Genomic DNA, 55921 nt, shown 5'->3' with positions numbered 1-55921 from the left:
TAATCGTGAAAAAGGCGTGTCGATTGGCAGAGAAGCTAGAGAACGAGGCTATCGACCAGATTACCAGGGACGTTCGACGAGCCCTGCAGCGGGGGACAGATCCAGCCGTCATCGTTAGTCAGCTTGGCCTGTAGGAGCGTCGCGTTAGCTGCTGGTATGCTGCTGGTATGGAGAGCGGAAGCTAGTAAGGAGATACGCTGCAAGCCCCGGATTATATGGTGTCCCAGGCGAGGTTCGAACTCACAACCTTCCCCTTAGGAGGGGGATGCTCTATCCAATTGAGCTACTGGGACACGCGGGCGGCAGCATGTTAGCGAGCATTGGCTCGTTTGTCATGCCCGCGCATTTATAAAGCAGCAATGCCCAATGGTTGGCCATGACAACACACACCACCTATTGCATTTTGCATGACCGAGAAGCGGCAATCTTGCAAAGCGCACTGAGCAAATTTGAAAAGAAAGGTTAACACATTGATATATAACGATTATTTACCAACTATCTGTTGGCATGAGAGGTGCTTAATTACCTGACCGTAACGCGAAGGAGACGCCGATGCTACGCCCAGCCTACCTGCTCAGTACCGCCCTTTTGGCCGCTGTCGCAATTCCGCTGCTTGAGACCATGCCGACAACGGACCTTCTGAAGACAGTATCGGACCCCTCCCAGGTGACCACACCTAGGCTTTCTGTGCGGGCGAGCACCATTAGCAGCAACGCCCAAAGCAAGCCCGCTCAGGCGCAGCGCTGGATTTTCTAGACCAAGATGGCTGCATGCAGGCTTTATCGGAGATCAAAATGTCTATTTACGGATATCTATTCCTTGCGCTCGGCATGCTGTGCGGCGCCCTGAGTATCGGCTCAACCCTTTCTGAGTTCTGGGATACGCTTGTCACAGGCGGCACAGTGGTATTCGCGGTGCTGTTTACGATTACGCTGCTGCTAGGTCGGCGAATCAAATTCGATCCAGTGCTGCGCTAGACGAACCACGCATACGAGATAAGCGCTGGATCACAATAAAGGCTATTGGCCACCACAGAGTCTTTACTCCAACTTTTGTCGCCGTATAATTGGCGTCATTAAGTTGTCCAGCATCTTTTTCGCAGGTCGTGGAACAGCATCTGCTGTTTGGTGTCAGACCGGTGACTAGAACGGCAATAAGCCACCATCGCCCACCTGACTAACCGGTTTAATATGCGCCCAATGAAGCAGGCAGTTTACTCCAGCCGCACGGCTGACAAATTCGTGGTTCGGCTCCCGGACGGAATGCGAGAGCGCATTGCAGAGGTTGCCCGGAACCATCATCGAAGCATGAACTCCGAGATCATTGCTCGGCTAGAGCAAAGCCTTCTTCAGGAAGGTGCGCTTGATGACGATTCCGCAATGCGCCTGGACAGCCCGGAACTGTCGCTGCACGAGCGCGAACTGCTGCAACGCTTTCGCCAGCTGGCCCACCGCCAGCAAAACGCACTGATCGCCCTTATCGCGCAGGATGCCGAAGCTGCGAAAGAAGAAGATTGAATCCGCTCAGTACTGACGAATAACGCAAACCGCCCTGACAGCACGACAGGGCGGTTTTCATTTGGTAAGACTCACTGTTACCACTTGGCGATAGGCTGGATTTACCAGCAGCATGAAACGAAAATGCCTACGCCTTTATCAGCGTAGGCATTTTCTCGTGCCTCTTTCCCACGCCGCGCATCAGCAGTGGCGCTAGCCTACAAAGCTAAGCAGAACGCCCGCCGCAACAGCTGAGCCAATCACCCCAGCTACGTTCGGGCCCATGGCATGCATCAGCAGGAAGTTCTGAGGATTCGCCTCAAGCCCGACCTTGTTCGATACCCTCGCTGCCATTGGCACTGCCGAAACGCCGGCCGACCCAATCAGCGGGTTGATCTTGTTCGCGCTGAACATGTTCATGACCTTGGCCATCAGCACGCCCGCCGCCGTACCGCCACAGAAAGCCACCATTCCAAGCAGCAAGATCCCAAGGGTTTTCATCTGCAGGAAGGCTTCGGCGGACAGCTTGGAGCCAACAGTCAGCCCCAACGCGATGGTCACGATGTTTATCAGCGCGTTACGTGAGGTGTCGGCCAGACGATCCACGACCCCGCACTCGCGCAACAGGTTACCAAAGGCGAACATGCCTACTAGCGGCGCGGCATCCGGCAGTAGCAAACCCACCATCAGAGCAAGCATGAGCGGAAAGACGATCTTTTCTGCCTGACCGACATGGCGCAGCTGCGTCATGACAATGGCGCGTTCTTCCTTGGTCGTCAGCGCTCGCATGATGGGCGGCTGAATCAACGGAACCAGCGCCATATAAGAGTAGGCCGCAACAGCGATCGGCCCCAGCAGATGCGGCGCGAGCTTTGCCGTAACGAAGATTGAGGTGGGGCCGTCTGCACCGCCAATAATCGCAATCGAAGCAGCCTCACGCAGTGTGAATTCCATCCCCGGAACCCCCATTGCAGCCAGCGACAAGGCACCAAGCAAGGTGGCGAAGATACCGAATTGCGCTGCCGCACCGAGCAGTAGAGTCTTGGGGTTAGCCAGCATTGGACCGAAGTCTGTCATGGCGCCGACGCCCATGAATATCAACAACGGAAATACACTGGTAGGCAGACCCACTTCATAGAACAGATGGAGGATGCCGGCACCCTCGGCCATGTTGGCGACGGGAATATTGGCAAGCACGCCGCCAAATCCGATTGGGATCAGCAGCAAGGGTTCAAACCCCTTGCGAATCGCCAGATAGATCAGCCCCAGACACACCACGATCATCAGCAGCTGACCGGGCTCTATATGATAGAGACCAGTGCTGTGCCACAGCTTGAGCAACTTATCCATGCAGCGCTCCTTAAGCGATGGTCAGCAGGCTATCGCCCACCGACACCGCGTCGCCGACCTTGACGTTCACACCTGAAACGGTACCGGCTTTGAACGCACGGATTTCAGTTTCCATCTTCATGGCTTCGAGGATGATCACCAGATCTCCTTCCTGAACCAGCTGACCGGGCTGCACGAGAACCTTGAAGATATTGCCAGCTAACGGAGCCGGTTGAGGTTCGCCTGTACCAGACGCCGGACCGCTAGCGACTGTCGACGGGACGGCCGAGCCACTGCCAATAGCCTTGATGCCCTCGATGTCGCCGCCTTCATTGACCTGAACGACGAAGGATTTGCCGTTGACTTCGACGGTGTAGACCTCGGGTACGCCCGCCTCCCGTGGCGCTTGCTCCTTGCCGGTCGGCACCGGTTCGAAAGCAGAGGCATTGCCTCGGTTTTCAAGGAACTTAAGGCCGATCTGAGGAAACAACGCATAGGTGAGGACGTCATCAATCTCGTTCTCGGCCAGCTTGATGCCTTTTTCCTGCGCCAACCCCTTCAGCTCGGCCGTAAGCTTCTCCATTTCCGGCTGCAGCAGGTCAGCCGGGCGGCAGGTGATGACGTCTGCACCGTCGAGGACGCGCTGCTGCAGTTCGACATTGAACGGGGCTGGTGCTGCTCCGTACTCGCCCTTGAGGATGCCTGCGGTTTCCTTGGTAATAGATTTGAAGCGCTCGCCGGTGAGCACGTTGATGACCGCCTGGGTACCGACGATTTGCGAGGTCGGCGTTACCAACGGAATGAACCCGAGATCTTCACGAACGCGAGGAATCTCGGCGAGCACCTCATCGAACTTGTCGAGTGCGCCCTGCTCTTTTAATTGGCCTTCCATATTGGTCAGCATGCCACCCGGCACTTGAGCCACAAGGATGCGCGAGTCGACGCCCTTGAGCGTGCCTTCGAATTTTACGTACTTCTTGCGCACCTCGCGGAAGTACGCAGCGATCTCTTCCAGCAGCAGCAGATCGAGCCCGGTATCACGCTCGGTGCCCTGGAAAATCGCCACCACCGACTCGGTTGGCGAATGCCCATAGGTCATCGAGAGAGAGGAAATGGCTGTATCGACATTGTCGATGCCCGCCTCGACCGCTTTGAGAATGGAAGCTGTGGATAGGCCCGCCGTAGCGTGACACTGCATATGGATTGGAATGGACAGGCTTGCCTTCAAGCGCGAAACCAGCTCATAGGCCATATACGGCGTGAGAATGCCGGCCATGTCCTTGATCGCCACCGAGTCGGCACCCATGTCCTCGATCTGCTTGGCCAGGTCGACCCACATCCCCAGGGTATGCACCGGGCTGGTGGTGTAGGAAATGGTACCTTGCGCATGCTTGCCATGCAGCTTGACCGCGCGCAGAGCGGTTTCCAGGTTGCGTGGATCGTTCATCGCATCGAACACACGGAACACATCGACGCCGTTAGCCGCAGCTCGCTCGACGAACTTTTCAACCACATCGTCGGCGTAATGCCGATAGCCCAGCAGGTTCTGGCCACGCAGCAGCATTTGCTGCCGAGTGTTGGGCATCGCCTTCTTCAGTTCGCGGATGCGCTCCCAGGGATCTTCGCCCAGATAACGAATGCAAGAATCAAAGGTTGCCCCGCCCCAAGACTCGACCGACCAGAAGCCAACCTGATCGAGCTTGCCGGCAATCGGTAGCATGTCTTCAAGGCGAACGCGGGTAGCCAGAATGGATTGATGCGCATCACGAAGCACCACATCGGTAATGCCGAGCGGCTGTTTGACAGATGTCATGAAGGGAACTCCCTGTTCTGAATCAACCACGACGAGCGCGGTGCTGATGGATAGCGGTCTGGACTGCCGTAATGAGATCGGCATCCACTTCAGCCACGGCGGGTTCGCTGGAAGCCAACTGAGCGGTGGGCGCACTGTCGAAGCGGCCGATCACAACAGACATCAGGCGAATGCAAGCAATCAACAACACGAGAAAGACAAAAACGGAACCTAAGCCGAACAGCATAAGTTCGACGCCTTCTAGGAGGAGTTCGCTGGGGGTCATCGGGATTCCCTTTCTATCAGCGGCTCGAGCCGCCTGTTATTCGCTTCGAGTTTGGGCCTTCGCTAGTGCGAAACCTCAGAACAGTAGCCCGAACAACAGGCGCAAGGCAAACGCCAAGTCGACGCAGGCGGAACGAGTCAGAGGAGAAAAATTGTTGCGAGCCCGAGAAAAATAAAGAAACCGCCACTGTCGGTAACGGCAGTAATCATGACACTGGCACCCAGCGCCGGGTCTCGCCCCATTCGCGCCAAAGTCACCGGAATCAGCACGCCCATCAAGGCCGCCAGCAAAAGATTGAGCGTCATCGCCGCAGTCATCACCACACCCAACGACCAGCTGCCGTACAGCCAGTAGACCACGACACCGATAACCCCACCCCATATCAAGCCATTCAGCATCCCAACACCAGCCTCCTTGCGCAGCAAGCGAGCACTGTTGCCGGTACCCATCTGGTCCAGGGCCATTGCCCGAACAATCATGGTAATGGTCTGATTGCCTGAATTGCCGCCAATGCCAGCGACTATTGGCATCAGCGCAGCCAATGCAACTAGCTTCTCGATCGAGCCATCGAATAGGCCGATCACACGCGAGGCAACAAAGGCCGTGATGAGATTGACTGCCAGCCAGGCCCAACGGTTACGCAGCGATTTCCAGACCGAGGCGAAGATGTCTTCTTCTTCGCGCAGACCCGCCATGTTGAGCACTTCGCTTTCGCTCTCCTCACGGATCAGGTCAACCATCTCGTCAATGGTCAGGCGCCCGATAAGCTTGCCGCTTTTGTCTACTACCGGGGTCGAAACCAAGTCGTAGCGCTCGAATGCCTGGGCCGCCTCATACGCATCCTCATCCGGATGAAATGTCACTGGATCACTGGCCATCACCTCGGCCACATGCCGCTCCGGATCATTGACCAGCAATCGCTTGATGGGTAGAACGCCCTTGAGCACGCCGTCGTAATCCACAACGAAGAGCTTATCGGTATGACCGGGCAGCTCCTTCAGCCGCCGCAGGTAGCGAAGCACGACTTCCAGACTCACGTCCTCGCGGATCGTGACCATTTCGAAGTCCATCAGAGCGCCAACCTGATCCTCCTCGTAAGACAGCGCCGAGCGGACACGCTCACGCTGTTGCGCATCCAGCGTTTCCATTAGCTCGTGAACGACGTCTCGCGGCAACTCGGCCGCCAGGTCCGCCAGTTCGTCCGCGTCCATTTCCTTGGCAGCAGCGAGAAGCTCGTGATCGTCCATGTCGGCGATCAGCGTCTCGCGGACCGCGTCGGAAACCTCGAGCAAGATATCGCCATCGCGATCAGACTTGACCAGCTGCCAGACCGTTAGGCGGTCATCAAGGGGCAAGGCTTCGAGGATGTGAGCGATGTCAGCGGGGTGCAGCGCCTCCAATTTGCGCTGCAGTTCGACGAGGTTCTGGCGATGCACAAGGTTTTCGACAAGATCCTGATGCTGCCCTTCCTGACTCTGACGATGCGCCAGATCCTCGACGATCCTGTGCCGGTGGAGCAACTCGACGACCTGCGCCAGACGATCCTGGAGACTTTCCTGCGGCTTTTTTGCTTCAACTTCAGTCATGGCGCACTCCACCCCCAGCGGTTGGAGCACGCCAGGGGATCAATCATTCAAAACGTGATTGGCAAGCGAGGGTTTTATACGACTACTGGGCAAATCCATGAGGCGGATCCAGAAGCCCAAACGGGCGGACCGCGCAATAATACCACCGCAACCGTGATGCACGACCGCGAAATACAGGCAATACAATCGCTTGCGCGTCGCCACCGAAGGATCGCGCTATCAATGTGGACGCATTCACGTTGCGGAAAGGCACCGCTGCGAGCCAGGCTGTATTTGGCTAGGCTAGTTCGACCCATCGTCAAGGAGGACGACTATGAACAAACTTATCGCAGGAAGCTGCTGCGCCCTTCTCCTCTCCACCGCGCCAACGTTTGCTGCAAGCATCTATCGCTGCAGTGACGCCGCAGGGAACCTCACGTTTACTCGGCAGGGATGCCCGATCGATCAGACCGCGCAGATTCAGGAGGCAGCGAATCCTACACCCAGCTCCGGCAAAGCCGTACCTCTGGCCAAATCTAAAGGGCGACGCAAGACGCCTAAGGAAGAGTCGGCGCGAAGCCTTACCGTTGTAGGCGCACAGGATGATGGGTGCGGAAACCGCATAACCGGGAGCGCAAGGCGAGATGCGCTGATCAAAAAGCAGATTCATCCCGGCATGACCCGCACCGATATCGAGAGCACCTTCGGCACACCCGACACAGTGGCCACTCGCAATGGCCAGATGCAGTACCGCTACAGCAACGCTAAGGGCAGGACACGCACCGTCACCTTCGATGAAAACGGCTGCGTTCGAGGGAAACGCTAACGTCACAAACGAAAAAAGGGTCTGCATCGCTGCAGACCCTTTTCCGATTTGGTGCACTCAGGAGGATTCGAACCTCCGACCGCTCGGTTCGTAGCCGAGTACTCTATCCAGCTGAGCTATGAGTGCAAAAGCGATTGATAAACCAGGTCACCGCTGGCTACAGCACGAACCACATTTCTGAGATCCGACAATATGGTGCACTCAGGAGGATTCGAACCTCCGACCGCTCGGTTCGTAGCCGAGTACTCTATCCAGCTGAGCTATGAGTGCACTGAGGGTGCGCATTATAAGTTTGTGAACTCGGTGGTCAAGCTTTTTGGTTCAATGTTTTTTATCAAACCGCACCGCTAAAACCGACCCACAACCCAATCATGCAAAATGGCGGAGAGGGGGGGATTCGAACCCCCGACACCCTTTTGAGATGTACTCCCTTAGCAGGGGAGCGCCTTCGGCCACTCGGCCACCTCTCCGCAACACGGGGCGCATGATACCCATCTTCGCCCCGCTTGCAAAGCCAAAAATCACATAAATATTAATGGCTTGGTTCTTGATCTTTTTCTTTCTGGATCCGTTGATAAATCTCCTCGCGATGCACCGCTACCTCTTTGGGTGCATTCACTCCTATACGCACTTGATTTCCTTTGACACCCAGTACAGTGACAGTCACATCGTCACCCACCATCAGGGTCTCTCCGACCCGGCGAGTCAGAATCAGCATTCCTTTCTCCTTAAAACGGATTCAATTCAGTAAACAGTCTGCAAAGATAAAGACGGATAATGTTCCGTGAAACATCGACCTAGAGCCTTTCACCAGCTATTGACCAGTAACAACGACTCTAAAGTTCCTTTACCCCCGGCGAAAACGACGGAAGGCTCGAATCAGTCCGCAGTCAGCGCGTCATTCCCCCTTGCCAGCGGGAGCATCCAGCTCGAATGCGGTGTGCAATGCCCGTACCGCCAATTCCAGGTATTTTTCCTCAATCACTACCGAGACCTTGATTTCAGAGGTAGAGATCATCTGTATGTTGATGTTCTCCTTCGCCAGCGCCTCAAACATCCGACTCGCGACGCCCGCATGAGAGCGCATACCTACGCCGACAATCGATACCTTGGCGATGTCGATATCACCAATGACTTCGCGAGCGCCCATGTCACGGGCGATACCTTCCAGCACTTGCAGCGCGTTATGGTAATCGTTCCGGTGGACAGTGAAGGTGAAATCCGTGGTGTTATCGTGCGCGACGTTCTGCACGATCATGTCCACCTCGACATTGGCCGCACTGACCGGGCCAAGGATCTTGAAGGCCACCCCGGGGGTATCCGGCACACCACGAATGGTCAGCTTGGCTTCATCACGATTGAAAGCGATGCCGGAAATGATGGGCTGTTCCATGGATTCCTCTTCATCAAGGGTAATGAGGGTTCCTGGACCCTCTTGAAAACTATGCAACACGCGCAACGGAACGCTGTATTTACCTGCGAATTCCACGGCGCGAATCTGTAACACTTTCGACCCGAGACTTGCCATCTCAAGCATTTCTTCAAAGGTAATCTTGTCCAGGCGCTGCGCCTTGGCAACGACGCGAGGATCGGTCGTGTAAACCCCATCGACATCGGTATAGATCTGGCACTCGTCTGCCTTCAACGCTGCGGCGAGAGCCACACCGGTAGTGTCTGAACCGCCACGACCAAGCGTGGTGATATTGCCGGCTTCATCCACGCCCTGGAATCCGGCCACTACGACGACTCGCCCGGCCTTGAGCTCCTTATGAATCTGCTGCGAATCGATCTGCAGGATGCGTGCTTTGGTATGGGCGCTGTCGGTCAGGATGCGGACCTGGGCACCCGTATAGGACACCGCTGGAACGCCAATCTTCATCAGCGCCATCGCGAGCAGAGCGATAGTGACCTGCTCGCCCGTCGACACCATCACGTCCAACTCGCGGGCGACCGGCTGTTCGCTGATCTGTTTGGCAAGATCGATCAGCCGGTTGGTTTCACCGCTCATGGCCGAGACCACCACGACAATGTCGTCTCCGTTATCACGGAATTTTTTGACCTTCGCCGCCACTTGCTCGATGCGCTCGACGGAGCCCACCGAGGTACCTCCAAACTTCTGTACGATCAAAGCCATCTCATCGCCGCCTAAGCCCGTCAAGGGCGCTTATTAAACAATCAACCCAGCACCGCAAAGTGCCTACGGACAGCAACCGGACCAGCCGCTGACCGAGGTGGTCACCAGACAAACAGCCCATCGCGACCAACCCAACCTGACACGCTGCTGCTACACGCCCTGCTCGACGAACGCCGCGGCAATGGCTAATGCTTCGTCGAGGCGATTCGCGTCGCTCCCACCGCCTTGAGCCATATCCGGGCGACCACCACCTTTGCCACCAACAACCGCAGCAGCCTGTCTCATCAGATCGCCGGCCTTCAAACGGCCGGTGAGATCCTGCGTGACACCAGCGACCAGTACGACTTTTTCATCCTGCACGCCACCGAGCAGAATGACGCCGCTGCCAAGCTTGTTCTTCAGTTGATCGACCAATGCCAGCAGCGCCTTGCCATCCAGGCCATCCACGCGCGCGGCCAGGGTTTTGACGCCCTTGACCTCGACGGCGGAACTGGCCAGGTCATTGCCGGTAGCACTGGCCGCTTTGGCCTTGAGCTGCTCGAGTTCCTTTTCCAACTGCCGATTGCGCTCGAGAATGGCGCCCAGCTTGTCCAGCACATTGTCACGAGAGCCTTTGACCAGCGATGCTGCCTCTTTCAGCTGCTCTTCCGCCGTGTTCAGATAGGCCAGCGCCTGCTCGCCAGTAACTGCCTCAATACGTCGCACACCCGCAGCCACACCACCTTCGCTGATGATCTTGAACAGACCGATGTCTCCAGTACGCTTGACGTGAGTTCCGCCGCACAGCTCGACTGAGAAGCCGCCTCCCATGGTCAATACGCGCACCTGGTCCCCATACTTTTCGCCAAACAGGGCCATAGCGCCTTTGCTCTTAGCAGTTTCGATGTCGGTTTCCTCGATCTCCACTGCCGTGTTGCCGCGAATTTCGGCATTGACCTTGTCTTCCAGGACCTTCAACTGTTCAGGCTTAATCGCCTCGAAATGGCTGAAGTCGAAGCGTAGCCGCTGGCTGTCGACCAATGACCCTTTCTGACTGACATGCTCACCGAGAATCTGACGCAGTGCCGCATGCAGGAGGTGAGTCGCAGAGTGGTTCAGCGCAGTGGACTGACGTACTGATGCGTCGACCGTAGCTTCGACGGTCGCACCGACCTGCAAGCTGCCACTGTCCAGAATGCCGTGGTGCAGGAACGCACCGCCGGCCTTGCTGGTGTCACGCACATCGAAGCGCAGACCGTCCGCCGAGAGGTATCCGCAATCGCCCACCTGCCCACCTGACTCGGCGTAGAACGGCGTCTGGTCGAGCACGACCACGCCCTCCTCGCCCGCCGACAGGCTCTGCACCGCCATGCCTTCCTTGAACAGCGCTAGCACCTTACCGCTGCCGGATGTACCGAGGTAACCCGTGAAACGCGTTTCGCCCTCGACCTTGACCAAGCTGTTGTAGTCCAGGCCAAAGGCACTGGCCGAACGCGCCCGCTCACGCTGCGCCTGCATCTCGCGTTCGAACCCTTCTTCGTCCAGCGTCAGTTCACGCTCACGAGCGATGTCGCCGGTCAGATCCATCGGAAAACCGTAGGTGTCATACAGCTTGAATATCACTTCCCCAGGAATCACGCTTCCCTGAAGATCGGCCAGATCCTGCTCGAGGATCCTCAGACCTTGCTCCAGTGTCTTGGCGAACTGCTCCTCTTCAGTTTTCAGCACGCGCTCTATGTGCGCCTGCTGGGTTTTCAGCTCGGAGAAAGCATCGCCCATCTCAGCCACCAGCGCGGCGACGATCTTGTGAAAGAAGCTGCCCTTGGCGCCGAGTTTGTTGCCATGGCGGCAGGCGCGGCGAACGATGCGGCGAAGCACATAACCGCGCCCTTCATTGGATGGCGTCACGCCGTCGGCAATCAGGAAACCACAAGAGCGGATGTGGTCAGCAACCACCTTGAGCGAAGCCTGACCCTCGTTGCTGCCGCAACCGATGGCCTGAGCGGCGGCATTCAGCAAGCTTTGGAAAAGGTCGATCTCGTAGTTCGAGTTGACGTGTTGCAGCACCGCACTGATGCGCTCCAGGCCCATACCGGTGTCGACACTCGGCGCCGGCAGCGGATGCATCACGCCATCTGCGGTGCGATTGAACTGCATGAAGACGTTATTCCAGATCTCGATGTAACGGTCGCCGTCTTCTTCTGGCGAACCCGGCGGGCCACCCCAGATATGATCGCCATGGTCGAAGAAGATCTCGGTACAGGGACCGCAGGGTCCGGTATCACCCATTGCCCAGAAGTTGTCAGACGCGTACGGCGCGCCCTTGTTATCACCGATGCGAACCATGCGCTCGGCCGGCACGCCGACCTCTTTTGTCCAGATGTCATAGGCTTCGTCATCGCTGGCGTAGACGGTGACCCAGAGCTTTTCTTTCGGCAGGCTCAGCCATTTATCGGAAGTCAAAAACTCCCAGGCGAAGGTGATCGCGTCGCGCTTGAAATAGTCGCCAAAACTGAAGTTGCCGAGCATCTCGAAGAAGGTGTGATGGCGTGCGGTATAGCCGACGTTCTCCAGGTCGTTGTGCTTGCCGCCGGCGCGTACGCATTTCTGGCTGGTGGTGGCACGGGTATAGGCGCGCTTTTCCAGCCCGAGAAAGCAGTCTTTGAACTGATTCATGCCGGCGTTGGTAAACAGCAGTGTCGGATCGTTCGCGGGAATCAGCGAACTGGAGGCCACGCGAGTGTGGCCCTTCTCTTCGAAGAAGCGGAGGAAGGCTTCACGGATTTCTGCGCTTTTCATAGATCTCTTCCAGAGGACTGCGGCCGAACGGCTGCAAAACGACGCGGCGAGGCGGCACCGGGAGCCGGTTCACAGCTACCCAAACGGATAGCCGGCAAAGGGCCGCATTATATCGGCCCTGTGCCGCACGCATAGAGGATAAATAAGATTGAATCAAGCTATTCGACAGCGATTCGAACCTATGCTTTGAGGAATGCTGCAAAGCTTTCGAGAATCGTATCGACGTGCTCTGGGAGCACGTCCAAATGCGTCACCAACCGCAACCGAGGCGCAGCAGTGATGACGATGCCGCGCTCGGCGCAGAACGCTTTCAGCGACGTCGCGCGGTCACCCATATCGACGTAGACCATATTGGTTTGGACTGGCTCGACGCGATAGGCCAGTGCTTCCAGTCCCTCGGCGATGTCGTGGGCGCGCTGGTGATCCTCCGCCAAACGTTGAACCTGATGATCCAAAGCGTAGAGGCCTGCCGCGGCCAGCACTCCAGCCTGGCGCATGCCGCCGCCGACCATTTTGCGCAATCGCCTTGCCTTGGCAACCAAGGACTCGTCACCACAGAGCACCGAACCGACAGGCGCACCCAGGCCTTTTGACAGACACACCGACACCGAATCGAAGTGGTGCCCTATCTCTTCAGCGGTGCAACCAAGCTTGACCACCGCATTGAACAAGCGAGCCCCGTCTAGATGAAGCGCAAGCCCACGTTCATGCGTGAACGCCCTTGCCTCCGCCAGATAGGCGAGCGGCAGGACCTTGCCGTGCATCGTGTTTTCAAGCGCCAGCAAACGCGTACGGGCGAAATGAAAGTCGTCCGGCTTGATCGCCGCCGCGACGCGCGCCAGATCCAACGAGCCATCCGGCTCCATTTCGATCGGCTGCGGCTGGATCGAGCCAAGCACTGCAGCACCGCCGGCTTCGTACTTGTAGGCGTGCGCCAACTGCCCAGCGATGTACTCATCGCCCCGCTCACAATGCGCCATCAGCGCCAACAAATTGCTCATGGTTCCGCTGGGCACAAACAATCCAGCCTGTAAACCCAGCTGCGCCGCCAACGTCTGTTCCAGCTGGCGGACCGTCGGATCCTCGCCATACACATCATCGCCAGTGGTTGCACCCAGCATGGCGTCGCGCATCCCCAAGGTCGGCTGGGTGACCGTATCACTCCTAAGATCAATCAGACTCATCACAGGGTCCTTGCTCGAATGGATTCATCACCAAGACAGGCACCGCCTACGCACCACCCCGCCCCTAGCGCAACAACCGGCTATCAAGAACCTTCGATCCGCCACCCAGCATGGTTTCAGTGATGTTGATGAAGTCGTCAGTGGTTACCCGATCCAGTCGCATCAAACCCCGCGCAACATCATCGAGCGAGTGGCGCCCTTTGCTGCGCTGGCGGATCTCCCGATCGAGCTCCTGCAGCAGAAGCACGGCTCTGGCTGTGACCGGACCACTGGATCGCTCGGTCCGCAGGCTATCGACCTTGCGACTCCATTCAGTCAGATGCTCTCGAACCGCCTGGTAGCGATCCTCGCTCATGCCGCCGGCGCGACGCATCAGCTCGATCGCGTAGTACTCGGCCAGCCCCTCGCTTATCCAGTCACTGCGATCGGCATCGGAGATTCGACTGAACACATGAACCAGCTCATGCACCAGCGAACTGGTGCCGTTCTCGCTGACCAATGGACGGTCGGCGTGCATGAACAGCGAATTGGGGCCAGACAAACCGCCTCTCCACATCGGGTCGCCGGCCCCGACAACCAGCAGCTTCTCAGGATCCCGGGGGAATACGTTCTGCATTTCGGGCCAGACGAAGGTCAGCAGCGTAAGGATGTCCATCCTGCGCATCCCTTCGCCCACCGGGGCAGAAACCGCCACGTCGGTTTCACCGAGTCGGGCCCGGCGACTGCCAAGCTTGCCGGCGAGGATCCATCCGGTCGGACGATCGAACAGGCGCTCAGGATTGTCGATGCGAAAGCGATTCTTCCCGATACGTGGCCAACCGGTCTCGACGCTCTTCCAGCCGCTGGGTAGTTCGAACTGCAGCCGAGAAACCAGTCTGACTCCGTCCTGCTGATCAAGGCGGCCGGCCGGCACCAGATCGTCTCCGCGCAGCAACGTCCAGTCATCCGTCATCCGCGCATCGAAGCGGCCACTTTTGCGCTGATGACTGACCTTAACCTGATAACTCAAACGTGCTTTGCCAGGACCTGGCCGCCAGACTCCGCGCCCACTCTCTTCCTCCCAGCTGCTTTCGCTGTTGGTCTGGAAATCGCTATAGGTCTGTTCCTTGCCAAGATTCAGATCTAGAAATTTAACCGCGCCGCCGTCCTCGAGGGCGAGCTCCACTTCCGCAATACCCTGCTCGGGAACGAACTTGACGGTGTAGTCCAGGTCGACCCGCTTGGCCGCCTGAAGTGGCGCAACGAACGAAAGCAACAGAACGGCAAGCAGCGGTAACTGACGGCGGGACATCGAGCGGCTCCAGATTGGGTTCAGTGCTATGACGACGCGGACCGAGGTAGATTCAACCGGCCCGGAATATCAGATGATCTTCCCAGTCCTCATCAGCCACAGAGCCCTCGGTAATCATCCGGCCCGATTGGGAAATCCGCTCGGCATGCACGGCATCTGGATCGCCACACACCAGATGATGCCAAAGCGGTAGATCCTTACCTTCGGCTACGAGGCGGTAGCCACAGGTAGGCGGCAACCACTTGAATTGTGCAGCGTCCACCGCAGTCAGCTGGACGCAGTCAGGGACACTGGCGCGGCGGTTGGGGTAGTCGGTGCAACGGCAGCTTTTCAGATCGAGCAGTTTGCAGGCGATACGGGTGTAGTAAACGCTTCCATCCTCTTCATCCTCAAGCTTTTGCAGACAGCAAAGACCACAGCCATCGCAAAGCGACTCCCACTCGGCTGAGTCCAGCTCGGCCAGAGTTTTGCGCATCCAGAAGGGTTCGACTTTTGCTGCCATGAATAGCCATCTCGGAGAAATGCCGGGAGTCTAGCCATTGCCGCAGGTCTGGCCAAGCATGGGGAAGCTCGGAGCGTTTCTGCTGAAAGGTAATCGACCGACGGCCGTGAGCTGCCCGCGATTCACACCGGGTCGTTGCGACGAAGCAACTCTTCGGGCAGGTGCTCTATATAGTCATCATCGGGCGGCGGCATCTGCAGGTGGTAACCCTGCTTATCCAGATTGTCGAGGACCGTAGCGATGTCCTCCTGCGCAAGCTTGCGCTCAGGCGTAAGGACGATGTCGAAGGCAAGCTGCGGCGGACCGAAAGCGGCAAGCAAAGCTTCCGGCACCCGGGCGAGCGCTTCGCTGCGCTCGACGTACAGGTACATTCCTTTCTTACGCGGGCTTCTATAGATGGAGCAGATGCGTTTCATGATTTCTCTTCCAGCACTTCGAGAAGGGCTTGCCCCATTCGTTCGCGGCGCCAACCGCGCAGCGACTCAGGCAACTGATAAGGACCGTCGGGATATCCGGATTTCAACAAGGCTTCCAGCACCTTCTTGCGCAGCATCAATTCTGGCGCGATGTTCATGGCTTGGGCTTCGCGCTGACCGACAGTACGCAATTTTTTCAGCAGCGCCGACGCGTCGAGTGGCAATGGCTCCGGTAAAGATTCTGGCCAGTCCTGCTCGGGCGTCGCAGCGGCAGTACGGATTAGCTCGAGTAACGTCTCGCCATCCTGGCGTACCGTTCGCGGGTGCATGTCATCGATACGCGCCAGGCTTACCAGATCGGTTGGCTGGGTGCGGGCCAGGGGCCACAAGCTGTGTTCGCGTAATACGCGATTACGGGGTTGGTTACGTGCACGCGCCTGCCGCTCACGCCAGCCCGTCAGGACTCGCAACACCGCCAGCTGACGCGGCTTCAAGCGCCAGGCCTGCTTGACGTCACGATAGGCTTCATCCGGATCGGTCTCGCGCTGGAGATTGGCGACCAACTCGGCGCCATCTTCCATGACCCAAGCACGCTTCTCGTCGGACAGCTTCGGCAGCAGGGCCTCGTACAGCTCAGCCAGATGCTGGGCGTCTTCGGCTGCATAGCGCACCTGCATCTCGCTCAAGGGTCGCTGAAGCCAATCGGAGCGCGTCTCGCCTTTGGGCAGCTCAATGTTCAGCACGCTCTGCACCAACCGCGAGTAGCCCATGGAAAAGCCGATATTCAGATAGCCAGCAGCCAGCTGCGTATCGAACAACGGTACCGGAAGGCTACCGGTCAACCGCCAGAGCACTTCCAGATCTTCACTGCACGCATGCAAGACTTTCACGACCGCCGGATCCGTCAGCAGACCGGCAAATGCAGCCCAATCGGTAATCAGCAATGGATCGATCAGATAGGCACAACGTCCATCACCCACCTGCAGCAGCGCGGCGATCGGGTAGAAGGTATCGACCCGCATAAACTCCGTGTCCACTGCTATATAAGGCAGCTGGCGCCATTCGGCACACAGGCGGGTCAGTTGCGCATCATCCAGCACCCATTGAGTTTCGATGGCCACTAGGCCCTCCTTGTTGTCCGATGTTACGACCGACGAGCGGGCGAAAAGGCACGCAGTATATATCGCGCCCCCAACTCCAGCGCGTTGATCGCCGTGTCAGTCTGCGTGATAACGTTTCCCCCGAATTCGAACGGAGCCCTGCCATGCCGCTTGCTCAACTGATCGACACTGCGGAACTGACCGCACGCCTTTCGCAGCCGAATCTGTGTATTTTCGACTGCCGATTCGCCCTAGAAGACCCCGAATACGGGAGGCGAAGCTACGAACAGGCGCATATCCCCGGTGCGCGCTTTCTCGATCTGGAAAAGGACCTGTCAGGCCCGGTTGTCCGCGGCCAAACCGGTCGACACCCGTTGCCGCAGCCGGGACAGTTGGTTGCGCGACTCCGCGCGGCAGGCCTGAATGATGACAGCGAAGTCGTGCTGTACGACGACGGCCCCGGCGCATTTGCCGCAAGGGCATGGTGGCTGCTGGCATGGCTGGGCAAACGCAGCGGTGTGTATTTGCTGGATGGTGGGTTCAAAGCCTGGCGTGATGCCAGCGGGCCAGTAACTGGAGAACCGGCCAACGCTCAGCCCGGCCAGTTCAACGGGGCTCCCGACGACCTTTTGCTGGTTTCCACGCAACAGCTGGCAAAACGCCTCGGGCAGCCTGGTCTGACCCTATTCGATGCGCGTGCCCTGCCTCGCTTTCTCGGCGAACAGGAGCCTATCGATCCTGTGGCCGGGCATATTCCTGGTGCTCGCTGTGTGCCGTTTACCGAAAACCTCGATGCGACCGGATATTTTCTCTCGCCCGAACAGCTGCGTTCACGATTCGAACGGCACCTGGCCGACCAGCCAGCAGATGATCTGGTGGCCTATTGCGGATCTGGCGTGACGGCCTGCCATAACCTGTTTGCCCTCTGCCTGGCCGGCTACCCACTGGCCAAACTGTACCCAGGCTCCTGGAGCGAATGGATCACCGACCCACAACGACCTATAGCCTGATCCAAACGATTCGAATGCGACCGATCGGTCAGCTTCAGCCCAGCGGGTTTTATCGGCAATTCGACCTTTTATCGGCGCCGATCGTCGTGCTTTACGAAAAATTGCACTCTTTCGTTTGCGACAGATCAGAGAAGCTTGGTAGGGTCCGAGCCGCTTTTTCCCCTGGAGTACAACAATGAAAAAAACATGGTTGAAGACCGCGATTGCAGTAGCCGTAGGCGCCCTTTCCACTCAAGTCATGGCTGCCGGCTTCGCGCTTAACGAACAAAGCATCAGCGGCATGGGCACCTCATTCGCCGGTCGCTCTTCTTCTGCCGATGACGCCACTACCCTGTTCGGCAACCCAGCCGGCATGTCTCGCCTCCAGCGCGAGCAGGTCAGCTTCGGCATGGCGGCGATCAATGCGAAGACGGATATCAACGACACCAGCAGTTTCCCCGCCAGCGGTAGCAACGATGGCGATATGGTCCCTGTCACCGCGGTCCCGATGGGCTATTACGTGAAGCCGCTGGACGACAAATGGGCGGTTGGCGTTGGTGTGTACGTACCCTTCGGCCTGATTACCGACTATGAGAGCGGCTTCGAAGGGCGCTATTTTGGGGATTACAGTGAAGTCCGTGTGATCACCGTACAGCCAACCGTCAGCTATCGTTTCAACGAAAAGCTTTCGGTCGGCTTCGGCCCAACGATCAACCGGATCGACGGGCAACTTGAAAGCGCGGTCCCGCCAGCTACCGCCGGGGCGACAGCCGACAGCCGCGTCAAGATCAAAGGTGATGACACGGCTTTGGGTTTCAATGTTGGCGTACTGTACGAGTTCACCCCGCACACCCGCGCTGGCATTACCTACCGCTCCAAAGTCGACTACACCCTCGAAGGTGATACTCGAGTATCTGGTAACGACCCGACTCTGGCCTTCATAGGCGCGTACGGCGAATACGATGCGTCGCTGGATCTCGAAACGCCTGAATCTATCGACGTCTCGATTACTCACGAACTGAACGATCAGTGGACCCTATACGGCGGCGCGATGCTGACCCGCTGGAGCCGCCTCGAGTCGATTATTGTTGAAAACGACGGTGTTGCGGCCGGCCCGGCTACTGCCTCCTTCGGCACCATTGAAGAAGAGCAGGACTGGCACGACACTTGGTCCTACGCGCTTGGTGCAGCCTATAAGCTTAACAAGCAGTGGACGCTTCGCACCGGATTGGCGTTCGATCAGAGCCCGACCAACAATACCCACCGCTCGCCACGCATCCCGACTGGCGACCGTACTGCGGTGAGCTTTGGTCTGGCCTGGAACCCAACCGATGACATGACCGTCGATCTGGCCTACTCCTACTTGTGGGAAGAGGACACCAAGATCCAGCAGGCCAGCGCAACTCGTGGCGTCTACAACGCCACCTACGAAAACAGAGCTCACGGTTTCGGCGCTGCCATGACCTACCGCTTCTGATGCACCCCGCCCCGGCCGACCGGTCGGGGCACCCCTCCCCGCTACTCGGCCAACGCCTTCTCCACTGCACCGATCAGCTCTGGATCGTCCGGCTCGACTTTGCTCGAGAAGTAGTCGACGACCTTGCCGTTGCGATCGACTACATACTTATAGAAATTCCAACGCGGTGCCCCTCCGGCCTGCTCGGCCAGTTGCCGAAACAGTGGTATCGCATCACTGCCGCGTACGGGCTGTGTCTGCGCCATCGGGAAGGTCACTCCGTAATTCACATAGCAGACCTCCGCCGTTTCAGCCGCATCATCAGACTCTTGAAAGAAGTCATCGGACGGCACGCCGAGAATCACCAGCCCATCACCCTTGTAGCGCTGATACAGCGCCTCCAGCCCCTTGAACTGCGGTGCGAAGCCACAAAAGCTGGCGGTGTTGACCACGACCAACGCCTTACCCTGAAACTGCTCGCACAGATCAATGGTTTCCTTTGATCGCAGCTTCGGAAGTTCATGCTGCAGCAATGCCGGGCACTGTTCAGCCGCTGCGGGACCAGCCAACAGAAGCAGCGCAAGTGAGGCGGCCACCCATTCAATTTTCATGACGAAGCTCCAAAAGCGGTATCGAGGCCACGCTACTCCCGAGTCCCGTCAGGAGCAACGGTCACCCAACCGCAATAACTGAGGCCAACGCTATAACGCTATATACAAATCTATATAGCGCTTGCCAAAATGACCGCTCCTTATGGGAGGCAGACATGAGCGATCCGAGACAATTCGAGCCGTTGCGCATAGACGGGCAGCTCTGGTTCAACCGTGGCGAGAAGGGCTATCTCGGTGGCAAGCGCATCGAGCTGCTCGAACAGATCGAGGCGACGGGCTCGATCAGTCGCGCCGCCAAGGCCATCAAGCTCAGCTACAAGGCGGCCTGGGATGCGGTGGATGCCATGAACAATCTCTCCGAGCGGCCGCTGGTCATACGCTCAGCGGGCGGCACCAAGGGCGGCGGGACGCAACTGACGGAATTCGGTCGGGAAATGCTGCATATCTGGCAGCGCATGCAACACGAGTACGAACGCTTCCTGGCGCAGGTCGCCCAGGGTATCGATGGGTTCGAGGATTTCGACAAACTGCTCAGGGCAATCGCCATGAAAACCAGCGCACGCAACCAGTTTCGGGGCCGCATCACCCAGGTCGAACGAGGCGCGGTGAATGGCAGCGTCAGCCTGGATATCGGCGACGGACAAACGATGACCGCGACGCTGACCAACGACAGTATCGACGAGCTTCAGCTCGCACCGGGCAAGATCGCCATGGCATTGGTCAAAGCCAGCTTTGTCCTGCTGTCGCCTGATCCCGACGTGAAGATCAGCGCCCGCAATCGCCTGAGCGGAACCATCGGGGCCATCACGCCTGGTGCGGTCAGCTGCGAGGTCAAGCTGCTACTTCCCGGCAACCGAACGCTGGGGGCAGTCATCACCAATGAAAGCACCGAAGCGCTCGGATTGGCCGTCGGTCAGCCCTGTACGGCGCTGATCAAAGCTTCTCACGTAATCATCGCGGTAGATTGATGAGCATGATGAATCGTACTCGTATGACCCTTGTCGCGGCGCTGGCTGCACTTACGCCTTTGACCGGCCATGCCGATGAAATCCAGGTTGCGGTGGCGTCGAACTTCACCTCGCCCATGCGCGTCATCACTGAAAAGTTCGAACGCGACACCGGCCATAAGGTACTACTGTCCTTCGGCTCGACTGGAAAGCTCTACGCGCAGATTCGCAACGGTGCGCCTTTCTCAATACTGCTGGCAGCGGATGAACAGATTCCAGTCAGGCTGGAAGACGAAGGGTTGGGTGTTGCTGGAAGCCGCTTCACCTACGCCATCGGTACATTGGTGTTGTGGTCAGCCAATGATGGTTATGTCGACGATCAGGGCAAGGTGCTTACCGATCAGCCATATCGTCACCTCGCGATCGCCAACCCAAAAACCGCACCCTACGGCGCCGCAGCGATGGCGACGCTGACAAAGCTGGGTCTTGCCGATTCGGTCAGGGGCAAGCTGGTGCAAGGTGAAAACATTGCACAAACCCATCAATTCGTCGCCAGCGGCAACGCCGAACTCGGCTTCGTCGCGCTCTCTCAGGTAATCGAAAGCGGTGAAATCCGGCAGGGGTCCGGCTGGGTAGTACCCGCCACCTATCATCCACCGATTCGCCAGGACGCTCTGCTGCTGACCAAAGGTCGCGACAACCCGGCGGCGCACGCACTGCTCGATTACCTGCGAAGCGCAGAGGCAACCGAGGTGATCAACGCCTACGGTTATGGTCGGTAGGTGATGGTAATGCCCGCCCTGGATGACGCCAGTCTTTCGGCGATCTGGCTGACACTCAAACTCGCCAGCATCACCACCGTTCTGCTGTTACTACTCGGAACCCCCATCGCATGGTGGCTGGCACGGACCCGCTCACGCCTGAAAGGCCCCATTGGCGCCGTGGTGGCGCTCCCCCTCGTACTTCCACCCAGTGTGCTCGGCTTCTATCTGCTGGTAGCGATGGGCCCCAATGGCCCCGTTGGGCAACTGACCCAAACGGTCGGTCTGGGCGTCCTGCCGTTCACCTTTGCCGGTCTGGTCGTGGGCTCGGTGTTCTACTCGATGCCCTTCGTGGTGCAACCGTTGCAGAACGCCTTCGAAGCGATTGGCGAACGTCCCTTAGAAGCCGCAGCAACCTTGCGTGCGGGCCCGCTGGACACCTTCTTCACCGTCGTATTGCCGCTGGCACGGCCAGGTTTCGTGACGGCCAGCATTCTCGGCTTCGCCCATACGGTAGGCGAGTTTGGTGTCGTGCTGATGATCGGCGGGAACATCCCCGAGAAAACCCGCGTGTTGTCCGTACAGATCTACGATCACGTCGAAGCCCTGGAATACGCCCAGGCGCACTGGCTAGCCGGCGGGATGCTGCTGTTTTCCTTTCTGGTACTACTCGTTCTCTATGCAAGCCCGCTGCGGCAGGGGTGGCGCGGATGAACAACAACCTGAGCGGGATACATGCACAGCTGCGTCTGGCCCATCCAGGCTTCGCTCTCGACGTGGACGTCAAACTACCGGGCCGTGGTGTCAGCGCCCTGTTCGGCCCCTCGGGCTCGGGCAAGACCAGTTGCTTGCGCTGCATCGCCGGGCTCGAGCGCAGCAGCACCGGAACACTGGTGGTCAATGGCGACTGCTGGCAAGACTCGAGCCGCCAGTGGTTCGTGCCACCGCATCAGCGCCCGATTGGTTATGTGTTTCAGGATGCCAATCTGTTCGCCCATCTATCCGTCAAAGGCAATCTCGAATTCGGCATAAAGCGCGTCCAATCACAGGACCGGCGTGTTGTCTGGGATCAGGCTGTCGAACTGCTTGGCATCGAGCATCTTCTGGATCGCATGCCAGAGCGACTTTCCGGTGGCGAGCGACAACGGGTCGGCATCGCACGTGCGCTGCTGACCAGCCCCCGTCTGCTGCTGATGGACGAGCCTCTGGCTGCCCTCGACGTGAAGCGCAAACAGGAAATCCTGCCGTACCTTGAACGTCTGCACGACGAGTTGGATATACCACTGCTTTATGTCAGCCACGCACCAGACGAAGTGGCGCGACTGGCTGATCACCTGGTTCTGCTCGATGAGGGCCAGGTCGTTGCGCAGGGGCCGCTGCACGAAACCCTTGCACGCCTCGATCTACCGACTGCGTTCGGTGAGGATGCAGGCGTCGTCATCGAATCCGAAATTGCCGGGCATGACACCGATTACCACCTCACTCGCCTGACGTTTCAGGGCGGTGACGTTCTGGTGGCGCAACGGAGCGAAGCGGTCGGTCATCGGCTGCGCTTTCGCGTCCATGCGCGGGATGTCAGCTTGACGCTGGAACGTGCGGGAGACACCAGCATCAGCAACCTGCTACCGGTGCGGGTTGCTGAAGTGGTCACCGCCGATACGCCAGCCCATGTTCTGGTTCGCCTGGACGCCCAAGGCACACCGCTGCTGGCGAGAATTACGCGGCGTTCGGCCGATCAGCTCGGGGTTACCGAGGGCAAGGCGCTCTGGGCGCAGATCAAGACAGTCGCATTGCTGGGTTGAGGGCTCGCCCTAGCCCAGCAGCGCCAAGCCGACCAGCACCGCGCACTCCACCAGCTCCAACAACGCGCCGGCAGTATCACCCGTGGTACCGCCCAACCGCTGAACCAGGGCGCGGCGCACCAGCACTCCCACACAAGCGGCAACGGCCAGCGCAACCCAACCACCAGCACCCATCAGGACGCCACCGAGCACAATCAGCCCCAACACCAGCCGCGCTTCCGATCGCGGCATGTGCTCGGCCAGGGCTTGGCCCAACCCGCCGGGCCGTACGTAGGGCGTAGTCAGAAACAAACCCAACATTGCGCTTCGCCCTACCAGCGGCACCGCCAAAAGCACCCATAGATTGCCTTGCTCGAGCAGCGTCCATAACGCGACGAACTTCAACAGCAGGACTAACACCAGCACGGTGACCGCAACCGGGCCGCTGCAGGGGTCTTTCATGATCGCCAGGGTTCGCTCCCGGTCGCCGAAGCCGCCCAGCCAGGCATCCGCACTGTCGGCCAGGCCGTCAAGGTGCAGCGCACCGGTGAGCCAGACCCACGCGGCCAGCAGCAAAGCGGCCTTCAAGGGTGGCGCCGCATTGCCGAGAGCCACGCCGAGCAAACAAAGCATGCCGCCGAGCAGCAACCCCACCAGCGGGTAATACAGCAGCGACCTGCCGATCTGCTGCGGCTCGGGCATGCTGCGCAGTCGCACCGGGAGGCAGGTGAGAAACTGCAGCGCGATCAGAAAGGGCTGCATCCTTCCTCCAGCCAGAGCGTGGCGTCGGCGAAGCCCGTTCTCAGCCCGAACAGCGCCCCATGACTGACCTCAACCTGCAGCAGGCCTTCGCGCGGCAGACCACGCGCCTGCGCCAGGAGCAGCCGCATCACGCCCGCGTGCGTGATCAGCAGCACGCGTTCGCCTGCACATCGATCGGTCAGCCGCTCGATTGCTGCCAGCACGCGCGCCTCAAAGTCAGCGACGGGTTCCGCGCCGGGCGGAGTGAAGCCGTACGGGTCGCTCCAGAAGCGGCCCAGGGCTTCGCTCTGATCGACCATCAGGTCCGCAGCGGTGCGCCCTTCCCAATCGCCGAAGTCCAGTTCGCGAAGGTCGGGCTCAAGTTCGAGCTCAAGTGACCGTTGCTCGGCGAGCTCAGCTGCGAAATCCGCGCAGCGGCGCAGGGGTGAACTGATGATTCGGTCCCAGGGTCCGGCGCCGACAACGGCTGCTCGCAACTGCTGCCAGCCTGTTGCGGTGAGGGCATCATCCAGCCGCCCGCGAAAACCGCCGCCGGCTTCGGTTTCACCGTGACGCAGCAACTCCAGCTGCACGCTCATGAGTGTTTCACCGCAACGGCGGCTTCTTCGAATGTGGCCATGCCGTCGTGCAGCGCGCAGGCCATCCGGAGCAGCGGAACCGCCAGCGCCGCGCCGCTGCCTTCGCCCAGACGCAGGCCAAGGTCGAGCAACGGCTGAGCATCCAATGCGCTGAGCACAGCGGCATGGCCTGGCTCAGCCGAGCGGTGGGCGAACAGCAGCCAGTCACGACAGGCTGGGTTCAGACGCACCGCACACAGCGCCGCCACACTGCAGATAAAGCCGTCGACCAGCACGACGATGCCTTGCTGCGCGCAGGCGACATAGGCGCCGGTGAGCGCAGCCAGTTCGAAACCACCGAGCCGCTGCATCCAGCCGAGGGTGTCGTGCGATCCCGCGTGCAGCGCCAGTGCCCGCTCGATGACTGCGCGCTTATGCGCCACTCCAGCCTCGTCCAAGCCGGTGCCCGGCCCGGCCAATTCGTGCGGCGCGCAACCCAGCAAAGCGCAGGCCAGCGCAGCCGCGGTGGTGGTATTGCCGATGCCCATCTCGCCGCCAATGAACAGCTCGCTCCGCTGCTGTTGCGCCCGCAGCACGCTGTCGCGCCCGGCCTGCATCGCGAGCCGGCAGGTGTCGGCACTCATCGCCGATTCCCTGGCGAAATTGCGGGTGCCCGGCCCCAGCGAAAGATGGCGCACCCGAGGCAGGGACAACAGTGCCGCTGTCCCCAGATCAACCACTTCCAAGGTCGCCTCGAGCTGCTTCGCCAACACACTGATCGCTGCGCCCCCGTTGACGAAGTTGGCAAGCATCTGGCCAGTCACCGATTGCGGGAAGGCCGAGACGCCTTCTTCGGCAACGCCATGGTCACCGGCAAAAATGGCGATGAATAGGTGCTCCGCTGACGGACGAGCGCGACCCTGCAAAGCCGCCAGCTGCGGCACCACCGCTTCGATACGCCCCAGCGAGCCCGCCGGCTTGGTCAACAGGGCATCGCGCTGACGTGCCGCCTGGCGTGCCGCTTCGTCCGGGACCCGGCAGGGTTCCAACCACCATTGCTTGTTCAAAGCGCCGCTCCTTTCAGGGTCATTGGCAAACCCGCCACGGTGAACACCACGCGCTGACAACGCTCGGCGATGGCCTGGTGCAGCAGGCCCGCCTCATCGACATATCGGCGGGTCAACTCCCCCAGCGGCACCACGCCCAGGCCTGTTTCATTACTGACCAGTAGCACCCGCCCCGGTAGGTCAGCGAGGCACTCAAGCAAGGCCTCACGTTCTTCCGTCAGGCGAACCAAGTCGTCCAGCATCAGCAGATTGGTTAGCCAGAGCGTCAGGCAATCCACCAGCAGGCAGCGATCCGCACGGGCGTGTTCACGCAGGACAGATGCCAGCGTCAGCGGTTCTTCAATCAAGGCCCAGCTGGCGGGGCGCCGGGCACGGTGATGAGCGATGCGTTCGTTCATCTCGCCATCCAATGGCTGGCTCGTGGCGATATAGGTAACCGCCAGGCCACTTTCAACCGCAAGCCGCTCGGCCAAACGACTCTTGCCGGACCGCGCACCGCCGAGGATAAGCTCAATCATGCCCCCGTCTCCGTTGGAAGACCGCAAAGCGCCAGCAGTCGCCTGACATCCAAGTGCTTCTCGACCAGATCCGCCAGACGTTCGATGTCGCGTTCTCGCAATGCCTGGTAGTCGACCCGCTGCGCCCTCTTCAGCCCCGCCCAGCGCAACAGCGCCTCGCAGGCAGCTGGTGACTCGAACAGACCATGGAGGTAGGTGCCGAGCACCTGACCGTCCTCGCTGATCGCACCATCTAGACGGCCATCGTCGAGTCGTACGGCGGCACGCTCCAGTGCGGGTCCGTCGCTGATACCGGCGTGAATCTCGTAGCCGCTGATCTCGACGTCATCAATCCTCAGTCGTCCATGCACGTTGCGCAGCTGTTTGTGGGCAGCCAGCGTTGTGGAGAACCGAAGCAGTCCCAACCCGTCGCTCTGCCCAGCCGGCCCTTCCAGACCGAGCGGATCAGCAATGCATTTGCCGAGCATTTGCAGCCCGCCACAGATTCCGAGCAGCTTGCCGCCGTAGCGCAGATGCCGTTGGATAGCTGCCTCCCAACCTTGCTCGCGCAGCCAGGCAAGATCCGCGCGCACGCTTTTCGATCCCGGCAGAACAATCAGGTCCGCAGTCGGGACCGCTTGTCCGGGCCCGACGAAACGCAGATCAACCTGAGGATGCAAACGCAGCGGATCAAAGTCGGTGTGATTGCTGATCCGCGGCAGGACCGGCACCACGACCTTCAAGGTCTGCTCGCTCTTCGCGGACTGACGCACGTCGACGGCGTCCTCTGCTTCGAGGTGGAAATCCATAAGGTAAGGCAACACCCCGAGAACGGGCTTGCCTGTACGCTGTTCGAGCCAGTCGAGGCCCGGCTGCAGCAGGGCAATATCGCCGCGAAAACGGTTGATCACGAAGCCTTTGATCCGCGCCTGCTCACTGGGGCTAAGCAATTCCAGCGTGCCGACCAGGTGTGCGAACACGCCGCCCTTGTCGATATCGGCAATCAGGATCACCGGGCAGTCGACCGCCTCGGCGAAGCCCATGTTGGCGATATCGTTGGCGCGCAGATTGATCTCGGCCGGCGAACCCGCGCCTTCGACCATTACCACCTGATAGGCATCGCGCAGGCGCCGGTGCGATGCCAGCACCGCCTCCATCGCCACGCGCTTATAGTCGTGGTAGGCCACGGCATCCATATTGCCGACGGCGCGACCGTGGACGATCACCTGCGCACCCACATCGCTGTTGGGCTTGAGCAGGATGGGATTCATGTCGGTATGCGGCGACAATCCTGCGGCCTGGGCCTGCACCGCTTGTGCGCGGCCGATCTCGCCGCCGTCGGCGGTTACCGCGCTGTTCAGTGCCATGTTCTGCGGTTTGAACGGCACGACGGCGACACCTTGGCGCTTGAGCCAGCGACACAGCGCGGTCACCAAGGTGCTCTTGCCGGCATCGGAGGTTGTGCCCTGAACCATCAAGGTGCTCATGCGCTCAACGCCTGATAGCTGCTCAGCGCCCGCGTCAGCCTCGCCCATCCCGCTTCGTCCGCCGGCAGCCCGAAGCGCACACTCGGCGGATAAAGAAAGCGGCGCACCAGAATGCCCTGGCAGGCTAGAAACTCACGGAGCATCGTCGCCTCCTCCGTCACCACCCAATGGAAAAGTCCGCAGCCGCCGGCTGGTGGCAACCCGTGCGCTGAGAGCAGCTGTGCCAGACGCGCGCTGTCGCCGAGCAGGCGCTCGCGTTGACGACGCTGCCCGTCGCGATCGGCAAGCAATACGGTGCCAATGAAGCGTGACGGGCCAGCAATCGGCCATGGCCCGAGTGCATCGCTCAGCACAGACAGCAAACTCTGTTCCGCCAGCACGAACCCGAGCCGCGCACCGGCCATACCGAAAAACTTGCCGAACGAGCGCAGCACAATCAGCCCCGGCAAATGGCTATGGGGCGCCAGGCTGTGAGACGGGGTCGGATCCATGAACGCTTCGTCAACGATCAACCAACCGCCACGCTCGGCGAGACGGCCGTGCCAGGCGAGCAGTTGCTCCGGCGGTAAAAGGCGGCCGGTGGGGTTGTTGGGATTGACCACGACCAGCACGTCAAGCCCATCGAGCGCCCGCGGCACACTGCCCTCGCTGAATTCGCTGAGACGATGCCCTTCGCGGCGCCAGGCCTCGGCATGTTCCGCATAACAGGGCGAGACGATTCCGACCTGCAATGGCCTGCGCAAGCGCGGCAACATCTGGATCGCAGCCTGGGAACCAGCCACTGGCAACAGCGAGGCGGCACCAAAATAGCCCTGCGCAGCGGTCTCCAGTTCGTCTACGGTTTCCGGCAGGCGCAGCCAGGCGTCGGTTGGAATGGCCGGCAGATCGAAACCGTATGGCGCAATGCCGGTAGATAGATCCAGCCAGTCCTGCAGCGGTATATCAAAGTGCTCGGCCGCCCTACGCAGTTTTCCGCCGTGCTCAAGCATCCAGCCAACCTCCAAGCAGCAATGCCAGCAACCAAAGACCGACGCCGGCCCAGACCATGTCCAGTGCGCGCTCGATGTCTCGAGCCTGAGGCGCTTCGCCTTCTCCAAGCACCGGTCTGTGATGCAGCTCGCCGTGGTAGACGGCTGGACCGCCCAACGCCACGCCTAACGCACCGGCGCCAGCAGCCATTACGGGGCCGGCGTTGGGGCTGTCCCACAGCGGCGCTTGCGTGCGCCAGCAACGCCAGGCACGGCGCGTATGGCCGAGTAATGCATATGTCAGCGCAACCAGCCTGGCCGGAATGAAATTCAACACATCATCGATACGCGCCGCGGCCCAGCCGAATCGCTCGAAGCGCTCATTGCGGTAGCCCCACATGGCATCGAGTGTGTTGCTCAGCCTGTACAGCACGACACCGGGTGCGCCTGCCAGCACGAACCAGAACAGCGCGGCAAATACCGCATCGCTACCATTCTCCAATGCCGACTCGGTCGCGGCTCGGGCGACGCCCTGCTCGTCGAGTTCGCGTGTATCGCGGCTGACAATGAAACCGACGCGCTGGCGCGCTTCAGCCAAATCACCCTGACGCAGGGCCCGTGCTACCGGCAGCAGATGGTCGCCAAGGCTGCGCAGTCCCAACGCCATGTAGAGCAAGCAGATCTCAACCAGCCAGCCAACAGTCGGCAACGAACCGAGCAGCCACGCCACTGCCGTCAGCGGCAGCACGGCGAGGCACCAGGCGGTAACGCCATGGCTGCGCCAGCCGCGACCGCCGGGGCCGTTGAAGTGATGCTCGAGCCGATCGGCCAGCTTGCCGAACGCAACCAGGGGATGGCCGCGACGGGGTTCGCCGAGCAGTACGTCGAGTGCAACACCGCCCAAGCAGCTCAGGGCAACGCTCATGACTGCTGGCCCCAAAGGTTGTCGAATAGCAACTCACAGAGCGGTCGCGGCTCGGTCCAGCCTTCGAGCGCAAGCATTGGCGCAGGATAAAACTCAGCCACCGGCCCCAGGCAGATCACCGCAACCGGCTTGGCCCCAGCGGGCATCTGCAGCAGATCCGCCAGTGCCTGGGGATCAAACAGCGATACCCAACCCATGCCCAGGCCCTCGGCCCGCGCAGCGAGCCAGAGATTCTGGATCGCGCAGGCGGCCGAAGCGAGGTCCATTTCCGGCAGCGTGCGACGACCAAACACGTGTGTCTCGCGGCCATCCATCAGCGCGACGACCAGTAGTTCGGCGCAATCGTGAATGCCCTCGACCTTGAGCTTCATGAATGCCTCGCCCCGCTCGCCCAGCGCAGCGGCAGTGAGCAAACGCTCCTCCTCGACTAGCCTGGCAATGGCGCTGCGCAAGTCGGGACGGCTGATGCGAAGAAACCGCCAAGGCTGCATCAAGCCCACGCTAGGCGCCTGATGCGCGGCCTCGAGCAGGCGCGCCAGCAACTCGGGTGCAACCTCGCCTCCGCTGAAATGCCGCATGTCACGACGTTCGCCAATCGCCCGGTAAACGCCGGCGCGCTGCTCCGCGGTAAAGGCAAACTCGCTCATGGACTGAGCATCGCCGCAGCCGCGAACGGGTCGGACGGCATGTAGAAATGGATGTAGGAAGCCGTCAGCCGGTCCTGCCGGTAAACCGCCTCGGCCGTGCGCTTGTAATTCGGACATTCACCCCGCGCCAGCGGCTGCATCGGCGACTCAAGGGAGGAATGGTGAAAGGTGTGGCCGCGCAGGCGCCCTTCCGGCAGCTGTACTTCCTGCAGCGCCATCGCGGTATAACGCTTCTGCATCGTCGCTTCGCCGGGCATCAGGCCAAGCATGCTTTCACGCACCCCATCCTGGCCGGTCAGGCCGTCGAGCAGATAGAGCATGCCCCCGCACTCGGCAAGGGTCGGCTTGCCCGCCTCGTGATGGGCGCGTATCGCCTCGGCCATCGTGCGGTTACGGCTCAATGCCCGCATGTGCAGCTCCGGGTAGCCGCCCGGAAGATACAGACTGTCGACTGCGGGTAGGCGGGCGAATCGCAGTGGCGAGAAGAACAAGAGTTCTGCACCGAGCGCTTGCAGCAGGTCGAGGTTAGCCTGATAGACGAAGGAGAAGGCAGCGTCACGTGCCACACCGATACGCACACCGCTCAACAGTTTCGGCAACGTCTCGGGTGCCGGTGGTGGAAAGCTGATCGCCGTCGGCATTCTGCAATCCGCGCTCGCCGCCAGAGCGTCGGCAGCCGCGTCGAGCCGGGCGTCCAGATCTGCCAGTTCCTGCGCCTGTACAAGCCCCAGGTGGCGGCTGGGCAGGCCTACCGAATCGCCGCGTGGCAGGGCTCCGAACCAACCAATCTGCTTTGGCAAACAGTCGCGCAGGATCTCGCCATGGCGGCTGCTGCCGACCCGATTGGCCAACACACCGGCAAACGGTAGATCCGGCTGATAGCTGGCCAAACCGTGAGCCAGCGCGCCGAAGGTTTGCGCCATGGACGATCCATCGACCACCGCCAATACCGGCACGCCAAACTGCCGCGCCAGATCGGCAGCCGACGGCGTGCCGTCAAACAGTCCCATCACGCCTTCGATGAGGATCAGGTCAGCATCACGCGCCGCTTCCCATAGCAGGCGTCGGCTTTCCGCCTCCCCCACCATCCACAGATCGAGTTGATAGACCGGGTGGCCACTGGCACGAGCCAGCACCATGGGATCGAGGAAATCCGGACCACACTTGAAGACACGCACACGTTTGCCTTGGCGCGTATGCAAGCGAGCCAGGCCAGCGGTCACGGTCGTTTTACCCTGGCCGGAGGCTGGCGCGGCAATGAGCAGCGCCGGGCAGTCATGTGGCGTATTCATTGCCCTCCCCAGCGTTCAGCAACTGCGTATGCCTTGATTGCAAACATCAGAACTCGATTCCCTTCTGCGCCTTCACGCCAGCTTTGAAGGCATGTTTGACCAGGCTCATTTCAGTCACGGTGTCGGCTGCCTCGATCAAACCCGGCGGCGCGCCGCGGCCGGTGACCACCACATGCTGCAATAGCGGTCGCGACTCGATATCAGCGAGGATCGGGTCGAGTTCCAGATAGCCGTACTTAAGCGCGATGTTCAGCTCATCCAGCACGACAAGACCAATGTCCGGATCAGCCAGTAGCTGCGCGGCGACGTTCCACGCCTCCTTTGCCTTGGCGATGTCACGCTGGCGGTCCTGGGTTTCCCAGGTGAAGCCTTCCCCCATCACGTGGTAGCGGACCTCATCAGGAAAGCGACGAAAAAAGCGTTCTTCGCCGGTACTGGCCGCGCCCTTGATGAACTGAACCACGCCCACCTTGATGCCATGGCCGAGTGCGCGGGCGACCATGCCGAACGCCGAGCTGCTCTTGCCCTTGCCGTTACCGGTGTGCACCAGCAGCAGGCCGTACTCGTCCTGCGCTTCGGCGATCTTCTCGTCGACGACTGCCTTCTTGCGTTGCATCCGTGCCTTATGGCGATCATCGCGTGCGCTGAACTCATTCATGCGCGAGCGCCTTCACGCTGTGCGCTCCAAGCACGCAGGCCGGCGAACAGGACCGCTGCGGTCCCCACATACAACGCCAAGTTACCCAGGTAGCGCGGGTAGTAGACGCCAATGCGCTCGGCCAGCTGCGCCAGGCTCGGGTCTGGATAGCGGCCGGAGAAAAACAGAAAACCGCCGCCCGAAAACAGGTAGCACACGAAGGCACTGAGCACCACGACGCCCGCCAGCAATGCCAGGCTACTCAGGTGGTCACGGTGCAACCGCGCATACATCCGTCCGCCGAACCACAGCGAGCCGTAGGCAGGCACCAGCATCCAGTACGCCGGTGACATGCAGTAGCTGCTCACGCCCTGCCATTCGATGGCGGCGAAATCCAGCAGCGACGCCTCGACGAACAAAGCCGGAAACACCCAGCGCGGCGACAACAGCACGCCCGCGAGGAAGAACACCGCCCAAGAGGCGCTTGGCAGGTTGACCGAAGCGAAGTGCTGGCCACGGGTCATGGCCATCAGTGCGACCAACGCAATACCGACAGCCAGTTGGGCTCCAGGGGACAATTTGATCATCGGTGTTCTCCTTGGGGCGAAGCGCCGAAGCGCGATTAAAGTGCCTGGTAGCGAACCGTGAAATGGATCGCGCGGCCGGGCTGTTCGTAGGTCTGGGCGGTTTCGTAATCGCGGTCGAACAGGTTGCTCAGTTTTGCCTGCAGTCGCCAGGCATCATCGAGACGGTATTCGCCACGCAGATCGACCAGGGCATAGCCGGGCAAGCGCTCGGCTTCGGTGTTGCTGGATTTGTCGAAACGCTCGCTTGCGGCGTACAGCGTCGTGCCGACAGCAAAGCGCCCAATGGCACGGTCCAGGTCGACATTCAGCGTCCGTTTGGCGCGACGCGGCAGCAAATGCCCGTGATTGGCCTTGCTGCGATCCTGCGGGTCGAGGAAGGTCACCGAGCTGACGACATCCCAGCCCAGCAGCTCGGTGCCGACAACGCCTTCGATCCCGCGAATACGCGCCACGTCGACGTTCTGGGGCTGCATGGGACTGCTTCCCGTCCAGACAATCAGATCCTCAATCTGGTTTTCGAACGCGTTGAGGCTCCACTCGCCCCATTGCTGTTCACCCTTCAGGCCCAGCTCATAGCTTTGCGACTCTTCCGGCAGCAGGTCAGGATTGCCAGCCGTGAAGCCGGTGTCTGGTGCATAGAGATCATTGAAAGTGGGCGCCTTGAAAGCCGTGCCGTATGACGCGCTCAGCATCAGGTTGTCGCGCAGGTCATAGCTCCAGCCGAGATTGCCGGTGTCATGGTTCCCGAACTGCTCGTTGTCATCGCGACGCAGGCCAGCCAACAAGCCGTGGCGGCCGAAGCGGCCCTGATACTGCAGGTAGGCGCCCTTGTTATCGCGGGCGTCCACTGCATAGTCGTCCGTGACGTCGATGCGGTCTTGCTGGTAATCAAAACCCAGGGTGAGCAACTGGTCGTCGGCCACACTGAAGTCGTTCTGCCAATTGAAAGAATCACGCTTGGTGTCAAAGCGAGAATAGAAACGACCGTCGCGGAAGTTGTCAGTGTTGTCTTCGCTGTGACCGGCCTGCAGCGTCACCAACCACGGTTCGAGCGGCTTGAATCGTGCCCGGCCACCGATGACTTGCTGGCTTCCGTCGCTATAGGCGAAGCGACCTGTCGCACCTGAGGTAGACCGAGAGTCGTAGTCACTGTGGGTGTCGACGTGCAGCCAACTGCCGTCCAGCTCCAATCCATTGTCGAAGCGATATCCACCTCGCAAGGCACCGGACAGCTCGCGATAGCCGTCCGCATCGGGTTCGTAGGAGCGTGGTGCTGACGGCCGATAGGCCCTTGAATTGATACCGTCGGTTGACGCGCTCGCCACGCCGAGATTGAACCATCCGGCACCCTGGCTACCGGATATGCCAGCGGTACCGTCGAAGCTGGAGCGGCTGCCCGCGCCAGCGGAAAAATAGGGCTTGAACCCTTCGCCCTCTCCACGCCGCGTGAAGATCTGCATGACGCCGCCTACCGCTTCCGAACCGTACAGGCTGGAACGAGGGCCGCGGACCAGTTCAATACGCTCGATTTGCTCGACCGGAATGTTCTCCAGCGATGCACCGCCTGATGTGGCCGAACCGATTTTCACCCCATCGACCAAAACCAGCAGATGCTGGCTGCTGGTGCCACGTACATAGACGGCCGAAGTCTTGCCACGGCCGCCGTTGGCGGCCACATTGACGCCCGCGAGGCCGCGCAGCAGCTCGGAAACGCTCTGCGCCTGGCTGCGTACAATCTGTTCGCGAGTAATGACGCTGGTGGAAGCAATACGGCTGAGCGCCTGCTCGGTGCGCGTGGCTGTAACCACCTGGTCGTTGAGGTTCAGCGGTTGGACCGGCTGAGCATGGGAAAGCGAAACATAGCCAAGCAGCAGGCACGCCGCTGAGGTGTTGAGGGTCTTGCAGATCAAGTCCAGGTCTCCGTCGTGCCCGCCGCACGACATCAGTCGATAAGGGCAGACGGAGAATGCGAAAGGAGCGCAGGTGCAAGCAGCCGCACCCCGATCAGCGCCCGCCGCCCTGCCGTGGAATGCGACAGGCCGGTCTCCGGGCTTGCGAGCGGATGCCTTGCATCCCGGAACCGCGGCCTTCCCATGCCTGTGGCACAGTGGCTGTGAGCGGTGTCCTGTCTCGCCTACCGTTGCGGGGGCAGCGCCGGAATCTTCATCGAATGAACCGGCTTCCCTGTTTCACCCATTGGCTTTTAGCCAGGGGGCACCTGAAGCAGCGCGGAGGTTAGTCCAAGGCCCTGCACAGCGCAACCGAAAGCGATCAGGGCCAACGCCGCAACACGTTTCGATACCGCTGCCTGCGATTTACCGGAACGCCGGGCGCCGAATGGCTTCGAATGCAACAATGCCACCCGTCACGCACACCAGACGAGAAGACGCCCACCCATGACCAGCATCGTGCAGATTTCCGACACCCACTTCGGCACCGAAGAGGCCGCCGTCGTGCAAGCCATGGAAGACCACGTGCGCGAGCATGGCGCGGATCTGCTGATCTTTTCCGGCGACATCACGCAGCGCGCCAAGGCCGGACAGTTCGCCGACGCCCAGGCCTTCGTCCAGCGCTTGCATGGTCACGGCATCCCGGAAACACTGGTGATTCCGGGTAACCATGACATCCCGCTGTACAACGTCTTTGCTCGCTTCCTCATGCCTTACCGCAACTACCGTCGCCACTTCGGTGAGGATTTGGAGCCAACCTTCGAGAATGACGAGGTGTTGGTGATGGGTCTCAACACTACCCACCCGCGACGGCACAAGGATGGGCTGGTGACGGACGAGCAAGTGCAGGCCGTGACGCGGCGGCTCAAGCAGAGCGATCCGAACAAAGTGCGTATTGTCGTGGCGCACCAGCCTTTCGGCGCGATGGTGCTGAGCGATCTGAGCAATCTGCAGCACAACGCCGATGCTGCGCTGCACCGCTGGGCCGATGAAGGATTGGACCTGGTTATGGGCGGGCACATTCACCTGCCCTATGTATTGCCGTTGTCCAAGCAGTACACCGCGTTGTCACGGGAGATCTGGATGGTTCAGGCCGGAACCACCCTGTCATCACGAGTCCGTGGTACATCGCCGAACTCGTTCAATCGCATGAAGCTGCACCCTGGCGCCGACAAGAAGGTCTGCGTCGAACGCTGGGACCTGCTCGATGATCAATTCGTGCTCGGCTCGCACTTCAACCTGCACTGGTAAGCGCGGCAGCTCACCCAACGGCTATGAGCGACCGCGCCCAAGCGCGACTCAGCCCAGCGAGCCCGCCACTACCAGGCCGGTCAGATAGACGCCAGCGAAGCCAAGATTGAATGCGATGAACAGATACAGGCTGTACTTGAGATAGCTACCGAAGGTCAGCCCCGGCACCTTACTCATGGCCACAATGCCCGCCGCGGACCCGATGACCAGCAGCGAACCGCCCACGCCGACTGCATAGGTCAGTACCATCCACTCGGCAATCCCCATCTCGAGCCCGGACTTCAGCAGTGCAGCGGTCAGGGGTACGTTGTCGATCGCAGCAGACAAGATGCCCATCAGGTAGTTGGCCACCACTGCAGGCACCTGATCGTAGATTTGCACCAACCCATCGAGCACATTGATTTCCTTGAGCATGCCGACCAACAGCAGGATGCCGAGGAAGAACAGCAGGGTCTCGAATTCGACTTGGCGCACGTATTCCAGAATCGGATCGGTTTCAATGTCATCGCTGAAGAAGCGCGCCACCAGAAACATAATCGACAAGCCGGTCAGGAAGGTCAGCACGGGCGGTATCTGGAAGAAGAAGTTACCAGCGATGGTGCACAAAATGGTGCCAAGGAAAATCAGTGCGATGGCAATATCAACCCGGCGGACATCGGTGCGATGGCTTTCCACCACCACCTGACCGTTCATGCCCAGCGAGAGCATCGCCGCCAGCAGCATCACCGCCAGGAACGCCGGAAGCGCCAACAGCAGCAGTTGCAGAATCTGTACTTTCCCGGCAAGGAAGATCATCAAGGTGGTTACGTCACCAGTGATCAGCGCCACGCCACCCGAGTTCACCGCAAACACGACCAGCGCCGCGTATTTGATCGTCTTTTCGGCGCTGAGCTTGAGCGACATGATCAGCGTGATCGATACCAGCGTGGCGGTAATGTTGTCCGCCAACGAGGAAAACACGAAGCAGAACGTCGCGGTCAGGAACAGCAGCTGCCGTTCGCTGATTTGTTTTGGCAGGACCAGATAGATCAGGTTTTCAATCAACCCTTTCTTGTTCAGATAGGCAACGAAGGTCATCGCGGCGACGAGGAATATCCACAGCCCGGCGATTTCGGCAATGTTCTCGTTGAGGCTTTCCAGAACCAGATCGCGCTCGGCGCCTTCTGGGGAAAAAATGAACAGCAACATCCAAGCAAAGGTTCCAAAGAACAGCGTGACCTTGGCTTTGTTGATGTGGGTGATTTCTTCAAGAACGACACCGAGCAGAGCGGCCACGGCAAGGCCGATCAGCACATACTGAAGTATTTCAGGCATGGGGCACCTAGAGCATAAGGGGAACGGTCTGTGCGCAGGATGCGCACCCGAGAAGTTGGGGCGCCGATCATAGCCAAAGTGCGACAACTCGACACCTGGCAAATGTCAAACCGGAGAGTATTTCGAATTATTCCGACGCACTGACCCAGACACTGTCGAAACTAATGGCGCGGCACGAACCCGGCCGGCTTGGTCGACAGCCAGTCCACAAAGGTGCGCAGGCCTGGATCGGCTAATAATGCGTCGCGGCTGTTATAGCGGAGCGCCAGCTCCTTCTCGCTGAACAGGCGATGAATCTGGTTATGACAGGGCCGGCAGACCCAGAGTGTTGCGGTGATTCGCTCTTCGCGCCCGAAGCGTTTGCGTACGTAGCTTTTGCCATGTAACGCCTTGGGAATCAGGTGATGGCGGGTCAAAGGCGTCTGACGTAGGCACAGCTCGCACGCTTCAGGTGGGTCAGGCAAACGCAGGAGAGGTGCCATCGAAAGATTCCACAGTCGCAGCCCCAAGCAGAAAAGTGGCCGCGCCTGTCATGTTCAGCTCCAGCCAGCGTTACGGATTTTGTGCGAGACGCTCACTGTCGAGCACGCGCTTGGCGCTGAGGTAGTTCTTCTGCCAGTAACCGTTGGAAAGACTGTCCAGACGTACCGTTCCGCCGGTTGAGGGCGCATGGACGAAACGTCCTTCGCCGACATAGATGGCCGCGTGGCTGACATGGCGCCCGCCGCTGGTGGCAAAGAACAGCAGATCACCCGCTTTCAAGTCATTACGCCTGATAGTGGCGCCCCGCATGGCGTTCATCTCGCGAGTCGTACGTGGCAAAGCGACACCGGCCGCGCCTCGGTAGACATAGTTGATCAGACCGCTGCAATCGAAGCCGCCATCCGGGGTGTTGCCGCCGTAGCGATACGGCGTACCGACCAGACCCAAAGCGGAGAACAAAACCTCCTCAGCTGTGCCGGGAAACTGTTGGGGTGGTGGTGAAGGCGCGGCGACGATGGGCTCGACCGGTGCTTGGCTGGAACAAGCAGCAAGCAGCATCGCGGCCAGCAGAACAGCTGTAGAACGAGCCAGAGAAGGCATGGCAGAGCAGTCCAGGCAAATGAGCCATCACTCTGCCGGCATGCGGAAGTGGATGCAAGCCTGATGCGGGCCTATCTCAACACTCAGTGATGAGTGGGGATGGCGCTTGAGTTATGGGCGAGCGCCAGGACACGCTTGGCCTGCATGAAGCTGGAACGCCAGTACTTGTCATCAAGGCTATCGACGCGAACGCCGCCGCTGCGACTGCTGGACGAGTGAATGAACCGGTCGCCGCCAATGTAGATGCCGGCGTGGCTGACCTGGCCGCGCCCGCGGTTATTGAAGAAGACCACATCGCCCGGCTCCAACTCGCTGCGTTTGATCTTCGGCGCGTCCAGATTGATCATTTCGCGGGTCGAGCGTGGCAGCTCGATGCCAGCCTCCTTGCGAAACAGGAAGCTGACGAAGCCGCTGCAATCAAAGCCAGTTTTTCTGGAGCTACCACCATAGCGGTACGGGGTGCCCACCAGCGTGAAACCGCGCTCAAGCAAACTGTCGGCTAGAGCCGGCAACTCGTAGCTCTGGTCGTCGGCGAACTCAGGAAGTTGCTGCTCGGTGGGTTCGGCTGTTACCGCTTCAGGGTCGGCATCCGCCTCCGACGTTTCAATCGGGAAATCGAATTGAAAGCGCTGCGTCAGCAGCGGACTTTCGGTTTGCTCCGGCTGCATGGCACAGGCCGTCAACAACGTGATCAGAGCAAAGGGCAACAGGGGTGCGAGGCGTTGGCGCATAGCACTGACAGGCCGGGAAGTCGAAAGTGGCGAGACTATGCCTGCCATCGTTCCGATGAGCAAATTCTATTGCGGAAAATGTGACCGACTAACTGCGGCAAAACGTCTGCGCGGCCTGCACTTCAACTCACAGTTGATCGTCCGCGGCGGCGGTTTTCACGGCACAACCCGAAGATCGCCCCTAACAGGTTATCGCCTCTGAGTTGGTGGACCACAGCGAACATTACGTGGCCATACCAGTAGTACCAGAGCAGCTGGCCGAAGAATTTATGCTGCAAGGTGTAGCGTGTGAACGCCAAACCGTCGGCTGGTGGGCCGACGTGCCCCGGAGGGATCATCGCGAACAAAACCATACCCGTCGCTGCACAGCCACTGAGCGCCAGCAGGCCCAGCCCATGCACGAAGCTGGAAAGCCCGCGACGCGGGCCGCTTTGCGGCAACTTGCCGTGCACCAGGTCTAAACCCTCGCGCAACACCATCCGGCGGCCTTCGCGCCCCCACGGGAACAAGCGCTGCAGGTCGTACACGGCATAGCTGTAAAGCCAGAACAGCAGCACAATCAGTGCCGCCAGCATGCCGACCAACCGATGCCAGGGAAACAGGTATTGGCTGCCAGGATCGGACATCCACAAGCTGCTGAACTGCTGGAACATCGCGGTCACGGCGACGGCCCAGTGCAACAGGCGCAACCTGATATCCCAACGTTCAGCCATGATCGTCCCGCTGTTCAACGCCCACAGCGCTCGCCTCCAGGCGTCGAGGCCGAGCAGCCGAAGCCGCCACCATCGCAAGTACGTGGCGCATCATTGCGCAGCATCTCGGCCATTTGCATGATCGCCTGCTCGAGGCGAACCCTCAGGGTGGCGTCCATGGTGATATCTGCCAATGCTTGGCGCATGCACAGCATCCACTGGTCGCGCTCGGCCTCACCTATCTGGAAAAAGCGATGTCGCATTCGCAGCCGCGGATGGCCGTGCTTCTCAATGAAGCGGGAAGGTCCGCCCAGCCATCCGGAGAGAAAGTCGAAGAGCCGCTCGCGGATCTGAGTGGTATCCGCGCCGTGCATGTCGCGCACTGTCTCGACGCCGGGTTCGCTGAGCATGACGTCATAGAAGCGGTCGACCAGCTGGCGTAGCGGCGTATCGCCGCCCAGTTGCTGGTAAGGAGTGGGCTCAACGGTTGCGTTCACGTATTGCTCCTCTGAATAAGCCGAACCGGTTGCAAAGAACTGTGCCGCCGCGGCAGATCGGCCAGCCGCGCTACTGCTGCGCCCGCCACAGGATCAGGTAGCCAAGCCCCATCAGCAGCCAGGCGGCGGCTGGATGGAACAGCAGGCGCCAAAGCCAATGCTGCGGCACGAAGCCGACGCCATGAATGAAGCCCGCCGATATGCCCCACATCACCAGCATCAGCCGCGAATGGTCATATCCACCTGCTCCGTCGAGCATCGCCGCAGGGTGAATCAGCAACAGCAGGGCCAGCGGCGCGGCCAGCAGCAGCGAGAGCACGCAGCCGGGCCTGCGGTAGAGGATGCTATTGACCGAGCCGATCACGGCCTGGCTCCGCATCGAGGTCTTGGGTCGCTTCGAACCAGAGCGCGCTGATGATGCCGAAGCTACAAGCCAGCAGTACGCCGAGAATCCAGGTGAAGTACCACATGATGATTTCTCCGTTGGGACGTCAGAGCCAGGCGCGCTGGCGCCAAGCCAGGGGTTCAGTACAAACCGTGCGGGTTGGCTTCGATGGTCTGATCGTTGAGTCGGCCCCACATGCGGATATAGCTCCACAGCGTGTAGCAGAGAATCAGCGGCACGAAGATGCAGACCACGACGAACATGATGCCCAGCGTCTTGTAGCTCGATACGGCGTCCCACAGGGTGAGGCTGGACGCCGGATCGAGGCTTGACGGGAAGACGAAGGGAAACAAGGCAAAGCCCGCAGTGCAGATGCTGCCGACAATCATCAGACTGGTACCGAGGAAGCTCACCCCGCCGCTGTTGCGACGAACGCCTAGCAGCGCTATCAGCGCGCCGATGATTCCGGCGATTGGTGCGATCTGAGTGCTGGGGTAACGGCTGTAGTTGCCGAGCCAACCCGCGTTGTTCTGCATCACCTGCTTGTCCAGCAGGGGATTGAGCGCCGCCCCCGGATCCGTGACCGACAACTGGTTAAAGCCTTGAATGCCGAACGCCAGCCACAGGCCCGCCCCGACGAAGCCAACCAGAAATACCAGCGCACACAAGCGGGTAGCCAGACGCGAGCGCTCGCCCAATGCACCTTCAGTGCGCATCATCAGCCAGGCACCGCCATGGGCGCAGAGCATGCTCAGGCTGACGATGCCGCAAAGCAGCGCGAAGGGGTTGAGCAATTCGAAGAACGAGCCGTGATAACTGGACCGCATCAGCTCGTCGAGCTGGAACGGCAGGCCGAGAAACAGGTTGCCGAAGGCCACACCGAACACCAATGCTGGCACCGCGCCTCCGACGAACAGGGCCCAGTCCCAGGCACTGCGCCAGCGCGGGTCTTCCACCTTGCTACGGTAGTCGAAGCCCACCGGCCGGCAGAACAACGCGAAGAGCACCAGCAGCATTGCCCAGTAAAGCCCGGAAAACGCCACTGCGTAGACCATCGGCCAGGCTGCGAACAGCGCGCCGCCAGCGGTGATGAACCACACCTGGTTGCCATCCCAATGGGGCGCAATGGTATTGATCGCCACGCGACGCTCGTTGTCGGTCTTGCCGACAAAGGGCATCAGCGCCATGGCGCCCATGTCGAAACCATCGGTCAGGGCGAAGCCGATCAGCAATACGCCAATCAGCACCCACCAGATGAGCTTGAGAACCTCGTAATCGAACATCTCGTTTACCTCACACGGCGGTCGGTTCGGTGGGCGCGTCTTTGGCAGCTTTCGGCACGGCAACGGCGTCGCGCAGCTTGCGCATGTGGTTTGCGGCGGCTGCTTCGAGCTCGAAGTGATAGCGGCCGGTGTGCAGGCTGCTTGGCCCGAGGCGGGCGAAGCGGATCATGAGGAACATTTCCACCACCAGCAGCAGCGTGTAGAAAGCCACCAGCGCTACCAGCGAACCCCAGATATCTCCCGCCGCCAAGGTCGAGGCGGACAGGTGCGTCGGCAGCAGTTCGGCGATCGACCAGGGCTGACGACCATGCTCGGCGACGTACCAGCCGGTTTGAGCTGCGATCCATGGCAGCGGCAGGCTGAACAAGGCGAACTTGAGCAGCCAAGGCCTGTTCTCGGCATTGCGCTTGATCGAAGCCCAGCTGGCCAGACCAAACAGCAGCAACATGAGGAAGCCCGCCAGGACCATGGCGCGGAAGGTCCAGAACAGGCTGAACACATCGGGGATGGTATCCAGTGCGGCCAGGCCGATCTGCTCCTCGCTGGCATCGACCACATCGGCGGTGTACTTCTTCAGCAGCAGCCCGTAACCCAGGTCCTGCTTGACCTCATTGAACGCGGCGATGGCTTCGGCCGCCTTGTCGCCGCTACGCAGCACCTGCAGGCGCTCGTAGGCAAGCATGCCGTTGCGGATGCGCAGCTCATGCTCGGCGATCAGCTGCTTGATGCCCTTTACCTCCTCGTCCACCGAACGAGTGGCGATCAGCCCCAACGCGTAGGGAATCTTCACCTCGTAGTCGGTTCGCTGTTCCTCCTGATTGGGCAACCCGAACAGGGTGAAGCCGGCCGGTGCCGGGTGGGTTTCCCACTCGGCCTCGATCGCCGCCAGCTTGACCTTCTGCACGTCGCCAATCTCATAGCCAGACTCGTCGCCGAGGATGATCACCGAGATGGTAGAAGCCAGACCGAACACTGCGGCGATGGCGAACGAACGACGGGCGAAGCCCAGGTCGCGCTTCTTCAATAGATAGAAGGAAGAAATCGCCAGCACAAAGATCGCCCCGGTGACGTAGCCCGCGGACACGGTGTGGACGAACTTGACCTGTGCCACCGGGTTGAACAGCAGCGCGCCGAAATCCACCAGCTCCATGCGCATGGTCTCGAAGTTGAACTCAGAGCCAACCGGGCTCTGCATCCAGCCATTGGCGATGAGGATCCAGAGCGCCGACAGGTTCGAACCCAGCGCCACCAGCCAGGTCACGGCCAGGTGCTGTACCTTGCTCAGCCGGTCCCAGCCGAAGAAGAACAGCCCTATAAAGGTGGATTCGAGGAAGAATGCCATCAGCCCTTCGATGGCCAGCGGGGCGCCAAAGATGTCACCGACGTAATGGCTGTAGTAGGCCCAGTTGGTGCCGAACTGAAACTCCATGGTCAGCCCGGTCGTGACCCCCAGGGCGAAGTTGATGCCGAACAGCTTGCCCCAGAACTTGGTCATGTCCTGATAGACCTGCTTGCCGGTCATTACATAGACCGATTCCATGATCGCCAGCAGGAAGGCCAGCCCCAAGGTCAGCGGCACGAAAAGAAAGTGATACATCGCCGTCATGGCGAACTGCAGGCGTGACAGATCGACAACGCTTTCCGAGATCATCTCGGTCCTCCCTCAGGGATAGAATCCCGTGAATCAAGCAAATACTCGGCAACCCGCGCCGAACCGTTTTCCGGAGTGCTGGGCGCATCGAACCAGATCGTTTTTATGGTTATGAGGATCGCGAGCTTGACCAGCAGAACCAGCGCGATGTCCCGTCTGAGCGATGACCTAAACATGCCTAGCTCCTTGCATTTCAGTGTCGAACCCTGTGCGAGCGCGTCGAACTCCGACTGCATGAGGCGATTGAAGCCCCCTTTGGGGAGGGGGCCGAAGCCCGGTTGTCGCGGCCCGGACTCAATCGCTTCACCTCGAACCTACCGTGGAACTCTGCTCGGATCCGAGGCAGGGAAAGTGTCCGGCGCGACCGTCACTGCGGCAACTGCGACAACCTGCCTCGCCCCAGCCACACCGCCGACAGCAGGCAGGCCGTCACACGCGAGCGCGGCCAAATCACGCACCGGAGCAGACTCAACATCAGCAGCACGGTGCCCGCTAGAGGCCTCGCGAGGCCTGGCAACAACCTCACAACGCGCGCTCAACGCCTGGCTGCCAAAAGCCATATCATCCCGCGGCGCACTGTCGCAGTCAGGGCACCCTCAGCCAGCGTCGAAAGCCGTTGCCACTCGTAGTGGAAAGCGGGCTCCAGGCGAAATCCCAAGGAGCAGGAGGAAGCTCCTCCTGCTCGGCCGCGGGTGGCCGCATCCCCAGGCGCACCCGCGGCTTCCAGTCGAATACGTGCTGATCACCGCCTTGCCAGCCAAGCACGATGCCGATTGCCGCGCTGTCGTCGCTGGCCACCCAGCGCGCCGCAGCGGCGATCATCATGGTTTCGATATGCTCCGGCTCGACCAGATCGCGGTAACCGGAACTCAGCAGCCAGCGGCAGACGCCGAGGTGAAAGGTCCAGCCAAGCGCTAGCTGGCAGCCGTAGGCCCAGGTCATGAACTGACGAAACACATTCAGGCCATCTGGCGGATCGAGTTTGAGCAACCTCGGGCAAACGTCGAACAAGGCATGCCAGTACGGCAACAACCGGGCGTCCAGGTGGACAAAACTGCGTGCATTGCTGGGGTAATCCGGAAAGGGAAGCCGAAAGCCGATGCGGCCTTCGGTGCGAGCGAATTTTTCCATCATGGCCATGGTGAAAGCCCCTGAATTGACCGTACCGTCGGGTAACCGACGATCTTTTCGTCCGCTCCGCAGCCAGGCTGCATTCGGACGGTTAAGGAGTCCGGGCGGGGTATCAGGGTGCGCGGGGATTCAGCGATGGCCAGTGGTAACGCGGACCGCGCTGTTGCGGGCCAGGTCGAGGCAGCGGCACGGTTGCCGGAAACCCCAGCCAACCCAGTGCAAACAGCACAGCAATGGCAAGAAAGACCGAGCCGCATAGCGGGCAATCCAGCCCGTGCTCAGCCAGCTCATGAACATCGGCGGGGAACGCATCGCCGCTAGCTGACAATGCATTGCTGGCACAGAACGGCTCCTGCCCCATGGCCAGCTCGAATCCCATGTGGGAACCATGGTTCAGGCTGCAGACAAAAGCGTTGAGCAGGATGCACGTGAAGAGCACCCATATGATCTGAATACGCTTGTCTTTGACGATGGTCATGCTTTGACTGTACACCGCCTGCGCTTGGGCGGCGCTGCGCCAAACCGCCGCAGAACATCGGGCTATGCGCTGCTTCTGTCACGAGCGGCATCGCCGGCCAACGACGCCACGCGTACAGGCTTCGACACTCCGCTCGTAGGCCCAGCTCGTCAGTGGTTGACCGTAAATGCCAGCATTGCCGAGAGCTGAGACATGGGTCGACCACTCTCGCTGTGCCATTGGTTGAACACCGATTGTACGGCCGCCTGATCCCGTTGGCTGCTGGGCACCTTGTCCACTACCTTTTGCGCCTTGAGCGCAGCGACAACGTCATTGCTGGGGATGAACGTATCTTTACCCGCCATGCGCAGCAGACGCGGCGCCGACAGGCCTCCCAGCTGGGTGCCGTGCTTGGCAAGATAGCGCCACAGGCCGACGATATCGGTGACCGGCCAATCAGCGATCAGGTTGCCGAAACTCTCCTTCTCCTTCGCCACGTCACGCACGAACTGGGCGTTGCGCGGCACGCTCTTGAGTTTGCCTAGGTGGCGGATGATGCGGGCGTCCTGCATCAGTCGCTCGATGTGTTCGCCTCCCATCAACACCAGCTTTTCGGGATCGAAACGAAAGAACACCTCTTCGAACGCCGGCCACTTGGCGTCGACCAAGCTGTGCTTGAGCCCAGCCCGGAAGATACGCAGACTGATCAGCGAAAGGTAACGGTCATCCGCAATCGCGCGAAGCTCATCGCCACTGTTGGGTTGCGGCAGGCGGCTCTCCAGTGCTGCGGCCGAGCCGAAACGATTGAGGCAGTATTCGTGCAGCCATTTGTAGTCGCGCATGCAAGTCCTGAGTCATCAATCGAAACCAGCGGCACAGGTTGCCCTCGACTACCCGACGTCGCAAGCCCGACCGTCGCAGCCGGGCTCGTTCACCCTAGCGGCGCAGTCGATCCGCCGCGCGAAGCAACATCCGCTCGGTCGCACTCCACCCAAGGCAGCCGTCGGTAATGGATACGCCATATTTCAGCTCGCCAGACAGTGGCTGGCAGCCGTCGAACAGGTGGCTTTCGAGCATCACGCCGCGCAGACTCGAATCGCCAGCCACGCGCTGATCGACAACGGACGCCAGCACCGCTGGCTGACTCAGTGGGTTTTTACCGCTGTTGGCATGACTGCAGTCGACCATGATGCGCTGGGCAATGCCCTGGCGCTGCAACGTATCCCGCGCCTTGGCGACGCTGTCTTCATCATAGTTTGGCCCCGAGTGCCCGCCACGTAACACTAGGTGGGTATCGGCATTGCCGCTCGTGCTCAGCAGCGCAGGATGCCCGAGCTCGTCGATTCCGAAGTGCTGATGCGGATGCTCAGCGGAGCGCATGGCATCGCAAGCAATCCCCAGGCTGCCATCGGTGCCGTTCTTGAAACCCACCGGCAGGTCGAGCCCGCTGACCATTTCACGATGGATCTGCGACTCGCTGGTACGTGCTCCGATCGCCGCCCAGCCAAGCAGGTCATCGAAATAGCCCGCCGCCAGGGGTTGTAACAGTTCGGTCGCTATCGGCAGCCCACACGCCAGGATATCCAGCATCAACCTGCGCGATATGTGCAGCCCTTCCGCCATGTCACCGCTGCCATCGAGCCGCGGATCGTAAACCAGCCCCTTCCAGCCGACCGTTGTACGTGGCTTCTCGACATAGGCACGCATCACCAGCAGCAGCTGATCGCTGACCTGCGGGGCCAATTCAGCCAGCCGCGCCGCATATTCGAGCGCGGACACCGGATCGTGCAACGAACAAGGGCCAACCACCACCAGCAGGCGTGAGTCATCGCCGTTGAGTACGGCGCGAATGGCTTCTCGTTGATCTCGAACGCGCTCGTCAAGCGTCGCGCTGAGGGGCAGCCGTTGCCGCAGTAAAGCGGGACTCGGTAACGGAAGAGCGCTACGTCTGGCTGGCGCGGAGGAGGCGTTGCAGGTGATGACTGGAGCGTTGAGTGGTGCATTCATGACTGGCGGTCCTTTGGCCGGCGCGGCATCTGTGCCGCGTCGGCGCTAGCGAAGTGTTCGGTCTAGGTATGTCGGTGCGGCGGCGGTGAAGCGGCTAAATCGCCAGTCATAGCGGTAGGTGCGGTAAGCGCTGGTGCCGTTGTACATGGTGCTGCCCTCGGTACGTGAGGCCTTCTCAGGCCAGAAAAAACAAAACCCCCGATCGGGTGGCCGACCGGGGGTTCGAAAACTGTCTGGTGGCGACCCTGGTTGCTAGGGCGCCTGTGGGGTATCAGGCGCGCCGATGGCTAAACCAATACCCAAAAAAATAACCGTCAGCCGTAATCGCCTGACCACGCAGCAACGCCGAGCGCATCGCGCCAGTGTGTGCAAGGATCAAAGGAATCAGGTTGAGCTGCATGCTGTTCTCCAAAGGATGTCCGAACCATACTCCAGCGCGTCGACTCGTTTCAACCGGTAGAACGCCAGAATCGGGACCCCGCTGCCCTGTTCAGCGGACCTGAGCTCACCTCAGTTGCAATGTCGCTGCTTGGGGTTCCGGCTGGAGACACGCCTATTCGGCTGAGCATCAGAGCCACCCTCCCGAAGCAAGTTGAAGGAACGCTTCTTCGCAAGGTAAGCGCACCCCTCTCATGCCAGATTCCACACTTCAGGATGGAACCTCCTACATGCCGCGTGTGGGCGGCCGCCACTGCTCACCGTCCCCAAAAAAAAACGAAACCCCGCATTAAGCGGGGTTCGGTCTCAAGTCACCCGGCGCCAGGCCGGGCTTGTCCGTGCAGGGCTGAAATCAGGCCTTGATACGGGACTTGTACTCGCCGGTGCGAGTGTCGATTTCGATCGAGTCGCCGATTTCGCAGAAAGCAGAAACCTGCAGCTCGGCGCCATTCTTCAGGCGCGCAGTCTTCATCACCTTGCCGGACGTGTCGCCGCGAACGGACGGCTCGGTGTAGACGATTTCACGAACGATGGTGTTCGGCAGTTCGACCGAGATCACCTTGTCGTTATAGAAAGTGGCTTCGCAGACGTCACTCATGCCGTCTTCGATGAAGGTCATCACGCCTTCGAGGTCATCTTTTTCGATTTCGTACTGGTTGAACTCTTCGTCCATGAAGACGTACAGCGGGTCAGCGAAGTAGGAATAGGTCACTTCCTTGCGCTCGAGAATGACCGGCTCCAGCTTGTCATCAGCCTTGTAAACGGTCTCGGTCGCCGAACCATTGAGCAGGTTCTTCAGCTTCATCTTGACCACGGCACTGTTACGACCGGACTTGTTGAACTCGGCTTTCTGGATGATCCAGGGTGCGCCGTTGATAACGGCCACTTGGCCGGCACGGAACTCTTGTGCGGTTTTCATACGAATATCCGAATGGAATTAGAGACATAAAACAGGCCGCGTATCATAGGGTCTGTTCCTGTTTCGTCGCAAGCCGCGTTACTGCGACGCATGGCGCCGTTGCCGCCCCATATTGGCAGCCTTGCCGATCGATCAAGCCAGAGCAGCCACGGGTCAAACCGAAGCAGGCCCTAACCAGTCTGCGTAAAAAAGCACCAGCTTCCCGGCCAGATCGCCGTTGGCAACCTGCTTGTGTGTCCAGCGGTCAGCATGCGCCTGCAGCTCTGCCTCATGCTCCAACATTGCGGTCCAGGCCTTGCCGCTGCCTGTGCCCTCGTTCCAGGCTCGCCAGAACTCACGTAGCGCTAGCTCCGCCTGCGGGGAAAGGTCGCGGACATACAGATCCAGATAAGCGTTGAGCTTGTCCCAGTGCGCATCTTCCTCCTGAGGATAGATATGCCAGACCAACGGCCGCCCTGCCCACTGCGCCCGGATGAACGATTCCTCGCCGCGCACGGCATTGAAATCACAGCACCAGAGCAGCATGTCGTACTGGTTCTGGGTCATGAACGGCAGCACTGCAATCTGCAGCGCACCACGGGCATGACGGTCACCGACTCGCAGCTGCTCGAGTCCCAGCCAGGCAGCCACGTCGCCCAGAACCCGGCCCTCAGGCACCAGCAGCTGCGATGGGCGCGCATCAGCAGCCAGTGCATCGAGCCATCCGGCGACGGCGCGATTCTCGTAGGCGAACAGTGAGAGCAAGCGCGCGCCGGCCGGCGCGGTCAAATCAAAGCTCTGGAGAAAGGCTTCACGTAGCACCGGATTGGCTTGAAACGCCTCCCGGCGTGCCAGTAGATCGCCCTCGCGAATCAACCCGCCGGTGCCCTGCTCGAAGCCCGGAAAGAAGAAATACTTCTGCAAGCCATCGGGCTGCATAGAAGGCAGCGCATGGCAGCCCACCACCCAATCTTCTGCACTGAGGTATTCCAGATTGAGCCAGAGGATGCGGCGCTCGCTGCCGGCCATTTCCTTTATATAAGCGTCGGGAAGCTGGCAGGCAAAAGCCTCAATCACCACATCTGCCGGCTCGGCGCCGGGCCAATCAGGTGTCCAATGACGCACCTCGACACCTTCATGCCATTGCTGATCGGCGGTGGTGCTGCTACCCGGACAAAGCCGAGCGAAGGTATCGAGATCATCGACCCACAGCCGCACGCGCTGGCCGTGCTCTGCCACCAACTGCCGCGCCAGCCTCCAGGTCACGCCAATGTCACCGTAGTTGTCGACGACTACGCAAAAGATGTCCCAGCTTGTTTTAACTGACAAACGAAACCCCTTGAATGATCCGTTCCAGGCTGTTTGTGCCTGCAGGATGCCTGCAAAAGAATACTGACAACGGCCTACCAACCGCGTTTAAAGCGAGGCGCGTGTCGACAATGCCAAGTGCTCTCAACTGCTTCCGTGGGCAAGCTTGTATGCGTTTTTTGAGCATTGCTGTCGGTAAGCTGTCGCCCATCAGGCCGATAAGAAGGCGTGAGAACTCGCTCCGGCTCACCGGAAGCCGATGCTAGGGGGAATATAAAGAGGGGGAAATACTATCGTCATGGAGGTGAACCCTACCAGCCACACCCCGGCACACAATGTCACCGCTGCGGCTGCTCCCTTCCGGGCCTGACCGGGTTCACGGCTGATCGTTGCGGGGGGACCGGCAGGGCCCACCATGACAAACCCGCCTGGCGGCGAGCGGCGCCATTGTACCGGCTTATCAGCAACTTACAACCACTGCCTACGAACAGCGGATTCCCGGCCGAATGCGCTACTCGACGGGAGCATAACCGTCGGTCAGCAACCCTGAAAACCGGGGAGCTGTTTACCGCATTGCGTCGAAACCCTCTAGCCAAAGACGGGCGTCTGTCCGAGGATGGGGAGGCTAAGCGCTATCGAACGCTTGTCATGAAATCATGCCGCAACAAATCGTTTGTGCGGCTGATCGCACCAGCATACGAGGTAATCATGAGCAAGGCTCCAATCGCCATCATCGGTACCGGGATCGCGGGCCTTTCCGCAGCCCGTACACTTCACGATGCCGGGCAGCCCGTACATCTGTTCGACAAGAGCCGCGGCAGTGGTGGCCGCATGGCCAGTAAACGCAGCGATGCAGGCTCGCTCGATCTGGGCGCGCAATACTTCACCGCCAGGGATCGCCGCTTTACCGACGCCCTGCGTCAGTGGCACGCCGAGGGCTCGGTCGACCAGTGGTCACCGAGCCTTTTCCAGGCTCGCGACGGACAGCTGACGCCTTCTGCCGACGAGCAAGTGCGCTGGGTCGGCACGCCGACCATGAGCGCAATCACCCGCGGCCTGTTGGGCGAACTGCCGGTCACCTTCAGCTGCCGCATCACTGAGGTGTTTCGCGGTGAGCAGTTTTGGACACTCGTCGACGCCTCCGGCGCCAGCCATGGCCCCTTCAGCCACGTGGTGGTTGCGGTTCCGGCTCCCCAGGCCGCCGCGTTGCTAGCAAGCGCCCCCAAGCTCGCGGCCGTTGCTGCAAGTGTCGCGATGGAACCGACATGGGCAGTTTCGCTGGGCTTTGCCACACCGTTGAGCACCCAGGTGGAAGGCTGTTTCGTTCAGGACGATGCACTGGACTGGATAGCTCGCAACCGCAGCAAACCGGGGCGAGACGGCGAATTCGACACCTGGGTGCTGCACGGCACCAGCAACTGGAGCCGCCAGCATCTCGATCTATCAAAGGAAGCGGTGATCGAGCGCCTGCACGGCGCTTTCGCTGAGCTGATCGACTGCGTAGTGCCGGCACCGGAGTTCACCCTGGCACATCGCTGGCTGTATGCCCGGCCGGCCCAGGCCCATGAGTGGGCGGCGCTAGCCGACGCCGGACTGGGCCTGTATGCATGCGGTGACTGGTGCCTGTCCGGCCGGGTCGAAGGTGCCTGGCTCAGCGGTCAGGAAGCCGCCCGCCGGCTGTTGGAAAATCTATAAGCAGAGCCTGCGCCTGCGCCTGCTCGATCAGATCCGCCGGGCTGCCTAAACGCGGCAGCTCGGCGCTAGCTGAGCTCAACCCAGCGCGGTGTCCAGAAACATCATCACGGCGAAGCCCAGCATCAACCCGAGCGTGGCGGGCGTCTGATGGCCGTTGCGGTGGGTCTCAGGAATGACTTCATGAGACACCACGAAGATCATGGCGCCCGCAGCCAAGCCGAGACTGACCGGATAAGCAATGGCGAATCCGCTGGACATGCCGATGCCAACCAGCGCACCGATGGGTTCCATCAGCCCGGAGGCTGCCGCTATCAGCACGGAGGCCCGCGCCGAAAGCCCCGTCGTGCGCAGCGCCAGTGCAACGGCAAGACCCTCCGGGATGTCCTGAATTGAGATCGCCGTGGTCAATGGCAGACCGACACTCAAGTCGCCATTGGCGAAACTCACGCCAATGGCCATGCCCTCTGGAATGTTGTGCAGGGCGATGGCGAGAACGAACAGCCACACTCGGTTAAGCCGCGCGAATTCGGGGCCGCGGGGTCCAGTGCTCTCATGCTCATGCGGTGTGAAGTGGTCCAACCCGAGCATCAGCAAAACGCCAAGGCCAAGCCCGACCACGACGGTCAATGCTGCAGCGGGCCCATTGCCAAACAGCTCACGGCCGGCTTCCAGCCCCGGCAGGATCAACGAGAACGCGCTGGCTGCCAGCATCATCCCGGCTGCGAAACCCAGCATGCTGTCCTGGGTGCGAGTCGAGATATCACGCAGGCCGATCGCCAGAAAAGCGCCAACAGCGGTGGCAACGAACCCCGCGCTCCCGCCCAGTATGGCGTAGCGAACGTTGCTGGACTCATTATTGAAAGCGTTGACACCACCGGCCACCAGCAGTAAGAGCACGACCACCGCGGCAGCGGCAAGACTGAAGGTAATCCACGGACTGGCCTGGGCCTGAGCGAGCCAGACGGAGCGTAAAGTGGCAGCGGGGCTTTGAGCGGTTGACGCCATGATCAGCAAATCCTGACAGCGGGAAGGTTGATTGTACGCAGCCTCTTCTCAGGGCGAGGCTATGGCTGTGATAGTCCTGCACTACGAAGGGACTCACTGTTTGAACCCAAGAGCCTGCTGATGATTCAACGCTGTTGGGCTGTCTCCGCCGAGTGATACCTGCGCTGTACCCATAACGCGTGATTGTCCGTAAGCTTGTGGCGTCCGATGGTCGTCATGTGCCGCACAGGGAGTGGTCCGTTTTGCCTGCCGCCAAATCAATCCGCCGCGCGTTTGTATTACTCATTGTGCTGCTTTTGATTGCAGGCTGGCTGGGGTGGCGTCAGTTGCAAGGGCCCGAGCTGCCTGGTTACCGGTTGGAAACACGGCCATTGGTGCAACGCGTGGTCGCCAGTGGAGAGGTGGACACCCAGTCGCTGGTCCAGATCGGCAGCGAGATCACTGGCGTCGTTGCCACGCGGCATGTGCGTGAAGGCGACACGGTGAAAGCCGGTGACTTGCTGCTGGAGCTGCGCGACGACGAGCAGCGTGCCCGTTTGCGCGAAGCCGAAGCTGCCCTGCAGCAACTGATCGACTCCACTCGCCCGCAGGCAGAAGCATCAGCACGCGAGACCCAACACAACTTCGAGCAGGCAAACCGCGAGCTGAAACGCCGGCAAGTACTGTTCGACCGCAAGTTGCTGGCTTCCGAACCGCTTGAACAGGCGCGCCGCGCGGAACTGACGGCGCGCGCTGTGCGTGATCGTGCACGGTTCGCCGCTGCAGCGCTGGCCGCGGGCGGTAGTGAAGAGCAGGTGCAGCGCCAGCGCCTGGAAGCAGCACGCGCAGCGCTGGCGAAAACGCGCATCCAAGCGCAGGTGGAGGGCATCGTACAGACACGCGACGTCGAACCCGGTGATTTGGTCCAGCCGGGCCGCACGCTGCTGACTATCGCGCGCTCCGGCAGCAGCGAAATCCTCCTGCCTCTGGACGAGAAGAACCTGGCACCAGTCGAGCTCGGCCAGGCAGCCAAAGTCGTCGCTGATGCTTATCCCGAACGGGTGCTGCAAGCACGGGTCAGCTTCATCGCGCCGAGTGTCGATACGACTCGCGGCACCATCGATGTCCACCTCGACCTGCAGGGGCCAGCCGATTTCTTGCGTCAGGGCATGACGGTATCGGTGAACATCGAGACCGGCCGCCGTGAGCAGGCGCTGGTGTTACCCAACGATGCCCTGCTCGCCCGCAATGGCACTCGCGCTCAGGTGCTACGGGTAAACGCCGGTGTGGTCGAGCGCGTTGATGTTCGCCTGGGCCTGCTGGGTACTGCACTGAGCGAGGTGGTCGAGGGCCTGACAGCTGGCGACCTGGTGCTCGCTGGCGATGCCGAAGCTGGCCAGCGCGTGCGAGTTCGTGAGCAACCGATGCCTCGCGGCATCCAGGATTGACTGCCGTGCGCCTGGTGGATTCACTCTGGACGGAATGGTTGATTGCCCTGCGCTTCCTCCTGGACAACCGCATGCAGTCGCTTCTGATCATCTTCGGCATTGCTGTCGGCTCTGCCGTCATCGTGTTCATCACCGCATTGATTACTGGGTTGCAGGCCAACGTCATCGAACGGACCCTGGGCACCCAGGCGCATATCCGTATCCTGCCGCCCGATGAGGTCAACCGCATTCTCCCTGCCGACGATGGCAGCTGGTCGTTAGTACTGGAGAGTCCACGAGCGCAGCGCCTGCGCTCGATCATTAACTGGCAGGACATACGCGACGTGCTCGATGAAGATCCGCAGGTGCTTGCCGTGTCGCCAGTCATCAGCGGTCCGGCTATCGCCCGACGCGGCGTCGCACGTGCATCCGTCGCGCTGCTCGGCATCGACCCGGTGCGTTATCAGCAGATCATCCCACTGACCGATGACCTGATCGCCGGCCAGTTCATCGTCGGCGCCGGCAATGCAGTGATTGGCAAGGAACTCGCCCGCGACCTGGGCCTTGGCATCGGTGACAAGCTAAAGCTAGACGCCGGCGAAGGCCGCGAGGCGGTGGTCGACATCGCCGGGATCTTCGAACTAGGCGTGCGCGAGCTGGATGCGCGCTATGTATACCTCGACCTAAAGCAAACCCAGACGCTGCTCGACCTGGCTGGAGGCGTCACTGTCATCGACACCACCGTCGGTGAAATCTTCGAAGCCGACCGCATCGCCAAACGACTGGCCCGCCTGACCGGCCTGCGTGCCGAAAGTTGGATGGAAACCAACGGTCAGCTGCTCAACGCGCTCAGTTCGCAAAGCATGACCACTGAGATGATCCGCATCTTTGTCGGGATTTCCGTTGCCTTTGGCATCGCCAGCGTGTTGGCCGTTAGCGTCGTCCAACGCACCCGCGAGATCGGCATCCTGCGGGCGATGGGCAGCCCGCGTGGGCAGATACTCCGCGTGTTCCTGCTGCAAGGGGGCTTGCTCGGTTTGCTCGGCTCGGCTTGTGGGGGCGCCGTCGGCTGGGGGCTGGTACAGGTCTTCAATCTGGCTGGGCCACGCCTGTTTTTCATACCGGTCGACCCCACGCTGGTACCACTGGCAATGCTGGTCGCAACGGTTACCGGCGTATTGGCCGCCGCCATGCCGGCACGCCGCGCAGCGCGTTACGACCCTGCCGTGGCGATCCGCTATGTCTGAATCCGCTGCCAGCCAGAACGTCGAAGAAGTACTGCGTCTCGAACAGGTACGCAAAGCATTCAACTTAGGAACACCTCTGGAAACGGAAGTGCTGCACGGCATTGACTTACGTCTGTGCCGCGGTGAGCTGACCGCGCTCATCGGACCATCCGGCTCCGGCAAAAGCACCCTGCTCAACCTGATCGGGCTGCTCGACGCGCCCAGCTCAGGCGAGCTTTATCTGCTCGGCCAGGCCACTCGCAACAGCGATGATGAAACCCGCACGCGTCTGCGCAACCAGGCCATCGGTTTCGTGTTTCAGTTTCACCATCTGATTTCGGCATTCAGCGTACTGGAGAATGTGCTGATGCCATTGATGATCCGCCATGGGAGGCCCTCGAGCGCGGATATCGACCTGGCCCGCAGTCTGTTGAACGAAGTCGGGCTCGACGCGTTCGCCGACAAGAAACCCACGCAAATATCCGGCGGTCAGCAACAAAGGGTCGCCATTGCCCGCGCGCTGATAACCCGCCCTCCGCTGCTGCTGGCCGACGAGCCAACCGGGAATCTCGACACTCGCACTGCGCAAAGCGTGTTCGAGCTGTTCCACCGTATTAATGTCCAGTTCGGTTGCGCCGTACTGGTTGTGACCCATGATCCGCGACTGGCCGCCGACTGTGCGCGAACCATTCAATTGGTTGATGGCCGTATCGTCAGCGACCACTCCCGCACCGAAACACGCTGATCCCTGCCCCCGCCCGAGCCGGTCAAAACCTTCGTCAGCGAAGTCAGCTTCGCCTTGAAATACCGGCAGAATTGGCTCGCCTCTCTTAATAACTATTAA

At 60.4% G+C, this 55921-nt stretch carries 58 protein-coding genes, 4 tRNA genes, 1 other RNA gene and 1 riboswitch; of the genes, 14 read left to right on the top strand and 49 right to left on the bottom strand.

Going from position 1 to position 55921, the window contains the following annotated elements:
* Positions 1-216: 216 nt before the first annotated feature.
* Positions 217-293 (bottom strand) — tRNA-Arg (locus ACIGHL_RS02305).
* A gap of 501 nt (positions 294-794) precedes the next feature.
* Here ACIGHL_RS02305 and ACIGHL_RS02300 point away from each other — a divergent pair.
* Together ACIGHL_RS02300 and ACIGHL_RS02295 are read left to right on the top strand one after the other, a co-directional pair.
* On the top strand, positions 795-977 hold the full coding sequence (locus ACIGHL_RS02300) for a PA3371 family protein (RefSeq protein ID WP_128119174.1): 183 nt from the start codon (positions 795-797) through the stop codon (positions 975-977).
* Between the two features lie 213 nt (positions 978-1190).
* Complete coding sequence (locus ACIGHL_RS02295) at positions 1191-1517, top strand: Arc family DNA-binding protein (RefSeq protein ID WP_045425999.1); 327 nt, start codon at positions 1191-1193, stop codon at positions 1515-1517.
* A gap of 192 nt (positions 1518-1709) precedes the next feature.
* Here the strand turns inward: ACIGHL_RS02295 and ACIGHL_RS02290 are convergent, their stop codons facing one another.
* The 4 genes from ACIGHL_RS02290 to mgtE all read right to left on the bottom strand — a co-directional run bounded on the left by ACIGHL_RS02290 (position 1710) and on the right by mgtE (position 6489).
* A complete protein-coding gene (locus tag ACIGHL_RS02290) occupies positions 1710-2846 on the bottom strand; it encodes a sodium ion-translocating decarboxylase subunit beta (protein WP_127839611.1) in 1137 nt (378 codons plus the stop codon).
* A gap of 10 nt (positions 2847-2856) precedes the next feature.
* A complete protein-coding gene (gene oadA, locus ACIGHL_RS02285) occupies positions 2857-4638 on the bottom strand; it encodes a sodium-extruding oxaloacetate decarboxylase subunit alpha (RefSeq protein ID WP_216706774.1) in 1782 nt (593 codons plus the stop codon).
* Between the two features lie 22 nt (positions 4639-4660).
* A complete protein-coding gene (locus ACIGHL_RS02280) occupies positions 4661-4903 on the bottom strand; it encodes an OadG family protein (RefSeq protein ID WP_128119173.1) in 243 nt (80 codons plus the stop codon).
* 137 nt (positions 4904-5040) lie between these two features.
* Positions 5041-6489: a magnesium transporter gene (mgtE, locus tag ACIGHL_RS02275; protein ID WP_045425986.1), complete on the bottom strand. Its 1449-nt coding sequence runs from the start codon at positions 6487-6489 to the stop codon at positions 5041-5043.
* Positions 6490-6802: 313 nt separating this feature from the next.
* Between mgtE and ACIGHL_RS02270 the strand changes: the two genes are divergently transcribed.
* Positions 6803-7294, top strand: coding sequence for a DUF4124 domain-containing protein (locus ACIGHL_RS02270; protein WP_128119172.1), 492 nt, complete (start codon positions 6803-6805; stop codon positions 7292-7294).
* Between the two features lie 49 nt (positions 7295-7343).
* Here ACIGHL_RS02270 and ACIGHL_RS02265 read toward each other — a convergent pair.
* The 11 genes from ACIGHL_RS02265 to rnd all read right to left on the bottom strand — a co-directional run bounded on the left by ACIGHL_RS02265 (position 7344) and on the right by rnd (position 16720).
* Positions 7344-7420, bottom strand: a tRNA-Arg gene (locus tag ACIGHL_RS02265).
* Between the two features lie 67 nt (positions 7421-7487).
* Positions 7488-7564, bottom strand: a tRNA-Arg gene (locus tag ACIGHL_RS02260).
* Positions 7565-7673: 109 nt separating this feature from the next.
* Positions 7674-7764: transfer RNA gene (locus ACIGHL_RS02255), tRNA-Ser, on the bottom strand.
* 62 nt (positions 7765-7826) lie between these two features.
* Positions 7827-8012: a carbon storage regulator CsrA gene (csrA, locus tag ACIGHL_RS02250; protein ID WP_003283978.1), complete on the bottom strand. Its 186-nt coding sequence runs from the start codon at positions 8010-8012 to the stop codon at positions 7827-7829.
* Positions 8013-8192: 180 nt separating this feature from the next.
* Positions 8193-9428 (bottom strand): aspartate kinase, encoded by a 1236-nt coding sequence (locus ACIGHL_RS02245; RefSeq protein WP_128119171.1) that lies wholly within the window; start codon positions 9426-9428, stop codon positions 8193-8195.
* Between the two features lie 150 nt (positions 9429-9578).
* Positions 9579-12206 carry an alanine--tRNA ligase gene (gene alaS / locus ACIGHL_RS02240; RefSeq protein ID WP_128119170.1) on the bottom strand — a complete coding sequence of 876 codons (2628 nt, stop codon included), beginning with the start codon at positions 12204-12206 and terminating at the stop codon, positions 9579-9581.
* 179 nt (positions 12207-12385) lie between these two features.
* Positions 12386-13390, bottom strand: a complete 1005-nt coding sequence (ltaE, locus tag ACIGHL_RS02235) for a low-specificity L-threonine aldolase (protein ID WP_128119169.1) — start codon at positions 13388-13390, stop codon at positions 12386-12388.
* Between the two features lie 64 nt (positions 13391-13454).
* Complete coding sequence (locus ACIGHL_RS02230; RefSeq protein WP_128119168.1) at positions 13455-14681, bottom strand: M61 metallopeptidase family protein; 1227 nt, start codon at positions 14679-14681, stop codon at positions 13455-13457.
* Positions 14682-14733: 52 nt separating this feature from the next.
* The gene (locus ACIGHL_RS02225; RefSeq protein ID WP_045425970.1) at positions 14734-15183 is read right to left on the bottom strand and encodes a YcgN family cysteine cluster protein; all 450 of its coding nucleotides are present in this window, start codon (positions 15181-15183) and stop codon (positions 14734-14736) included.
* Between the two features lie 122 nt (positions 15184-15305).
* Positions 15306-15599: a YcgL domain-containing protein gene (locus ACIGHL_RS02220; protein WP_128119167.1), complete on the bottom strand. Its 294-nt coding sequence runs from the start codon at positions 15597-15599 to the stop codon at positions 15306-15308.
* Entirely contained in the window at positions 15596-16720 is a 1125-nt protein-coding gene (gene rnd / locus ACIGHL_RS02215; protein WP_128119166.1) for a ribonuclease D, read from the bottom strand. Before rnd ends, ACIGHL_RS02220 begins: the two co-directional genes overlap by 4 nt.
* A 143-nt stretch (positions 16721-16863) precedes the next feature.
* Here rnd and ACIGHL_RS02210 point away from each other — a divergent pair, with 143 nt between their 5' ends.
* Positions 16864-17709, top strand: a complete 846-nt coding sequence (locus ACIGHL_RS02210; protein ID WP_128119165.1) for a sulfurtransferase — start codon at positions 16864-16866, stop codon at positions 17707-17709.
* Positions 17710-17884: 175 nt separating this feature from the next.
* Complete coding sequence (locus ACIGHL_RS02205) at positions 17885-19165, top strand: OmpP1/FadL family transporter (protein WP_128119164.1); 1281 nt, start codon at positions 17885-17887, stop codon at positions 19163-19165.
* Between the two features lie 41 nt (positions 19166-19206).
* On the opposite strand, the gene ACIGHL_RS02200 is transcribed toward ACIGHL_RS02205, so the two are convergent.
* Entirely contained in the window at positions 19207-19755 is a 549-nt protein-coding gene (locus tag ACIGHL_RS02200) for a glutathione peroxidase (RefSeq protein WP_128119163.1), read from the bottom strand.
* Between the two features lie 155 nt (positions 19756-19910).
* Here ACIGHL_RS02200 and ACIGHL_RS02195 point away from each other — a divergent pair, with 155 nt between their 5' ends.
* From ACIGHL_RS02195 to modC, 4 genes are read left to right on the top strand one after another with little or no spacing between them, the layout of a single operon-like run.
* Positions 19911-20723, top strand: a complete 813-nt coding sequence (locus tag ACIGHL_RS02195) for a TOBE domain-containing protein (protein ID WP_128119162.1) — start codon at positions 19911-19913, stop codon at positions 20721-20723.
* Positions 20724-20731: 8 nt separating this feature from the next.
* Positions 20732-21484, top strand: a complete 753-nt coding sequence (gene modA, locus ACIGHL_RS02190; protein ID WP_128119296.1) for a molybdate ABC transporter substrate-binding protein — start codon at positions 20732-20734, stop codon at positions 21482-21484.
* Positions 21485-21487: 3 nt separating this feature from the next.
* Positions 21488-22177: a molybdate ABC transporter permease subunit gene (gene modB / locus ACIGHL_RS02185; protein ID WP_128119161.1), complete on the top strand. Its 690-nt coding sequence runs from the start codon at positions 21488-21490 to the stop codon at positions 22175-22177.
* On the top strand, positions 22174-23265 hold the full coding sequence (gene modC, locus ACIGHL_RS02180) for a molybdenum ABC transporter ATP-binding protein (protein ID WP_128119160.1): 1092 nt from the start codon (positions 22174-22176) through the stop codon (positions 23263-23265). The genes modB and modC overlap by 4 nt, the downstream gene beginning before the upstream one ends.
* A gap of 9 nt (positions 23266-23274) precedes the next feature.
* Here modC and ACIGHL_RS02175 read toward each other — a convergent pair whose 3' ends face one another.
* From ACIGHL_RS02175 to btuB, 12 genes are read right to left on the bottom strand one after another with little or no spacing between them, the layout of a single operon-like run.
* Positions 23275-24006: an adenosylcobinamide-GDP ribazoletransferase gene (locus ACIGHL_RS02175; protein ID WP_128119159.1), complete on the bottom strand. Its 732-nt coding sequence runs from the start codon at positions 24004-24006 to the stop codon at positions 23275-23277.
* Positions 23991-24584 carry an alpha-ribazole phosphatase family protein gene (gene cobC / locus ACIGHL_RS02170; protein ID WP_128119158.1) on the bottom strand — a complete coding sequence of 198 codons (594 nt, stop codon included), beginning with the start codon at positions 24582-24584 and terminating at the stop codon, positions 23991-23993. The genes ACIGHL_RS02175 and cobC overlap by 16 nt, the downstream gene beginning before the upstream one ends.
* Positions 24581-25630: a nicotinate-nucleotide--dimethylbenzimidazole phosphoribosyltransferase gene (gene cobT / locus ACIGHL_RS02165; RefSeq protein WP_128119157.1), complete on the bottom strand. Its 1050-nt coding sequence runs from the start codon at positions 25628-25630 to the stop codon at positions 24581-24583. The genes cobC and cobT overlap by 4 nt, the downstream gene beginning before the upstream one ends.
* Positions 25627-26148 carry a bifunctional adenosylcobinamide kinase/adenosylcobinamide-phosphate guanylyltransferase gene (gene cobU, locus ACIGHL_RS02160; RefSeq protein ID WP_128119156.1) on the bottom strand — a complete coding sequence of 174 codons (522 nt, stop codon included), beginning with the start codon at positions 26146-26148 and terminating at the stop codon, positions 25627-25629. Before cobU ends, cobT begins: the two co-directional genes overlap by 4 nt.
* On the bottom strand, positions 26145-27614 hold the full coding sequence (locus ACIGHL_RS02155) for a cobyric acid synthase (protein ID WP_128119155.1): 1470 nt from the start codon (positions 27612-27614) through the stop codon (positions 26145-26147). The genes cobU and ACIGHL_RS02155 overlap by 4 nt, the downstream gene beginning before the upstream one ends.
* On the bottom strand, positions 27611-28603 hold the full coding sequence (gene cobD, locus ACIGHL_RS02150; protein WP_128119154.1) for a threonine-phosphate decarboxylase CobD: 993 nt from the start codon (positions 28601-28603) through the stop codon (positions 27611-27613). Before cobD ends, ACIGHL_RS02155 begins: the two co-directional genes overlap by 4 nt.
* Positions 28596-29507 carry an adenosylcobinamide-phosphate synthase CbiB gene (gene cbiB / locus ACIGHL_RS02145; RefSeq protein ID WP_128119153.1) on the bottom strand — a complete coding sequence of 304 codons (912 nt, stop codon included), beginning with the start codon at positions 29505-29507 and terminating at the stop codon, positions 28596-28598. The genes cobD and cbiB overlap by 8 nt, the downstream gene beginning before the upstream one ends.
* Positions 29504-30154, bottom strand: coding sequence for a 5,6-dimethylbenzimidazole synthase (gene bluB / locus ACIGHL_RS02140; RefSeq protein WP_128119152.1), 651 nt, complete (start codon positions 30152-30154; stop codon positions 29504-29506). Before bluB ends, cbiB begins: the two co-directional genes overlap by 4 nt.
* Positions 30151-31446 carry a cobyrinic acid a,c-diamide synthase CobB gene (locus tag ACIGHL_RS02135; RefSeq protein ID WP_127839633.1) on the bottom strand — a complete coding sequence of 432 codons (1296 nt, stop codon included), beginning with the start codon at positions 31444-31446 and terminating at the stop codon, positions 30151-30153. Before ACIGHL_RS02135 ends, bluB begins: the two co-directional genes overlap by 4 nt.
* Positions 31447-31492: 46 nt before the next feature.
* Positions 31493-32104, bottom strand: a complete 612-nt coding sequence (cobO, locus tag ACIGHL_RS02130; protein WP_128119151.1) for a cob(I)yrinic acid a,c-diamide adenosyltransferase — start codon at positions 32102-32104, stop codon at positions 31493-31495.
* The gene (locus ACIGHL_RS02125; RefSeq protein WP_128119150.1) at positions 32101-32670 is read right to left on the bottom strand and encodes a hypothetical protein; all 570 of its coding nucleotides are present in this window, start codon (positions 32668-32670) and stop codon (positions 32101-32103) included. Before ACIGHL_RS02125 ends, cobO begins: the two co-directional genes overlap by 4 nt.
* 35 nt (positions 32671-32705) lie before the next feature.
* Entirely contained in the window at positions 32706-34613 is a 1908-nt protein-coding gene (btuB, locus tag ACIGHL_RS02120; protein WP_241508986.1) for a TonB-dependent vitamin B12 receptor, read from the bottom strand.
* 77 nt (positions 34614-34690) lie between these two features.
* A riboswitch (cobalamin riboswitch) is annotated at positions 34691-34907 on the bottom strand.
* 159 nt (positions 34908-35066) lie between these two features.
* Here btuB and ACIGHL_RS02115 point away from each other — a divergent pair.
* A complete protein-coding gene (locus tag ACIGHL_RS02115; protein WP_128119148.1) occupies positions 35067-35870 on the top strand; it encodes a metallophosphoesterase family protein in 804 nt (267 codons plus the stop codon).
* A 48-nt stretch (positions 35871-35918) separates the two neighbouring features.
* Here ACIGHL_RS02115 and nhaD read toward each other — a convergent pair whose 3' ends face one another.
* The 19 genes from nhaD to ffs all read right to left on the bottom strand — a co-directional run bounded on the left by nhaD (position 35919) and on the right by ffs (position 50151).
* Positions 35919-37184, bottom strand: a complete 1266-nt coding sequence (gene nhaD / locus ACIGHL_RS02110) for a sodium:proton antiporter NhaD (protein WP_128119147.1) — start codon at positions 37182-37184, stop codon at positions 35919-35921.
* Between the two features lie 161 nt (positions 37185-37345).
* Positions 37346-37666, bottom strand: a complete 321-nt coding sequence (locus ACIGHL_RS02105) for a hypothetical protein (protein ID WP_128119146.1) — start codon at positions 37664-37666, stop codon at positions 37346-37348.
* A 70-nt stretch (positions 37667-37736) separates the two neighbouring features.
* The gene (locus tag ACIGHL_RS02100; RefSeq protein WP_128119145.1) at positions 37737-38267 is read right to left on the bottom strand and encodes a C40 family peptidase; all 531 of its coding nucleotides are present in this window, start codon (positions 38265-38267) and stop codon (positions 37737-37739) included.
* Positions 38268-38350: 83 nt separating this feature from the next.
* Complete coding sequence (locus tag ACIGHL_RS02095; RefSeq protein ID WP_128119144.1) at positions 38351-38998, bottom strand: C40 family peptidase; 648 nt, start codon at positions 38996-38998, stop codon at positions 38351-38353.
* Between the two features lie 122 nt (positions 38999-39120).
* Positions 39121-39711, bottom strand: coding sequence for a cytochrome b/b6 domain-containing protein (locus tag ACIGHL_RS02090; RefSeq protein WP_128119143.1), 591 nt, complete (start codon positions 39709-39711; stop codon positions 39121-39123).
* Between the two features lie 14 nt (positions 39712-39725).
* Positions 39726-40187, bottom strand: a complete 462-nt coding sequence (locus ACIGHL_RS02085) for a group II truncated hemoglobin (protein ID WP_128119142.1) — start codon at positions 40185-40187, stop codon at positions 39726-39728.
* Positions 40188-40257: 70 nt separating this feature from the next.
* The gene (locus ACIGHL_RS02080) at positions 40258-40551 is read right to left on the bottom strand and encodes a cyd operon YbgE family protein (protein ID WP_413818125.1); all 294 of its coding nucleotides are present in this window, start codon (positions 40549-40551) and stop codon (positions 40258-40260) included.
* On the bottom strand, positions 40532-40657 hold the full coding sequence (gene cydX, locus ACIGHL_RS02075; protein ID WP_102836409.1) for a cytochrome bd-I oxidase subunit CydX: 126 nt from the start codon (positions 40655-40657) through the stop codon (positions 40532-40534). Before cydX ends, ACIGHL_RS02080 begins: the two co-directional genes overlap by 20 nt.
* A 55-nt stretch (positions 40658-40712) precedes the next feature.
* On the bottom strand, positions 40713-41855 hold the full coding sequence (cydB, locus tag ACIGHL_RS02070) for a cytochrome d ubiquinol oxidase subunit II (RefSeq protein WP_128119140.1): 1143 nt from the start codon (positions 41853-41855) through the stop codon (positions 40713-40715).
* A gap of 10 nt (positions 41856-41865) precedes the next feature.
* Positions 41866-43506, bottom strand: a complete 1641-nt coding sequence (locus ACIGHL_RS02065; RefSeq protein ID WP_128119139.1) for a cytochrome ubiquinol oxidase subunit I — start codon at positions 43504-43506, stop codon at positions 41866-41868.
* Entirely contained in the window at positions 43503-43682 is a 180-nt protein-coding gene (gene cydP, locus ACIGHL_RS02060; protein ID WP_128119138.1) for a cytochrome oxidase putative small subunit CydP, read from the bottom strand. The genes ACIGHL_RS02065 and cydP overlap by 4 nt, the downstream gene beginning before the upstream one ends.
* Before the next feature lie 409 nt (positions 43683-44091).
* Entirely contained in the window at positions 44092-44646 is a 555-nt protein-coding gene (locus ACIGHL_RS02055; RefSeq protein WP_046162392.1) for a putative natural product biosynthesis protein, read from the bottom strand.
* 103 nt (positions 44647-44749) lie between these two features.
* Entirely contained in the window at positions 44750-45115 is a 366-nt protein-coding gene (locus tag ACIGHL_RS02050; RefSeq protein ID WP_128119137.1) for a DUF2946 domain-containing protein, read from the bottom strand.
* Between the two features lie 149 nt (positions 45116-45264).
* Positions 45265-45936 (bottom strand): DNA-3-methyladenine glycosylase I, encoded by a 672-nt coding sequence (locus ACIGHL_RS02045; protein ID WP_216706773.1) that lies wholly within the window; start codon positions 45934-45936, stop codon positions 45265-45267.
* Positions 45937-46030: 94 nt separating this feature from the next.
* A complete protein-coding gene (locus tag ACIGHL_RS02040) occupies positions 46031-47101 on the bottom strand; it encodes a 3-deoxy-7-phosphoheptulonate synthase (protein WP_128119136.1) in 1071 nt (356 codons plus the stop codon).
* A gap of 271 nt (positions 47102-47372) precedes the next feature.
* Complete coding sequence (locus ACIGHL_RS02035) at positions 47373-47501, bottom strand: hypothetical protein (RefSeq protein ID WP_256449907.1); 129 nt, start codon at positions 47499-47501, stop codon at positions 47373-47375.
* A 390-nt stretch (positions 47502-47891) separates the two neighbouring features.
* The gene (gene efp, locus ACIGHL_RS02030; RefSeq protein ID WP_045425888.1) at positions 47892-48458 is read right to left on the bottom strand and encodes an elongation factor P; all 567 of its coding nucleotides are present in this window, start codon (positions 48456-48458) and stop codon (positions 47892-47894) included.
* A gap of 153 nt (positions 48459-48611) precedes the next feature.
* Positions 48612-49766: an elongation factor P maturation arginine rhamnosyltransferase EarP gene (gene earP / locus ACIGHL_RS02025; protein WP_128119135.1), complete on the bottom strand. Its 1155-nt coding sequence runs from the start codon at positions 49764-49766 to the stop codon at positions 48612-48614.
* Between the two features lie 288 nt (positions 49767-50054).
* An RNA gene (gene ffs / locus ACIGHL_RS02020) (signal recognition particle sRNA small type) lies at positions 50055-50151 on the bottom strand.
* Between the two features lie 302 nt (positions 50152-50453).
* Here ffs and ACIGHL_RS02015 point away from each other — a divergent pair.
* Complete coding sequence (locus ACIGHL_RS02015) at positions 50454-51440, top strand: NAD(P)/FAD-dependent oxidoreductase (RefSeq protein WP_128119134.1); 987 nt, start codon at positions 50454-50456, stop codon at positions 51438-51440.
* A gap of 75 nt (positions 51441-51515) precedes the next feature.
* Here the strand turns inward: ACIGHL_RS02015 and ACIGHL_RS02010 are convergent, their stop codons facing one another.
* Positions 51516-52445, bottom strand: a complete 930-nt coding sequence (locus ACIGHL_RS02010; protein ID WP_128119133.1) for a ZIP family metal transporter — start codon at positions 52443-52445, stop codon at positions 51516-51518.
* Positions 52446-52687: 242 nt separating this feature from the next.
* Between ACIGHL_RS02010 and ACIGHL_RS02005 the strand changes: the two genes are divergently transcribed.
* From ACIGHL_RS02005 to ACIGHL_RS01995, 3 genes are read left to right on the top strand one after another with little or no spacing between them, the layout of a single operon-like run.
* On the top strand, positions 52688-53872 hold the full coding sequence (locus tag ACIGHL_RS02005; protein WP_128119132.1) for an efflux RND transporter periplasmic adaptor subunit: 1185 nt from the start codon (positions 52688-52690) through the stop codon (positions 53870-53872).
* A gap of 5 nt (positions 53873-53877) precedes the next feature.
* Complete coding sequence (locus tag ACIGHL_RS02000; RefSeq protein ID WP_128119131.1) at positions 53878-55098, top strand: ABC transporter permease; 1221 nt, start codon at positions 53878-53880, stop codon at positions 55096-55098.
* Complete coding sequence (locus ACIGHL_RS01995) at positions 55091-55822, top strand: ABC transporter ATP-binding protein (RefSeq protein ID WP_128119130.1); 732 nt, start codon at positions 55091-55093, stop codon at positions 55820-55822. The genes ACIGHL_RS02000 and ACIGHL_RS01995 overlap by 8 nt, the downstream gene beginning before the upstream one ends.
* The last annotated feature ends 99 nt before the right edge of the window (positions 55823-55921 follow it).

The sequence above is a fragment of the Pseudomonas sp. NPDC077451 genome (assembly GCF_044543345.1).
Lineage (GTDB): Bacteria > Pseudomonadota > Gammaproteobacteria > Pseudomonadales > Pseudomonadaceae > Stutzerimonas.
This window is presented reverse-complemented; position numbering and strand designations above follow the sequence as displayed.

Bases quoted from the DNA above. Each gene is read 5' to 3' on its own strand.
- ACIGHL_RS02300 (WP_128119174.1), top strand. From the start codon at position 795: ATGTCTATTTACGGATATCTATTCCTTGCGCTCGGCATGCTGTGCGGC.
- ACIGHL_RS02295 (WP_045425999.1), top strand. From the start codon at position 1,191: ATGCGCCCAATGAAGCAGGCAGTTTACTCCAGCCGCACGGCTGACAAA.
- ACIGHL_RS02290 (WP_127839611.1), bottom strand. From the start codon at position 2,846: ATGGATAAGTTGCTCAAGCTGTGGCACAGCACTGGTCTCTATCATATA.
- oadA (WP_216706774.1), bottom strand. From the start codon at position 4,638: ATGACATCTGTCAAACAGCCGCTCGGCATTACCGATGTGGTGCTTCGT.
- ACIGHL_RS02280 (WP_128119173.1), bottom strand. From the start codon at position 4,903: ATGACCCCCAGCGAACTCCTCCTAGAAGGCGTCGAACTTATGCTGTTC.
- mgtE (WP_045425986.1), bottom strand. From the start codon at position 6,489: ATGACTGAAGTTGAAGCAAAAAAGCCGCAGGAAAGTCTCCAGGATCGT.
- ACIGHL_RS02270 (WP_128119172.1), top strand. From the start codon at position 6,803: ATGAACAAACTTATCGCAGGAAGCTGCTGCGCCCTTCTCCTCTCCACC.
- csrA (WP_003283978.1), bottom strand. From the start codon at position 8,012: ATGCTGATTCTGACTCGCCGGGTCGGAGAGACCCTGATGGTGGGTGAC.
- ACIGHL_RS02245 (WP_128119171.1), bottom strand. From the start codon at position 9,428: ATGGCTTTGATCGTACAGAAGTTTGGAGGTACCTCGGTGGGCTCCGTC.
- alaS (WP_128119170.1), bottom strand. From the start codon at position 12,206: ATGAAAAGCGCAGAAATCCGTGAAGCCTTCCTCCGCTTCTTCGAAGAG.
- ltaE (WP_128119169.1), bottom strand. From the start codon at position 13,390: ATGAGTCTGATTGATCTTAGGAGTGATACGGTCACCCAGCCGACCTTG.
- ACIGHL_RS02230 (WP_128119168.1), bottom strand. From the start codon at position 14,681: ATGTCCCGCCGTCAGTTACCGCTGCTTGCCGTTCTGTTGCTTTCGTTC.
- ACIGHL_RS02225 (WP_045425970.1), bottom strand. From the start codon at position 15,183: ATGGCAGCAAAAGTCGAACCCTTCTGGATGCGCAAAACTCTGGCCGAG.
- ACIGHL_RS02220 (WP_128119167.1), bottom strand. From the start codon at position 15,599: ATGAAACGCATCTGCTCCATCTATAGAAGCCCGCGTAAGAAAGGAATG.
- ACIGHL_RS02210 (WP_128119165.1), top strand. From the start codon at position 16,864: ATGCCGCTTGCTCAACTGATCGACACTGCGGAACTGACCGCACGCCTT.
- ACIGHL_RS02205 (WP_128119164.1), top strand. From the start codon at position 17,885: ATGAAAAAAACATGGTTGAAGACCGCGATTGCAGTAGCCGTAGGCGCC.
- ACIGHL_RS02200 (WP_128119163.1), bottom strand. From the start codon at position 19,755: ATGAAAATTGAATGGGTGGCCGCCTCACTTGCGCTGCTTCTGTTGGCT.
- ACIGHL_RS02195 (WP_128119162.1), top strand. From the start codon at position 19,911: ATGAGCGATCCGAGACAATTCGAGCCGTTGCGCATAGACGGGCAGCTC.
- modA (WP_128119296.1), top strand. From the start codon at position 20,732: ATGAATCGTACTCGTATGACCCTTGTCGCGGCGCTGGCTGCACTTACG.
- modB (WP_128119161.1), top strand. From the start codon at position 21,488: ATGGTAATGCCCGCCCTGGATGACGCCAGTCTTTCGGCGATCTGGCTG.
- modC (WP_128119160.1), top strand. From the start codon at position 22,174: ATGAACAACAACCTGAGCGGGATACATGCACAGCTGCGTCTGGCCCAT.
- ACIGHL_RS02175 (WP_128119159.1), bottom strand. From the start codon at position 24,006: ATGCAGCCCTTTCTGATCGCGCTGCAGTTTCTCACCTGCCTCCCGGTG.
- cobC (WP_128119158.1), bottom strand. From the start codon at position 24,584: ATGAGCGTGCAGCTGGAGTTGCTGCGTCACGGTGAAACCGAAGCCGGC.
- cobU (WP_128119156.1), bottom strand. From the start codon at position 26,148: ATGATTGAGCTTATCCTCGGCGGTGCGCGGTCCGGCAAGAGTCGTTTG.
- ACIGHL_RS02155 (WP_128119155.1), bottom strand. From the start codon at position 27,614: ATGAGCACCTTGATGGTTCAGGGCACAACCTCCGATGCCGGCAAGAGC.
- cobD (WP_128119154.1), bottom strand. From the start codon at position 28,603: ATGCTTGAGCACGGCGGAAAACTGCGTAGGGCGGCCGAGCACTTTGAT.
- cbiB (WP_128119153.1), bottom strand. From the start codon at position 29,507: ATGAGCGTTGCCCTGAGCTGCTTGGGCGGTGTTGCACTCGACGTACTG.
- bluB (WP_128119152.1), bottom strand. From the start codon at position 30,154: ATGAGCGAGTTTGCCTTTACCGCGGAGCAGCGCGCCGGCGTTTACCGG.
- ACIGHL_RS02135 (WP_127839633.1), bottom strand. From the start codon at position 31,446: ATGAATACGCCACATGACTGCCCGGCGCTGCTCATTGCCGCGCCAGCC.
- cobO (WP_128119151.1), bottom strand. From the start codon at position 32,104: ATGAATGAGTTCAGCGCACGCGATGATCGCCATAAGGCACGGATGCAA.
- ACIGHL_RS02125 (WP_128119150.1), bottom strand. From the start codon at position 32,670: ATGATCAAATTGTCCCCTGGAGCCCAACTGGCTGTCGGTATTGCGTTG.
- btuB (WP_241508986.1), bottom strand. From the start codon at position 34,613: ATGTCGTGCGGCGGGCACGACGGAGACCTGGACTTGATCTGCAAGACC.
- ACIGHL_RS02115 (WP_128119148.1), top strand. From the start codon at position 35,067: ATGACCAGCATCGTGCAGATTTCCGACACCCACTTCGGCACCGAAGAG.
- nhaD (WP_128119147.1), bottom strand. From the start codon at position 37,184: ATGCCTGAAATACTTCAGTATGTGCTGATCGGCCTTGCCGTGGCCGCT.
- ACIGHL_RS02105 (WP_128119146.1), bottom strand. From the start codon at position 37,666: ATGGCACCTCTCCTGCGTTTGCCTGACCCACCTGAAGCGTGCGAGCTG.
- ACIGHL_RS02100 (WP_128119145.1), bottom strand. From the start codon at position 38,267: ATGCCTTCTCTGGCTCGTTCTACAGCTGTTCTGCTGGCCGCGATGCTG.
- ACIGHL_RS02095 (WP_128119144.1), bottom strand. From the start codon at position 38,998: ATGCGCCAACGCCTCGCACCCCTGTTGCCCTTTGCTCTGATCACGTTG.
- ACIGHL_RS02090 (WP_128119143.1), bottom strand. From the start codon at position 39,711: ATGGCTGAACGTTGGGATATCAGGTTGCGCCTGTTGCACTGGGCCGTC.
- cydX (WP_102836409.1), bottom strand. From the start codon at position 40,657: ATGTGGTACTTCACCTGGATTCTCGGCGTACTGCTGGCTTGTAGCTTC.
- cydB (WP_128119140.1), bottom strand. From the start codon at position 41,855: ATGTTCGATTACGAGGTTCTCAAGCTCATCTGGTGGGTGCTGATTGGC.
- ACIGHL_RS02065 (WP_128119139.1), bottom strand. From the start codon at position 43,506: ATGATCTCGGAAAGCGTTGTCGATCTGTCACGCCTGCAGTTCGCCATG.
- cydP (WP_128119138.1), bottom strand. From the start codon at position 43,682: ATGTTTAGGTCATCGCTCAGACGGGACATCGCGCTGGTTCTGCTGGTC.
- ACIGHL_RS02055 (WP_046162392.1), bottom strand. From the start codon at position 44,646: ATGGCCATGATGGAAAAATTCGCTCGCACCGAAGGCCGCATCGGCTTT.
- ACIGHL_RS02050 (WP_128119137.1), bottom strand. From the start codon at position 45,115: ATGACCATCGTCAAAGACAAGCGTATTCAGATCATATGGGTGCTCTTC.
- ACIGHL_RS02045 (WP_216706773.1), bottom strand. From the start codon at position 45,936: ATGCGCGACTACAAATGGCTGCACGAATACTGCCTCAATCGTTTCGGC.
- ACIGHL_RS02040 (WP_128119136.1), bottom strand. From the start codon at position 47,101: ATGAATGCACCACTCAACGCTCCAGTCATCACCTGCAACGCCTCCTCC.
- ACIGHL_RS02035 (WP_256449907.1), bottom strand. From the start codon at position 47,501: ATGCAGCTCAACCTGATTCCTTTGATCCTTGCACACACTGGCGCGATG.
- efp (WP_045425888.1), bottom strand. From the start codon at position 48,458: ATGAAAACCGCACAAGAGTTCCGTGCCGGCCAAGTGGCCGTTATCAAC.
- ACIGHL_RS02015 (WP_128119134.1), top strand. From the start codon at position 50,454: ATGAGCAAGGCTCCAATCGCCATCATCGGTACCGGGATCGCGGGCCTT.
- ACIGHL_RS02010 (WP_128119133.1), bottom strand. From the start codon at position 52,445: ATGGCGTCAACCGCTCAAAGCCCCGCTGCCACTTTACGCTCCGTCTGG.
- ACIGHL_RS01995 (WP_128119130.1), top strand. From the start codon at position 55,091: ATGTCTGAATCCGCTGCCAGCCAGAACGTCGAAGAAGTACTGCGTCTC.